At 76.3% G+C, this 48167-nt stretch carries 41 protein-coding genes and 1 pseudogene; 20 read left to right on the top strand and 22 right to left on the bottom strand.

Going from position 1 to position 48167, the window contains the following annotated elements:
* Nucleotides 1-1119: 1119 nt before the first annotated feature.
* Nucleotides 1120-2613: a right-handed parallel beta-helix repeat-containing protein gene (locus ACFVVL_RS32215; protein WP_387681509.1), complete on the bottom strand. Its 1494-nt coding sequence runs from the start codon at nucleotides 2611-2613 to the stop codon at nucleotides 1120-1122.
* 253 nt (nucleotides 2614-2866) lie between these two features.
* Here ACFVVL_RS32215 and ACFVVL_RS32210 point away from each other — a divergent pair, with 253 nt between their 5' ends.
* Entirely contained in the window at nucleotides 2867-3649 is a 783-nt protein-coding gene (locus tag ACFVVL_RS32210) for a serine hydrolase (protein ID WP_380422561.1), read from the top strand.
* 115 nt (nucleotides 3650-3764) lie between these two features.
* On the opposite strand, the gene ACFVVL_RS32205 is transcribed toward ACFVVL_RS32210, so the two are convergent.
* The 5 genes from ACFVVL_RS32205 to ACFVVL_RS32185 form a co-directional block, all read right to left on the bottom strand.
* Nucleotides 3765-4898, bottom strand: coding sequence for an FAD-dependent monooxygenase (locus ACFVVL_RS32205; RefSeq protein ID WP_380291314.1), 1134 nt, complete (start codon nucleotides 4896-4898; stop codon nucleotides 3765-3767).
* Nucleotides 4899-4960: 62 nt separating this feature from the next.
* Nucleotides 4961-5569, bottom strand: a complete 609-nt coding sequence (locus ACFVVL_RS32200; RefSeq protein ID WP_380291312.1) for an ATP/GTP-binding protein — start codon at nucleotides 5567-5569, stop codon at nucleotides 4961-4963.
* A gap of 3 nt (nucleotides 5570-5572) precedes the next feature.
* Entirely contained in the window at nucleotides 5573-6004 is a 432-nt protein-coding gene (locus ACFVVL_RS32195; protein WP_380291310.1) for a DUF742 domain-containing protein, read from the bottom strand.
* Between the two features lie 7 nt (nucleotides 6005-6011).
* Nucleotides 6012-6443, bottom strand: a complete 432-nt coding sequence (locus tag ACFVVL_RS32190) for a roadblock/LC7 domain-containing protein (protein WP_380291308.1) — start codon at nucleotides 6441-6443, stop codon at nucleotides 6012-6014.
* Nucleotides 6440-9478: a nitrate- and nitrite sensing domain-containing protein gene (locus ACFVVL_RS32185; protein WP_387681504.1), complete on the bottom strand. Its 3039-nt coding sequence runs from the start codon at nucleotides 9476-9478 to the stop codon at nucleotides 6440-6442. The genes ACFVVL_RS32190 and ACFVVL_RS32185 overlap by 4 nt, the downstream gene beginning before the upstream one ends.
* Before the next feature lie 713 nt (nucleotides 9479-10191).
* Between ACFVVL_RS32185 and ACFVVL_RS32180 the strand changes: the two are divergent.
* Nucleotides 10192-11862 (top strand): annotated as a pseudogene (locus tag ACFVVL_RS32180) (2-isopropylmalate synthase); the annotation flags it as partial.
* A gap of 54 nt (nucleotides 11863-11916) precedes the next feature.
* Complete coding sequence (locus ACFVVL_RS32175; protein ID WP_387681542.1) at nucleotides 11917-12411, top strand: YbaK/EbsC family protein; 495 nt, start codon at nucleotides 11917-11919, stop codon at nucleotides 12409-12411.
* Between the two features lie 138 nt (nucleotides 12412-12549).
* Here ACFVVL_RS32175 and ACFVVL_RS32170 read toward each other — a convergent pair whose 3' ends face one another.
* Complete coding sequence (locus ACFVVL_RS32170; RefSeq protein ID WP_387681502.1) at nucleotides 12550-13983, bottom strand: MFS transporter; 1434 nt, start codon at nucleotides 13981-13983, stop codon at nucleotides 12550-12552.
* Between the two features lie 124 nt (nucleotides 13984-14107).
* Between ACFVVL_RS32170 and ACFVVL_RS32165 the strand changes: the two genes are divergently transcribed.
* Nucleotides 14108-14755, top strand: a complete 648-nt coding sequence (locus ACFVVL_RS32165) for a helix-turn-helix domain-containing protein (protein WP_387681499.1) — start codon at nucleotides 14108-14110, stop codon at nucleotides 14753-14755.
* 196 nt (nucleotides 14756-14951) lie between these two features.
* Here ACFVVL_RS32165 and ACFVVL_RS32160 read toward each other — a convergent pair whose 3' ends face one another.
* Nucleotides 14952-15614, bottom strand: coding sequence for a response regulator (locus ACFVVL_RS32160; RefSeq protein ID WP_387681496.1), 663 nt, complete (start codon nucleotides 15612-15614; stop codon nucleotides 14952-14954).
* A complete protein-coding gene (locus ACFVVL_RS32155; protein ID WP_380292938.1) occupies nucleotides 15589-16761 on the bottom strand; it encodes a sensor histidine kinase in 1173 nt (390 codons plus the stop codon). Before ACFVVL_RS32155 ends, ACFVVL_RS32160 begins: the two co-directional genes overlap by 26 nt.
* A 175-nt stretch (nucleotides 16762-16936) precedes the next feature.
* On the opposite strand from ACFVVL_RS32155, the gene ACFVVL_RS32150 reads away from it, so the two are divergent.
* A complete protein-coding gene (locus ACFVVL_RS32150; RefSeq protein WP_387681494.1) occupies nucleotides 16937-19207 on the top strand; it encodes an MMPL family transporter in 2271 nt (756 codons plus the stop codon).
* Between the two features lie 13 nt (nucleotides 19208-19220).
* Here the strand turns inward: ACFVVL_RS32150 and ACFVVL_RS32145 are convergent, their stop codons facing one another.
* Entirely contained in the window at nucleotides 19221-20408 is a 1188-nt protein-coding gene (locus ACFVVL_RS32145; RefSeq protein ID WP_387681491.1) for an NAD(P)-binding protein, read from the bottom strand.
* A 204-nt stretch (nucleotides 20409-20612) separates the two neighbouring features.
* On the opposite strand from ACFVVL_RS32145, the gene ACFVVL_RS32140 reads away from it, so the two are divergent.
* Nucleotides 20613-21209, top strand: a complete 597-nt coding sequence (locus ACFVVL_RS32140) for a helix-turn-helix domain-containing protein (protein WP_387681488.1) — start codon at nucleotides 20613-20615, stop codon at nucleotides 21207-21209.
* 504 nt (nucleotides 21210-21713) lie between these two features.
* Here the strand turns inward: ACFVVL_RS32140 and ACFVVL_RS32135 are convergent.
* Nucleotides 21714-23138 carry a LuxR C-terminal-related transcriptional regulator gene (locus ACFVVL_RS32135; protein WP_387681485.1) on the bottom strand — a complete coding sequence of 475 codons (1425 nt, stop codon included), beginning with the start codon at nucleotides 23136-23138 and terminating at the stop codon, nucleotides 21714-21716.
* A 159-nt stretch (nucleotides 23139-23297) separates the two neighbouring features.
* Here ACFVVL_RS32135 and ACFVVL_RS32130 point away from each other — a divergent pair, with 159 nt between their 5' ends.
* From ACFVVL_RS32130 to ACFVVL_RS32120, 3 genes are all read left to right on the top strand, one after another.
* Nucleotides 23298-24254: an NADP-dependent oxidoreductase gene (locus ACFVVL_RS32130; RefSeq protein ID WP_387681482.1), complete on the top strand. Its 957-nt coding sequence runs from the start codon at nucleotides 23298-23300 to the stop codon at nucleotides 24252-24254.
* A gap of 173 nt (nucleotides 24255-24427) precedes the next feature.
* Nucleotides 24428-25156, top strand: a complete 729-nt coding sequence (locus ACFVVL_RS32125) for an MIP family channel protein (protein WP_380292950.1) — start codon at nucleotides 24428-24430, stop codon at nucleotides 25154-25156.
* Between the two features lie 52 nt (nucleotides 25157-25208).
* Complete coding sequence (locus ACFVVL_RS32120; RefSeq protein WP_387681479.1) at nucleotides 25209-26006, top strand: SDR family NAD(P)-dependent oxidoreductase; 798 nt, start codon at nucleotides 25209-25211, stop codon at nucleotides 26004-26006.
* Nucleotides 26007-26053: 47 nt separating this feature from the next.
* Here the strand turns inward: ACFVVL_RS32120 and ACFVVL_RS32115 are convergent, their stop codons facing one another.
* The 4 genes from ACFVVL_RS32115 to ACFVVL_RS32100 all read right to left on the bottom strand — a co-directional run bounded on the left by ACFVVL_RS32115 (nucleotide 26054) and on the right by ACFVVL_RS32100 (nucleotide 30335).
* Nucleotides 26054-26746, bottom strand: coding sequence for an ABC transporter ATP-binding protein (locus tag ACFVVL_RS32115; RefSeq protein WP_387681476.1), 693 nt, complete (start codon nucleotides 26744-26746; stop codon nucleotides 26054-26056).
* 63 nt (nucleotides 26747-26809) lie between these two features.
* The gene (locus tag ACFVVL_RS32110) at nucleotides 26810-27532 is read right to left on the bottom strand and encodes an ABC transporter ATP-binding protein (RefSeq protein WP_387681473.1); all 723 of its coding nucleotides are present in this window, start codon (nucleotides 27530-27532) and stop codon (nucleotides 26810-26812) included.
* A gap of 184 nt (nucleotides 27533-27716) precedes the next feature.
* On the bottom strand, nucleotides 27717-29723 hold the full coding sequence (locus ACFVVL_RS32105) for an ABC transporter permease (RefSeq protein WP_387681470.1): 2007 nt from the start codon (nucleotides 29721-29723) through the stop codon (nucleotides 27717-27719).
* 12 nt (nucleotides 29724-29735) lie between these two features.
* A complete protein-coding gene (locus tag ACFVVL_RS32100) occupies nucleotides 29736-30335 on the bottom strand; it encodes a hypothetical protein (protein ID WP_380292960.1) in 600 nt (199 codons plus the stop codon).
* Between the two features lie 99 nt (nucleotides 30336-30434).
* On the opposite strand from ACFVVL_RS32100, the gene ACFVVL_RS32095 reads away from it, so the two are divergent.
* Both ACFVVL_RS32095 and ACFVVL_RS32090 read left to right on the top strand, forming a co-directional pair.
* On the top strand, nucleotides 30435-31070 hold the full coding sequence (locus ACFVVL_RS32095; protein ID WP_387681467.1) for a hypothetical protein: 636 nt from the start codon (nucleotides 30435-30437) through the stop codon (nucleotides 31068-31070).
* Nucleotides 31061-32479 (top strand): ABC transporter substrate-binding protein, encoded by a 1419-nt coding sequence (locus tag ACFVVL_RS32090; protein ID WP_387681465.1) that lies wholly within the window; start codon nucleotides 31061-31063, stop codon nucleotides 32477-32479. Before ACFVVL_RS32095 ends, ACFVVL_RS32090 begins: the two co-directional genes overlap by 10 nt.
* A gap of 24 nt (nucleotides 32480-32503) precedes the next feature.
* Here ACFVVL_RS32090 and ACFVVL_RS32085 read toward each other — a convergent pair whose 3' ends face one another.
* The 4 genes from ACFVVL_RS32085 to ACFVVL_RS32070 all read right to left on the bottom strand — a co-directional run bounded on the left by ACFVVL_RS32085 (nucleotide 32504) and on the right by ACFVVL_RS32070 (nucleotide 36465).
* Complete coding sequence (locus ACFVVL_RS32085; RefSeq protein WP_387681539.1) at nucleotides 32504-33700, bottom strand: PP2C family protein-serine/threonine phosphatase; 1197 nt, start codon at nucleotides 33698-33700, stop codon at nucleotides 32504-32506.
* A 205-nt stretch (nucleotides 33701-33905) separates the two neighbouring features.
* Nucleotides 33906-34328, bottom strand: coding sequence for a MarR family winged helix-turn-helix transcriptional regulator (locus ACFVVL_RS32080; protein ID WP_380292969.1), 423 nt, complete (start codon nucleotides 34326-34328; stop codon nucleotides 33906-33908).
* Between the two features lie 38 nt (nucleotides 34329-34366).
* Nucleotides 34367-35566 carry a M48 family metalloprotease gene (locus ACFVVL_RS32075; protein WP_387681461.1) on the bottom strand — a complete coding sequence of 400 codons (1200 nt, stop codon included), beginning with the start codon at nucleotides 35564-35566 and terminating at the stop codon, nucleotides 34367-34369.
* A gap of 107 nt (nucleotides 35567-35673) precedes the next feature.
* A complete protein-coding gene (locus ACFVVL_RS32070; protein ID WP_380292973.1) occupies nucleotides 35674-36465 on the bottom strand; it encodes a universal stress protein in 792 nt (263 codons plus the stop codon).
* A 313-nt stretch (nucleotides 36466-36778) separates the two neighbouring features.
* Here ACFVVL_RS32070 and ACFVVL_RS32065 point away from each other — a divergent pair, with 313 nt between their 5' ends.
* From ACFVVL_RS32065 to cyaB, 3 genes are all read left to right on the top strand, one after another.
* Nucleotides 36779-38068 carry a CapA family protein gene (locus tag ACFVVL_RS32065; protein WP_387681457.1) on the top strand — a complete coding sequence of 430 codons (1290 nt, stop codon included), beginning with the start codon at nucleotides 36779-36781 and terminating at the stop codon, nucleotides 38066-38068.
* A gap of 87 nt (nucleotides 38069-38155) precedes the next feature.
* Nucleotides 38156-38716, top strand: coding sequence for an NUDIX domain-containing protein (locus ACFVVL_RS32060; RefSeq protein WP_380292977.1), 561 nt, complete (start codon nucleotides 38156-38158; stop codon nucleotides 38714-38716).
* The gene (cyaB, locus tag ACFVVL_RS32055) at nucleotides 38713-39291 is read left to right on the top strand and encodes a class IV adenylate cyclase (protein WP_387681453.1); all 579 of its coding nucleotides are present in this window, start codon (nucleotides 38713-38715) and stop codon (nucleotides 39289-39291) included. The genes ACFVVL_RS32060 and cyaB overlap by 4 nt, the downstream gene beginning before the upstream one ends.
* 7 nt (nucleotides 39292-39298) lie before the next feature.
* Here cyaB and ACFVVL_RS32050 read toward each other — a convergent pair whose 3' ends face one another.
* From ACFVVL_RS32050 to ACFVVL_RS32040, 3 genes are all read right to left on the bottom strand, one after another.
* Nucleotides 39299-40000, bottom strand: coding sequence for a siderophore-interacting protein (locus tag ACFVVL_RS32050; RefSeq protein WP_380292981.1), 702 nt, complete (start codon nucleotides 39998-40000; stop codon nucleotides 39299-39301).
* A gap of 111 nt (nucleotides 40001-40111) precedes the next feature.
* Nucleotides 40112-40882 carry a TetR/AcrR family transcriptional regulator gene (locus tag ACFVVL_RS32045; RefSeq protein WP_387681451.1) on the bottom strand — a complete coding sequence of 257 codons (771 nt, stop codon included), beginning with the start codon at nucleotides 40880-40882 and terminating at the stop codon, nucleotides 40112-40114.
* Between the two features lie 4 nt (nucleotides 40883-40886).
* Nucleotides 40887-42125 carry an MFS transporter gene (locus ACFVVL_RS32040; RefSeq protein ID WP_387681448.1) on the bottom strand — a complete coding sequence of 413 codons (1239 nt, stop codon included), beginning with the start codon at nucleotides 42123-42125 and terminating at the stop codon, nucleotides 40887-40889.
* Between the two features lie 299 nt (nucleotides 42126-42424).
* Between ACFVVL_RS32040 and ACFVVL_RS32035 the strand changes: the two genes are divergently transcribed.
* The 6 genes from ACFVVL_RS32035 (at nucleotide 42425) to ACFVVL_RS32010 (ending at nucleotide 48120) form a co-directional block, all read left to right on the top strand.
* Entirely contained in the window at nucleotides 42425-43252 is an 828-nt protein-coding gene (locus ACFVVL_RS32035; RefSeq protein WP_387681445.1) for a 2,3-dihydro-2,3-dihydroxybenzoate dehydrogenase, read from the top strand.
* A 204-nt stretch (nucleotides 43253-43456) separates the two neighbouring features.
* Nucleotides 43457-44659 (top strand): isochorismate synthase DhbC, encoded by a 1203-nt coding sequence (gene dhbC / locus ACFVVL_RS32030; RefSeq protein WP_387681536.1) that lies wholly within the window; start codon nucleotides 43457-43459, stop codon nucleotides 44657-44659.
* 53 nt (nucleotides 44660-44712) lie between these two features.
* Nucleotides 44713-46401 (top strand): (2,3-dihydroxybenzoyl)adenylate synthase, encoded by a 1689-nt coding sequence (locus ACFVVL_RS32025; RefSeq protein WP_387681533.1) that lies wholly within the window; start codon nucleotides 44713-44715, stop codon nucleotides 46399-46401.
* Nucleotides 46402-46472: 71 nt separating this feature from the next.
* Nucleotides 46473-47105 carry an isochorismatase family protein gene (locus ACFVVL_RS32020; protein ID WP_380298019.1) on the top strand — a complete coding sequence of 211 codons (633 nt, stop codon included), beginning with the start codon at nucleotides 46473-46475 and terminating at the stop codon, nucleotides 47103-47105.
* A gap of 5 nt (nucleotides 47106-47110) precedes the next feature.
* On the top strand, nucleotides 47111-47335 hold the full coding sequence (locus ACFVVL_RS32015) for a phosphopantetheine-binding protein (protein WP_030391815.1): 225 nt from the start codon (nucleotides 47111-47113) through the stop codon (nucleotides 47333-47335).
* A complete protein-coding gene (locus ACFVVL_RS32010; RefSeq protein WP_387681440.1) occupies nucleotides 47335-48120 on the top strand; it encodes an AMP-binding protein in 786 nt (261 codons plus the stop codon). The genes ACFVVL_RS32015 and ACFVVL_RS32010 overlap by 1 nt, the downstream gene beginning before the upstream one ends.
* The last annotated feature ends 47 nt before the right edge of the window (nucleotides 48121-48167 follow it).

Here is a 48167-nt window from a genome sequence, read left to right as displayed (position 1 = left end):
CCGCCGGGCCCGGCGACCGGTTGCCCCGGCTTGCCCGTGAGCCGTACCCGCGCGGCTGCCGTCGTGCGCACCGGCGCCCCAATCGCAACGCCCGCCAGGCTTGACGGCCGGCCACCTGCGCGGCCTCGCGGGCCGTACCTGCGGGGGCCGCTGAGACTGGCGATCGATCACTTGAACGCCCGCGCGAGCCGTGTCCGTGTGGGCGTTCGTGGCGGTGCCCGCCGGGCCCGGCGACCGGTTGCCCCGGCTTGCCCGTGAGCCGTACCCGCGCGGCTGCCGTCGTGCGCACCGGCGCCCCAATCGCAACGCCCGCCGGGCCTGACGGCCGGCCACCTGAGCGGCCCTCGTGGGTGTCGGGCATCCGTACCGCAACGGCTGCCGAGACTGGCGATCGATCACCTGAACGCCCGCGCGAGCCGTGTCCGTGTGGGCGTTCAGGTGCGCGCGCCGGGTATTCGCGGCGCGGCGCCCGCCGGGCCCAGCGACCGGGCGCCCCGGCTTGGCCCGCGAGTCGTACCCGCGCGGCTGCCATCGTGCGCACCGGCGCCCCTACCGCAACGCCCGCCAGGCTTGACGGCCGGCCACCTGCGTGGCCTCGTGGGTGTCGGGCATCCGTACCCGCGATGGCTGCCGACCGGGCGTTCGCGGCGCGGCGCCCGCCGGGCCTGACGGCCGGCCACCTGCGCGGCCTCGTGGGCGTCGGGGATCCGTACCGCGACGGCTGCCGAGACTGGCGATCGATCACCTGGACGCCCGCGCGAGCCGTGCGCGCCGGGTATTCGCGGCGCGGCACCCGCCCGGGCCCGGCGACCGGTCGCCCCGGCTTGCCCCCGAGTGGCCCCGCGAGCCGTACCCGCGCGGGGCCCCGGGCGTCCCTGTGCGCGCCCGGCATCCCGGTCGCAACGCCTGCACGGACAGGCGGCCCCGGCACCGGCGGTCCGTCGGGCGGGCGATGGCCCGGGCGATGGTCGTGCGGGCCCGGCCGCCGGTGGCGGGGTGGTTGTGGTCGACCGCGCGGCATCCGGGCCGTCGTCGCCGGCGGGCGTGACGGATTCGTCAGTGGTGGTCGCGTCCGGGTGCCGTACCCCGGGCGGGCCGGCGGCCGGGTGTGGTGGTGCGTCAGTGGTGGCCTGGGCGGCCGACGGTGAGTTGGGTGGTGGTCGTGCGGGTCGGGCCCGCCGGGGTGGTGGCGGTGAGGGTCGCGGTGTAGGTGCCCGCGGTGGGGTAGTCGTGGTCGACGGTGCCGTACCCGGGGTCCACCGGGTGCGGCGCGCTGCCGTCGCCGAAGTCCAGGGTCGCGGTGCCCGGTGTCCAGCCGGCCGTGTACCCCAGCGTCAGCCGGGCGTTGAGCGGGTGGCCCGGCCGGGGGAGGGGGCGGGCGGTCAGGCGCACGCGCAGGGGGTCCTGGAGTTCGATGGCGCCGCGGTCCCGGTAGCCCCAGGCGGTGGGGCTGGGGAAGCGCGGGTGGTCGGCCGGCTCGGCGCCGAGGAGGTCGGTGGCCAGGGTGCCGAAGGCGTAGGGATCGGCGGCGTCCGTCACGCCCGTCACGGCGGCCGGGGTGTAGTCCTCGCGGTCCGCGGGGAACCCCGGGTCGACGGCGTTGTCGCTCGCGCCCTGCCCGACGGCCCGGAAGGCCTCGGGGGTGGCGAACGGGGTGTCCCCCCAGGAGTAGGCGTACGGGCCCGACGGCACGACGGTGTTGTAGTCGACCCGGGTGCTCCGGATCGATCCGGCCGACACCACCAGCGGGATCGCGGTGGGCGCGGTGCCGCCGCAGCGCGGCGCCGGGCGCTTCGCCAGGATGTTGTTCTCGACCACCGACCCGGTGGAGTTCCCGGCGAACTCCACGTCGCTCCCGCAGTTGCGCCCGAAGGTGTTGGCCACCACGATCGTGCCGGGCGCGTCCGTGACCAGCACGCCCCGGCCGGCGCTCCCGGCGATCAGGTTGGTGGTGACGACCACGCCGGAGGTCCCCGCGTCGACCGCGACCCCGCTCACGGGCGCGGCGGAGATCCGGTTGCGGCTCACCGTGACGTACGAGCCCGTCCCGGTGATCCGCACGCTCGGCGTCGCCGCCGGGAAGGCCCGTACGCCGCCGCGGACCGGGTCGCCCGCCTCCACGTCGTTGTGGTCCACGGCGATCCGGGTGGAGTCCTTGACGAGCACGCCCTCCTGCGGGGCGTCCAGGCGCAGGCCGGTCACCGTGACGTCGTGCACGCCCTCCAGCACGAAGGCGTGCGGGGCGGGCGTCGACCCCCGGGACCAGTACCGCGTCCCCACCGAGGCGTTGGGCCCGTGCACGGTCGGCTCGGCGCCCTGGAAGACGATCGGGCGGCCGGGCTCGCCGGAGCGCCGGACGGTGACCTGGCCGGTGAAGCGGCGGCCCGGCGCGAGCTGGACGGTCTGCCCGGGCTCGGCCACGTCGGCGGCGGCCTGGACGGTGCAGAACGGCCGCTCCGGCGTGCCGGTCCCGGAGTCCGAGCAGTTCGAGCGGGGGCCGTTGTCGACGTGGAGCACGGTGCTCCCGGCGTGCGCGGTGGACGGGAAGGCGGCCCCGGTGACCGCGGAGCCCGCGACCGCGAGGGCGAGGGCGACGTGACGGGATGCTGGCATGGGCAGGACCCTTCTGGAGTCATCGAACCGACGTGTCGAGCTGACGTACCGAGCTGACGTCATGAGCTGACGTGCCGAACTGACGTGGCGACAGGAACCTTGCGTGCACGGGTTGATGCGGGAGGTCTGGACCAGTATTCCCGAGCCCCGCGCGCCGCCTCAACCGGTGAAGGGCCCGGCCCCGCACCGCCGGTCGGCGCCGTTCCGGAGCCCGCCGGTTTGGGCCGCGATGCGCGGGGGGACTGAAGCGGACATGCTGTCAGTTGTGGTGGCCCCCTGGGGCGATGAGCCGGTGTTCGAGCGGAACGGGGACGAGCCGCACGCCGCGGCGAGCACGATGAAGGTGGCCGTGCTGGCCGCGCTGAGCCGGGCCGGCGCGGATCCGCGGGAGCCGGTGCCGGTGGTGAACGGCTTCGCCTCCCGGGCCGGAGGGGAGTTCACCAACGATCCGGACTGGGACAGCGACCCGGTGCCGTGGACGCTGCTCGGCGCCACCGTGCCGCTGGGGCTGCTCACCGAGCGGATGATCACCCACTCCTCCAACCTCGCCACCAACCTCTGCCTGGCCCGGGCCGGGCACGGGGCGGTGGAGGAGGTGTGGCGGCGGGCCGGGGCCACCCGCAGCGCCAGCCCGCGCGGGATCGAGGACCACCCCGCGCGCGAGGCGGGCGTGCACAACCTGGTGACCGCGCGCGACCTGGTCCGGCTGCTGCAGTCCCTGGACGGCGAGCCGGAGTTGCTGGAGCTGCTGGAGCGCAACTCCTTCCGGGTCGACCTGGCGGCCGGGCTGCCGCCGGGGACCAGGGTCGCGTTCAAGAACGGCTGGCTCCCCGGTGTGCGGCACTGCGTCGCGCTGGTCCACCCGGACGACTGCCCGCCGTACCTGCTGGCCGTCTGCTACACCGGCCCGCTCGCCTCGGGTGCCGACGAGGCCGCCGCCGACCCGGCCGCCCGCCTGCTGGCCAGGGTCTCGGCGGCGGTGTGGGAGCGGCGGCACGCGGTCGGCGGCGTCGCCGCCCGCTCGGGCGCGCGCTGACCGCTCCGGGCGGACGGCGGGGCCCCGTGTGGCGGGGCCCGGTACGGCGGGGCCCCGTACGGCGGGGCCCGGTGCGGACACGCGTCCGCACCGGGCCCCGGTGGGCCGGGTGGCGTCAGTACGGCCGGACGAGCGCGTGCGCGGCGCCCGGGATGCCGATCTTCAGCAGCTCGTCCTCCTCCGGGGTGGTCGGCGTGCCGGTCTCCTGCTTGAGGATCGCCCGGGACAGCGCCTGCACCCACATGGCGCGCGGCCGGCGGCGCTCCTCCCAGGCGGCCAGCGCCTCGGGCACCGCCTCGGCGGCGTCCAGGCTCTGGGCCAGCACCAGGGCGTCCTCGACGGCCATCGCGGCGCCCTGCGCCAGGTGCGGGGTGGAGGCGTGCGCGGCGTCACCGGCCAGCACCACCCGGCCGACGTGCCACGGCTCCTCGACGGTGACCTGCGAGATCCGCGAGTACACCACCGCGGCCGGGTCGGTGACCCCGGCCAGCGCCTCGGCGATCGGACCGCCGAAGCCGGCCAGCCGCTCGCGCAGCTGCTCGTGGGCCCGCTGCGGGTCCGGGCGGAAGTCCTCGGCCTCGGCGAACACCGAGCCCAGGTACATCAGTTCGTCGCTGATCGGGGTGAGCAGCGCCTTGGCCTTCAGGTTGCCGGTGGACATCACCACGCCCTGCACCTCGGGCGAACGCGGCAGGGTGACACGCCAGTTGGCGAAGCCGGTGTACTCCGGCGCGTACTTCTCGCCGTACAGCCGCTTGCGCAGCGGCGAGCCGATGCCGTCGAAGCCGACCACCAGGTCGTAGCGGGCGCTGCTGCCGTCGGACAGGGTGACCGCCACCTCCTCGCCCTCGTCGACGAGTTCGGTGACGGTGGTGCCGAAGCGCAGGGTCGCGCCGGCGGCGGTGGCGGCGTCGCCCAGCACCCGGGCCAGGGCGGGGCGGGGGATGCCGTTGGTGGACGGCGCGTCGTCCATCCGGGGCTGCGGGATCTTCGCGAGGACGCCGCCGGCCGGGTCGCAGATGGTGAGCACCTCCCACTCGAAGCCGACCGCCAGGCACTGCTCCAGCACGCCGATCTCGCGCATCACGTGCAGCGCGTTGGAGGGCTGGATGATGCCGACGCCGAGCGCCTCCAGGGCGTCGCGCAGCTCGACGACGTCGACCCGGTGGCCGCGGCCGGCGAGGGCGGTGGCGGCGGTCAGGCCGCCGATGCCGGCGCCGTGGACGAGGACGCGCAGGGGTGGGGTCATGGTGGTGCTACTCCAAGGGGAAGGGGGGCGGGGAGAGGGGCGGGGAAAGGTGGCGAAACGTTTCAGCCGGCCGGGGCGCCGGCCAGCTCCATCAGGTGGTCGACCAGCGCGAGCAGCAGGTCCCGCCCGAACATCCGCACCCGCACGTCGCCGACCAGCATCGGGACCTGCGGATCGAGGTCCAGGGCGGCCCGGACCTCCGCCACCGTGCGGGTGTTCTCGCCGTGGAAGCAGTTGATCGCCACCACGAACGGGATGCCCCGGCTCTCGAAGAAGTCGATCGAGGCGAAACTGGTCTCCAGCCGGCGGGTGTCGGCGATCACGATGCCGCCGAGCGCGCCGTTCACCAGGTCGTTCCACATGAACCAGAAGCGCTCCTGGCCCGGCGTGCCGAACAGGTAGACCACCAGCTCCGGGCTGACCGTGATCCGCCCGAAGTCCAGGGCGACCGTGGTGGTCTCCTTGCTGTCCACCCCCGACAGGTCGTCCACGCCCTCGCTGGCGCGGGTCAGGTACTCCTCGGTGCGCAGCGGCGCGACCTCGCTCACCGAACCGACCAGGGTGGTCTTGCCCACCCCGAAGCCGCCGGCGATGAGGATCTTCAGGGCCGCGGGGGCGGCGGCCGTGAGGGGGGACGGGGGGGAGGAGGGGAGAGGTACGGATGGTGCCATGGTTCAGAGCCTCCGGAGTCCTTCGCGTACGGCCGTCAGCAGCCCGAGGTCCAGGCCGCCGTCCCCCGAGGCCCGGGCCACCGAGATCGGTGCCCGGGCCCGCAGCAAGCCCTGGGCGATGAGGTCGCCCAGGAGGATCTTGGTCACCGAGACCGGCAGGTCGAGCCCGGCCGCCACCTCGGCGACGGCGGCCGGCCGGCGGCACCGCTCCAGGATCAGGCGGTGTTCCGGCTGCAGCCCGCGGACGCCCGACGACCGGGAGGCCAGCACCGGGTCGGCGAGCTCCTCCACCGTGGTCAGCAGGGTGATCAGGGTGAGGTGGTCGTGCTCCGGCGCCGTCCGGCCGCGGGTGATGGTGTACGGGCGCACCATCGTGCCCGCGCCGTAGTCGTCGTCCTCGTCCTCGTCGGGCAGCTCGCTCCAGTGCGGCCTCACCGGAGCGTCACCCCCGGTTCCTGGCGGCGAAGGCGTCGAAGTCGCTGCGGACCGGCGTGCTGAGCTTCTGGCCGACCTGCTGGACGAGCTGGTGCATGGCCACCGACATCACCTCGGCGTCCACCTCCTGGTCGGCGACCACCGCCAGGTGGGTGCCCTGGGCGGCGGCGATGACGAACAGCCAGAGCTCGGCCAGCTCGATGATCACCTGGTGGACCGGGCCGCCGTCGAAGAGCTGGCCGATGCCCCGGGCGAGGCTCTGCTGGCCGGTGGCGACGGCCGCCAGGCGCTCGGCGTCGGCGCGGTCGATGGAGCGCGAGTGGCTGACCACCAGGCCGTCGTCGGAGAGCAGAACGGCGCTTCTCGTGCCGGGCACCGTGTCGACGAGTCCGTCCAGCAGCCAGTCGAGGTCCTGGTGGGTGGCGATGGTGCGGTTCATGACTGCTCTTCCGTCCTCGTGGTTCGGGGGTCCGCGGCCGGGAGGGCCCAGGGGGAGGGACCCGGCGCGGGAGTCGGGGGGCCGGCGACGGCCGCGGGGCCCGCCGGGCCGGGGGGCAGGCCGCGCTGCGCCGCGTGGTCCGCGGCGGTGCGGTCGGCGCCGGCGGGGGAGCCGGTGGCGGTGTCGTCGGTGGTGCCGGGCAGGGTGCCGTCGAGGCCGCGGGCGGCGCGGGACTGGCGCTGGAAGGCGCCGACCGTGGCGCCCGAGCGGCGTGCCGGGCGCTGGAACGGGCCCGCCGCGGGCCGGTCGGCGGTGCCGGTGCTCCCGGCGCCAGCGTTCCCGGTGGCGGTGCCGCCCGTGCCGCCGGCCGCTCCGGCGCCGGGGTGGCCGGTCCAGGAGTCCCGGGGCGGCGGGGGGACGCGCAGCTCGGCGGCCAGGCTGGCCTGCCGGACCCGCTGCGGCAGCGGGGGCTGGGAGCCCGCCTGCGGCGCGGCCGGGGCGGGGGCGGCGGGGGCCGGCTGCGGCGCCGGGCCGGTGCCGTCCTCGCGCCGCCGCTCGGCCAGCCGGTAGTGGTCGGCGGGCCGGTACTGCTCGTCGGCGTACGGCGCCTCGGCGGGCGTCACCGTCGCGTAGGCGATGTCCGGGTAGGCCGGGTCGTCGTACCGGGGCTGCGCGGGCCGGTCGGGCGTGCCGTGCGCCTGGGCGCCGTACGGCGTGCCGTGCTCGACCGGCCGGCCCGCCTCGGCGAGCGGGTACAGGTAGCCGTCGGCGTCGCCGTGCCCGAAGCCGCCGCCGAAGCCCTCGAAGCCCTCGGCGAAGCCGTTCTCGAAACCGTTCTCGAAACCGTCCTCGAAGCCGCTCCCGAAGCCTTCGCGGGCCGGGGCGGCGCCGAACACCTCGTCGTCGGACGGCGGCACGTACTCGACGTGGGCGAAGGCCTGGGCCGGGGCCGGGTGGGCGCCGGGGGTGAACCAGTCGCCGCCCGTCTGGTCCGGGTCCGCCCCGGGCGCCGCGAGGGCCGCGCGCTCCTCCGCCTCGTCCACCGCGACCACCGGCGAGGACGCCGGGGCGGTCGCGGCCGAGGGCATCTCGGTCACCGAGGCGAGCGGCGCGGGTTCCTTGTGCTGCTCGGGCCGCTGGCGCCGGGCGAGCGGGATCGGGGTGACCTCGGCGCCGCCCGGCAGGCCGGCGTCGCCGTCCAGCACGTACTCGCCGGGGACGAGCACGACCACCCTGGTCCCGCCGAAGGCCGACGGGCGGAACTCGATCTGCAGGCCGATCGCGGCCGCCAGCCGGCCCACCACGTGGAAGCCGAGGCGGATGTCGTCGCCGCGCGCCAGCATGTCGGTGCGTGGCGGGTCGTCGGCGAGCGCGGCGGCCATCAGCGCGTTGGCCGCGTCGTACTGCTCCAGGTCCATGCCGAGGCCGCGGTCCTCGATCTCGATGGCGAGCCCGCGCCCGACGACGGCTGCCCGCACGTCGACCGGCGTCGGCGGCTTCGAGAAGCTGGCCGCGTTCTCCATCAGCTCCGCGACCACGTGGGCGACCGGGCCGACCGCCCGCTCGGAGAGCCACGGGTGGCCCTCGACGTCCAGCACGATGCGGCGGTACTCCTGCACCTCGCCCTGCGCCGAGCGCAGCACGTCCAGCAGCGGCACCGGCTTGCGCCACTTCCGCTGCGGCTGGCCCCCGGCCATGATGACCAGGTTCTCCTCGTAGCGGCGCAGGCGGGCCGTCAGGTGGTCGAGGTCGAACAGGCCCTCCAGGACGTCCGGGTCCTCGTGCCGGCGCTCCAGGGTGTCCAGCTTGCGCAGCTGCTGGCCGATCAGCAGCTGGGTGCGGCGGGCGATGCGCTGGAGCAGCCGCTCGAAGCCGCGGTGCTGCTCGGCCTGGCGGACGGCGGTCTCCAGCGCGGAGGTGCGGGCCAGGTTCAGCGCCTGGCCCAGTTCGGCCAGCTCGTCGGCGCCGCGGGCCCGGGCCCCGGCGGTGATCGCCCGGCTCTCGGCCTCGACGTCGACCTGCTCGCCGCGCGCGAGCCGCTCGACCACCTCGGGCAGGGTGCGCTCCAGCTCCTGCGCCTGGAGGTGGAGGTCCTTGATCCGGCGGCGCAGCGAGCGGGTCAGCCGCCAGCTGGTGACGACCACCGCGATCACCGCGAGCAGGCCGATCACGGCGGTCAGCGCGACCCGGGTGAGCAGCGAGAGGAAGGTGCCCTTGCCGACCACGACCACGCCGTCGGTGCGGGTCTCCAGGGCCTTCACCAGCTGCGGGTTGATCTGGTCGAGGGCCTGGCGCCACTGGTCCTGCAGCGGCGGCAGGCGGACGGTGCCGGTGGCGTCGGCGACGGCCGGGCGGGTGAGCGCCTGCTCCACGGAGGTCTTGGCCTGCCACGCGGTGCCGCTCATCAGCTCCGACCAGGCGCCCCGCTCGTCCTCCGGGAGGTAGGGGACGACCTGGACGGAGAAGAGGTGCTCCTGGGCGCCGATCGCCTGCTGGACGAGCTGGTAGTCGGCGGCGGCGAGCTTGCCGGAGGGCCAGCCGCGGGCGAGGACCGCGTCCTCGCGGGCCAGCATCTCCTTCGCCCAGAAGGCGTTGACCAGGGTCTTGGAGATCCAGGTGACCTCGCCGTTGTCGCCGTGGCTGAGCGTGGTGAACAGCCGGAGGTCCACGGCGATCAGGTCGGTGTAGTAGGCGTAGACGCTCTGCTGGTCGGCGGTGCCCTTGTCGACGGCGGCCCGCTGGTCGCCCAGCTTGTCCATCGCGCGCCGGGCCTCGGCGACGGCCGTGAGCACCTCGGCGGGTGCGCTGTCGGCGGTCTCCTTGGAGAGGACCTGGAACTTCTGCACGGCCTCGTCGGTGAGCTGGCGCTGGCGCTTCAGCTGGTCGGTCACGGCGGCGGTGCCGGGCCGGGCGAGCGCCTCGGCGGTGAGGCGGCGCTCCTCCTGGAGGTTGTAGTAGACGATGTTGGACGGCTGTCCCGCCTTCTGGGCCAGCAGTCCCTGGTCCGCCTGACGCTGGAAGTCGAAGAAGGTCACACCGCTGGTGACCGCCCACAGGACGGCCAGGGCGATGCTGGGGACGAGGGCGAGGACGAGCAGTGCCGTCCGCAGTGACAGGCGCGGACGACGCCTGCGGGGGGCCTTCGGCGTCGGGGGCCGCCGATTCGCACGCGCGCGCAGAGCTGACTCCTTGGGGCTGGCGGCCGGCCCGGGAGGGGCCGCACCGACCGGGGCACGGGCTTTATGACGAGGCGATACTAGTCATACGGTGTGTTAGGAGTGAAAGCCCGTTCGATCTTCGGACCGCGCACACACAAGTCCTTGACATCGCCGGAGCGCGGGATCCACGGCCCCGCCGGGGCGGTTCCGCGGCCGCCGCGCGCCCCGCCCCGGAGGGCCGCGGGGCAGGTCCGGCCGGTCGCGCGGCAGCGCCCGCCGGCCCGTGCGGCAAGTCCCCCCGAGTGGAACGGGGTTGTCCCGCCGGACGGTTCACGGCTACGGTACTCGCCATCATGCAGACGTGGAGCCTTCTTCTCGGTGGCCGCAGCGGGGTCTGACAGACCGGCACCCCGCTGCGGGTCGCCGTGCTGCCGGTCGTCGTCCCCTCGACACCGAACCAGGGAAGGACGCCGCACCCCGTGCGCTCCACCGAACCCGCACAGAACGTCAAACCGTTCGCCACCCTGCGGACACCCGCCGGTCCCGTCCCGGCCGACGCCCCCGCCTGGAACCCCCAACGCGCCGGTTCCATGCCCTCCCACCGCTACCGCCCCGCCCACGAGCGCGTCCCGCTGCCGCCCGTCGACGCCCTGCCGGGCGGGCGCCGGTGGCCCGCCCGGCGGATCGAACGGGCCCCGCTGTGGGTCCCGGTCGACCTGCGGGACGGCAACCAGGCGCTCGCCGAACCGATGGACCCGGGCCGCAAGCGCCGGATGTTCGACCTCTTCCTCGCCATGGGCTTCAAGGAGATCGAGGTCGGTTACCCCTCCGCCAGCCGGACCGACTTCGACTTCGTGCGCCACCTCGCCACCACCCCCGGCGCGGTGCCCGAGGACGTCACCGTCGTGGTCTTCACCGCCGCCCGCGCCGACCTGATCGACCGCACCTTCGAGGCCGTCGAGGGACTGCCCCGGGTCGTCGTCCACCTCTACACGGCCACCGCCCCCGTCTGGCGCGAGCTCGTCCTCGGCCGCGACCGGGCCCAGGTGCGGGAGCTGGTCACCGCCGCCGCCGAGCGGATGGCCCGCCGCGGCGGCGACCGCCCCGGCCTGCGCTTCCAGTTCTCGCCCGAGGTCTTCAACCTGACCGAACCGGACTACGTGCTGGAACTGTGCGACGGCCTCACCGAACTGTGGGACGCGAGCCCGGACCGCCCGGTGATCCACAACCTGCCCGCCACCGTCGAGATCGCCACCCCCAACGTCTACGCCGACCAGATCGAGTACCTGCACCGGCACCTGGCCCGGCGCGACGCGGTGATCCTCTCCGTCCACCCGCACAACGACCGCGGCACCGGCATCGCCTGCGCCGAACTCGCCCTGCTGGCCGGCGCCCAGCGGATCGAGGGCTGCCTGTTCGGCAACGGCGAGCGGACCGGCAACGTCGACCTGGCGACCCTCGCGCTGAACCTGCACACCCAGGGCGTCGACCCGATGCTCGACTTCTCCGACATCGACGGGATCCGCCGCACCGTCGAGCACTGCAACCGGCTGCCCGTCCCCGAACGCCACCCCTACGCCGGCGACCTCGTCCACACCGCCTTCTCCGGCACCCACCAGGACGCCATCAAGAAGGGCCTCGCCCACCACGCCGCCACCGCCGCCCGCCTCGGCGTGCCCGAGCGGCAGGCCCCCTGGGACGTCCCGTACCTGCCGATCGACCCGGCCGACCTCGGGCGCGACTACGAGGCGGTGATCCGGGTCAACAGCCAGTCCGGCAAGGGCGGCATCGCCTACCTGCTGCAGACCGGGCACGGGCTGGACCTGCCGCGCCGGCTGCAGATCGAGTTCTCCCGGGTGGTCCAGGAGTCGACGGACGACAGCGGGCGCGAGATCACCGCCGACGAGCTGTACGGCCTGTTCCGCGCCGCCTACCTGGACGCGGCACCGGCCGCGGCGCACTGGCACACCGGGGAGGCCGACGGGCGGCACTTCGCGTCGCTGTCGCTCACGCCGGGAGGCGACCGGTACCGCGGGGAGGGCAACGGGCCGCTGGCCGCCGTGACGGCGGCGCTCGGCGCGGCCGGGCACGCGGTGGACATCCTGCAGTTCACCGAGCACGCCGTGCGCACCGGTCCCGACAGCGACGCCGTCGCCTACGTCGAGGCCCGGGTCGACGGGCAGGTGGTCTGGGGCGCCGGGCGCGACTCCTCGGTGCTGGCGGCCGGCGTCCGGGCGGTGCTCAGCGCCGTCGGGCGGGCGGGCGCCGGGGCCTCGGCCCCCGCGGGCGCCGGGGCGGTGCGGCAGGATGGGGCGATGACCGACGACACATCCCTGCCCAGCCGCAGCCGGGCGGTCGCCGACGCCCTCGCCGAGGCCGGCCTGCCCGGGGAGATCCGCGTCCTGCCCGATTCCGCCCGCACCGCCGCCGAGGCGGCCACCGCCCTCGGCTGCGAGGTCGGCGCCATCGCCAACAGCCTGGTCTTCGTCTGCGACGGCGCGCCCCTGCTCGTCATGACCAGCGGCGCCCACCGCGTCGACACCGCCTTCCTCGCCCGCGTCCTGGGCACCGGGCCGATCACCCGGGCGAGCGCCGCCCAGGTACGGGAGGCCACCGGCCAGGCCATCGGCGGCGTCGCCCCGGTCGGCCACCCGGCGCCGCTGCGCACCGTCGTCGACACCGACCTCGCCGGGTACGCGCTGCTGTGGGCGGCCGCCGGCCACCCGCACACCGTGGTGCCGATGACGTACGAGGAACTGCTGAAGCTGACCGGCGGCACGGCGTCGGCGGTGGTCCCGCCGCAGCAGTAGCGGCAGCGGCAGGCCCACCGGGGCCGGCCCGGGACCGCTCGGACGGGGCGGTCCCGGGCCCGAGTCACCTACCGCCGGGCACGCCCCGGCGGCCTTCTCGGGCCGGCCCGCAGCACGGGGTGCGCACGGGATTCCCGGTCAGCGCTGCCGCGAGGCGCGGGCGACCAGGAGCAGGAACAGGCCGCAGGCCGTGACCAGCAGCCAGCCCGGGCGGGAGGCGGCGGCGAGGCCCGCCGGGGTCGCGCCCGCCACCAGGCCGCCGGCCACCGCGACGCCCACGGCCGAGCCGACCTGCCGGGCCGTCGAGGTGATCGCCCCGGCCACCCCGGCGCGGTCCGCCGGCAGGCCGCCGACGGCCGTGTTGGTGATCGGCGCGTTGGCGAAGCCGAAGCCGGTGCCGAGCAGCAGCAGGGCGAGCAGCAGGACCGGAACGTCGGCCGCGCCCCCCTCGGACAGGCCGGTGCGCACCAGCAGCAGCGCCCCGCCGGCCGCGGTGAACCAGGCCGCGAGCAGCAGCGGCCGGCGCGGCCCGCCCCTGCTCACCAGCACGCCGGACAGCGGCGCGCACACCGTCGCCCCCAGCGCCATCGGCAGCGCGGCCAGCCCGGCGGCCGGCGGCGTCCACCCCCGGCCGTGCTGCAGCTGGAAGGTGGTGAGCAGCAGGCTCACCGTCAGCGCCACGAACACCGCCACCGCGCCCAGCACCGCCGTGCCGAACACCGGCCGCCGGAACAGCGCGAGGTCCATCAGCGGTTCGGCCCGGCGGCGTTCGGCCCGCACGAACCCGGCGGTGGCCGCCGCCGTCACCGCGTACCCCGCGAGCGTCCACGGCGAGGCCCAGCCCAGCCGCGGCCCCTCGATCAGCACGGCCACCGCCGCCGCCACGGCCGCGGTGAGCAGGGCCTGCCCGGGCAGGTCGAGCCGGCGGGCGCGCGGTGCCCGCGACTCCGGCACGACCAGCGCCGTCAGCACCACGGCCGCCACCACCACCGGCACGTTCACCCAGAACACCGACCGCCAGCCGAAGGCCGCGACCAGCGCCCCGCCGGTCACCGGCCCCGCCGCCATGCTCAGCCCGAACACCGATGCCCACACCCCGATCGCCCGGGCCCGCTCCCGGGGGTCGGGCATCGCGTTCACCACGATGGCCAGTGCCACGGGGCTCAGCATCGAGGCGCCCACGCCCTGGAGGGCGCGCGCCGCGACCAGCGCGCCCGTCGACGGCGCGAGCGCGCAACCGAGCGAGGCGAGGCCGAAGAGCAGCAGGCCGCACTGGAAGACCCGGCGGCGCCCGAAGCGGTCGGCGAGCGCGCCGGCCGTGATCAGCAGACTGGCGAGGACGACGGTGTAGGCGTCCACGATCCATTCCAGGTCGCGGGTGCCCACCTGCAGACCGCGCCCGATCGCGGGCAGGCCGACGTTGACGATCGTGGTGTCCAGGCCGACCAGGAACAGGCTCAGCGCGCAGACGGTGAGCACGGTCCAGCGCCGACGGGCGGTGAGGAGGGGCGGGGGCGGTGGTGCTGTCGCGGGGGTGGTCGTGGGGGTGGTGGTCGCGGGGGTGGTGGTCATGGGGCGGACACGCCTTCCGGTCGGATCGTCATCACGGCGCGCCCATGCTGGGGCCGGGGGAGGGGCGTGGGGCAGCGTTCTTGCGGAAACCGCAAAGGGGTGGTCCCGGGGCAGAATCACGTCCATGGACGCCGACCCCGCCACCACCGACGCCGCCGCCGACGCCGCTGCGGCTGCCGTTGCCGCCGACGGCGCCGACGACGACGTCGCGGAGACCATCGCCGCCATCGGGCCCCGGCTTCGTGCGCTGCGCCTCGGCCGGGGCCTCACCCTGGACGCCCTCGGCACCGCCACCGGCATCTCCGTGAGCACCCTGTCCCGCCTGGAGTCCGGCCACCGCCGCCCCACCCTCGACCTGCTCATCCCGCTCGCCCGCGCCCACCGCGTCGCCCTGGACCACCTGATCGCCGCCCCCGCCACCGGCGACCCCCGCGTGCACCTGCGACCCCGCCGGCGCGACACCGGCAGCGTGCTCGTCCCGCTCACCCAGTACCCCGGCCGGGTGCAGGTCTTCAAACAGGTCCTCGCCCCGCGCGAACCCCGGCTGGTCAGCCACGCCGGCTACGAATGGCTCTACGTGCTCGCCGGCGACCTGCGGCTCCTCGTCGGCGACCGCGCGTTCACCCTCCACCCCGGCGAGGCCGCCGAGTTCGACACCGCCGAGCCGCACTGGTTCGGCCCGGCGGGCGCCGACGCCGTGGAGATCCTCCACCTCTACGGCCCCCACGGCGACCAGGCCGTGCTGCGCACCGGCGCCGCGTCCGGGGGGTAGCCGGAGTCCTCGGGCGTTCGACGTCGGGCCCTTGTCGGGCGGCCTCCGTGATCGTGTGTTCGTCCTCCGGCCGGGCGAGGCCGCCGAGTTCGGCCTGCGGCCTGCGGGTGTCACGGTCCCCACGGGCAGTACCGGCGCCGGCCGGCCCGCGGGGGCGTTTCGAGTCGTGATCCGGGACGAGGCCCGGCACCCCGGCTCAGGTTCCGGGGAGGATACGGCGCGTTTCGTAGGCCCACATCGCGATCTCGACCCGGTTGCGGGCGCCGAGTTTGGCCATCAGGCTCGCCAGATGCGTCTTCACCGTGCTGAGGCTGATGTGCAGCGCGTCGGCGATCTCGGTGTTGGTCAGCCCGCGGGCGACGGCGAGGAGCACCTCCTCCTCGCGGGCGGTGACGGGTGAGACCGGCTGGGCCGCGGGCCGGCCGGCGGGCAGGTCCGCGAAGGCCCGGAGCAGACGGACGGTGACGCTGGGCGCGATGAGCGCCTCCCCGTCGGACGCCGACCGGACGGCCTGGGCCAGAAGGTCCGGTCCCGTGTCCTTGAGGAGGAATCCGCGGGCACCGGCACGCAGCGAGCCGTAGACGTACTCGTCGAGGTCGAACGTGGTGATGACGACCACGGCCAGCGGGTCGGCGACGCCCGGGCCGGCGAGCAGCCGGGTGGCCGCGAGCCCGTCGAGTCCGGGCATGCGGATGTCGAACAGGCAGACATCGGGGCGCAGTTCGCGCGCCAGCCGGACCGCTTCCCGTCCGTCGGCGGCTTCGCCGACCACCTCGATGCCGGGCTGGGCGTCCAGCATGATCCGCAGCCCGGTGCGGATGATCGTCTGGTCGTCAGCGACCAGGACGCGAATGGACACCGCTCTCGCTCCTCGCTCTCGGCAGCTCGGCTTCGACGTGCCAGCCCCGGTCGGCGCCCGGGCCGGCTCGTAGTGTGCCGCCGATCAGGGTCGCGCGCTCGCGCAGCCCGGTGAGTCCGTACCCGTCGCGACCCCGGCCGGTGCGCCGGCCGTCGTCGCGCACGCTCACCCGTACCGTGTGCCGTTCCGTGGCGACCCGGACGACGACCTCGGTCGCGTCGACCGCGTGGCGTCGCGCGTTGGTCACCGACTCCTGCACGATCCGGTAGACGGCGGCGTCCACGGCCGGGGGCAGCGCGTCCAGTTCGCCGTCGAGCCCCAGGTCGACCCTGAGGCGACCACCCGGGGTGCGCACCAGGCGCTCCAGATCCGCGACGCCGGCAGGGGGCGCCAGCTCGGCGCCGACCCCGCGGTCGCGCAGTGCGGCGACCATGGCGCGCATCTCCTCCAGCGTGCGCGCCCCTTCCTCCTCGACCCCCTCCAGCGCCCGGACCGCGGCGGACGGGTCGGTGCCCGCGAGCACCCGGCCCGCCTGGGCGATGATCACCATGGCCGACACGTGGTGGGCCACCGTGTCGTGCAGTTCCCGGGCGAGCTGTTCGCGCTCGCGGGAGCGCACCTGCTCCAACTGCCGCTCGCGAGCGGTCACCCGGAACCGCACCGCAGCCCCGAGCACGCCGGGCAGCAGCCCGAAGACGAAGCCCACGACCCTCTCGACGGCCGGACCCTCGGCCGTGACGGCACACAGCGCGCACGCCGCGACGATCACCGCGCCGCCCAGCACGATCTCCCGTCCCGATCCCCACCGGGGCAGCGCGTACACCAGCACGAGCACGACCGCGGCCGTGTCCAGGCCGACGGGCCCGCGCGGTGCGGCCACGAGCGCGGCCGCCTGAAGGAGGATCACCGAGCCGAACGCCAGCGTGACCGTCGCCAGCGGGCGGGTCCGCCGCCACAGGGGCAGCAGGCACAGCCAGACGGTGAACACCACCGCCACCGGACGCCACACGACGTCCTCGCGCAGGGCGGCCTCCAGCGCCACACCGGCAAGGCCCGCGGCGGGCAGCGCCCAGTCCCGCCGCACCCGGGCGGGCGCGGCGGGCGGCCGGGGTTCGGTCCACAGGGTTCGCAGGTCGTCTCGTAGCACGGTTCTCAGCCTAGGGACCGCGGCGTGCCGCGCATCGGCCGAAAGGACGGGTCGTCACTCCGCCCCGGGGCCGACGGATCCGCGGCCCGCGGGCCGATGCCGCGGAGCGCCGTGGCGAGGAGCCTCGGCACCGGCGGCCGCACAAGGACGGCCGACGAGGTGGTTGGAGGACCCGATGCTCTCGAAAGCCCTGTTGCGCCTGGGGGCAGGCGCCGCCCGCCGTCCCCGGCGGGTGATCGCGGCATGGCTGGTCGCCGCCACGCTCGCCGTCCTCGCCGCCGTCGCCTTCGGCGGGCGGAACGCGGATGCGATGACCGCTCCGGGACTGGACTCCCAGCGGGCCGCGGAACTGATCGCGCGGGCCGGCACCGGCCAGGAGGGGATGACCGCCCAGGTGGTCGTCACCCCCCTCGACGGCGCCGCGACGTTCTTCGACCACGACGGCGCGCGCGCCGCTCTCACGCGGCTGCGGACCGAGGTGGAGCGGCTGCCGCACGTGCTCGGCACCAGCGACCCGGCGGGGGCGCTCGACGCGGGCGGGGACACCGCCGTGCGCGGCGGCCTCGTCTCGGCCGACGGGCGGATCGCGGTCGTCCGGGTGCAGTACCCCGACCAGAGCCGACTGTCGGCCGAGGACCTCGACGCCCTCGTCGGTCTCGGCGACCGGCTGCGCGCCGAACTGCCGCTGCGCGTCGAGATGGGCGGGGACCTCTTCTACGCCTTCGCCGACCCCGACGGCGGCGTGAGCGAGTTGATCGGCCTCCTCGCCGCGGCCACGATCCTGTTCCTGGCGTTCGGTTCGCTCGTCGCCGCCGCGCTGCCGATCGGCATGGCGGTCTTCGGACTGACCGTCGGGGTCGCCACGATGACGGTCCTGGCGGGGGTGACGGACGTCCCCACCTTCGCACCGGTCCTGGGCAGCATGGTCGGGCTCGGAGTGGGCATCGACTACGCGCTGTTCGTGCTCGCCAGGCACCGGGAGTACCTCGCGCGCGGGCTCGACCCCCGCGAGGCGGCGGGCCGGGCGGTGGCCACGGCGGGCCGGCCCGTGGTCTTCGCGGGTGGCACCGTCGTCGTGTCGATCCTCGGCCTGGCGGTCGCGAACGTCCCGTTCATGACGGTGGGCGGGCTCGCCGTCTCGATCGTCGTCCTGACCATGGTGCTCGCGTCGGTGACGCTGCTGCCGGCCTTCCTCGGCGCCGCCGGCCCACGCCTGGCCCGGCCCGGCCGGATCGGCCGGGCCCTGCAGCACAGGCGGCCGGGCCGACTCGCGCGCCGCCGGGACCCGGCGGCAGGCGCCGCCCACGCCGCCGGGTGGCGTCGCTGGATCGGGCACGTCGGCCGGCACCCGGTGCCGTACGCGGTCGGCGCGGCGGGGCTGCTGCTGACCGCGGCGCTGCCCGTGCTCGGCCTGCGCGTCGGCCTGCCCGACGACGGCTCACTGCCCCACAGCCGTACCGAGCGCCGGGCCTACGACCTCGTCGCCGAGGGGTTCGGCCCCGGCACCAACGGTCCCCTCGTCATCGCCGCGGACCCCACCGGTGATCCGGGAGCGCTGGACCGGCTCGTCGCAGCGGTCGCGGCGGATCCGGGCATCGCATCCGTCGCACCGACGCACCTCGACCGGGCCACCGGCATCGCGACCCTCGTGGTGTTCCCGACCACCAGCCCCCAGGACGGGGCCACGGCCGCGACCATCGCCCGGCTGCGCACCGACGTGCTGCCCGCGGCGATCGGGCACGGCCCGGCCAGGGCCCACGTCGGCGGCGCCGCCGCGAGCCTGTCCGACGTGGGCCGACGCACCAGCCAACGCCTGCCGGTGTTCGTCGCCGCCGTGCTGGCGATGTCGTTCCTGCTGCTGGTGCTGGTCTTCCGCTCGGTCCTCGTACCGCTCAAGGCGGTCCTGCTGAACCTGCTGAGCATCGGCGCGGCCTACGGCATCATGGTCGCGGTCTTCCAGTGGGGCTGGGGAGGCCCACTCATCGGGCTGGAAGCGACGGTTCCGATCGTGTCGTTCATCCCGATGTTCCTCTTCGCCATCCTGTTCGGCCTGTCGATGGACTACGAGGTGTTCCTCCTCTCCCGCGTACGCGAGGAGTACCTGCGCACCGGTGACAACGGCACGGCGATCGTCGAGGGCATCTCGGGCACCGCCCGGGTCATCACCTCGGCCGCCCTCATCATGGTGGCGGTCTTCCTGTCCTTCGCCGTCGCCGACGACCCCTCCAGCAAGATGTTCGGGCTCGGCCTGGCCACCGCGATCTTCGTCGACGCCACGGTCGTCCGCATGGTGCTGGTGCCGGCGACCATGACACTCCTCGGCCGGGCCAACTGGTGGCTGCCGAAGTGGCTGGACCGGGTGCTTCCCCGCGGGCCGGTCGGCATCGACGGCATCGACGCCGAACCCGCGGGTGGCGCCCCGCGTCCACGGCCGGCCGACCGCTGACCCCGAGTCGTCGTCACCGGGTGGTCCCGGTGGGGGCGGTCCGCCGGGTGGGGCAGTGGGCGGGCCGGCCGGTGAGGGCCAGGGCGACGGCTTCGAGCGCGCTGGTGAAGGAGACCTCGCTCAGGACGCCCGGGGCGGCGACCTGGTCGCCGACGAGGAGGACGCCGTCGCCGCGGTCGATCGCGGGGCGGTCGCGCCAGGTGGTGCCCGGGCGGTCCACCGCACCGGTGCGGCCGGCCGCGACGGCGGTGCGGCGCCAACACAGGCGCTCCGCCCAGCCCGGGAAGCCCAGCTCCAGCAGGTGTTCGGCCCGGGCCACCCCGGACTCCCGCGACTCGCCGGGAGCCAGCGGAAGTTGGGCCTGGACCAGCTGCTCGCCGGCCGGGGCCAGACTGCCGTCCTGGGTGGTGAAGCGCTCCACCCAGCCGGTGCGGTCGAGGTCCGAGACGAAGAAGGCGTCGCCGCGCCGGGAGCGCAGCGCCACGTCGAGCAGCAGCGTCCGGCCGCTCTCCCCGGACAGGCCCGGGTCGCCCAGCAGCCGGCGCGCCGACTCCAGCGAGGTCGCGACGATCACCGGGTGGTCGGCGGGCGGCAGCGCCTCCAGCCGGGAGCCGGTCTCCACCCGCACGCCCAGCTCCCGGGCGCGGGCCGTCATCCGGTCGATCACCGACTGCCAGCCGCCCACCGGGTACACCGCCTCCGGCGGCAGGCTCGCGGCGCGGCGCAACCGCTCCTGGGTGAACGCCGCCGACAGCAGCCCCGGATCGTGGTGGAAGGTCGCCACGGCGGCGAAGTTGGCCGCCGCCCGGGCCGTCCGCTCGCCCGCCACCTCGCTCGCCCAGCCCAGGAAGGTCCGGCCGACCGGCGCGTCCCGACGGGCCGCCAGCCGGGAGAGCGCCAGCGGCGGCAGCGCGTGCAGCCGGCCGTCGAGGAGGTAGCGGGTGCGCAGCAGCGCGCCGAGCGGGACGCGGGCCGTCGGGCCGGCCAGCCCGCGCTGCCGCAGCCACGCCCAGTGCGGGCCGCGCCGGTAGAAGGCGTGCGGTCCCTCGTTGGTCCGGTACGGCGCCTGTGCGGTGCGGGCCCGTCCGCCGAGCCGCCGGTGTGCCTCGTGGAGCGTCACCCCGGCGCCCGCCTCGGCCGCCGAGATGGCCGCCGTCAGCCCGCCGAAGCCCCCGCCGATGATGGTGATCCGCCGCGTCATGGGCCCGTCCTCCGCTGTTCGTCCGTGTCCGGCCGGTCCGGGGCGCCCCCGGCCGCGGCCGCTGTCGGGAGGCAGACGGCGCGGCGGGCCCGGATGTGACAGCGCGCCGCCCGGCGCGTGCGTCCGGGGTGGGCGCCCGTCTCCGGCGGGGCGGCGGGCCGGGCAGCGTTGCCGCGACCGGGACGTCCTGGTTCGATCGTCCGTATGGACCAGGACGCCAACCCCGAGATCGCCGCCACGCTGCGCCAGATCGGCCCCCGGCTGCGTCGGCTGCGCGAGCGCAAGGGCATGTCCCTGGCCGAGCTCGGCCAGGCCACCGGCATCTCCAAGAGCACGCTCTCCCGGCTGGAGTCCGAGCAGCGCAAACCCAGCCTGGAACTCCTGCTGCCGATCGCCGCCGCCCTTGCCGTCCCGCTGGACGAGATCGTCGCCGCCCCGCGCGTCCAGGACCCGCGCGTCCACCAGCACCCGGGACGCGCCGACGGGCGGACCTTCGTCCCGCTCTCCCGCCACCGCACCGAGCCCCGGGCTTTCAAGATCACCATCCCGGCGGCCCAGCAGACCCCCTCCCTCGCCACCCACACCGGGCACGAATGGCTCTACGTGCTCTCCGGCCGTCTGCGGCTGCTGCTCGGCGAGCACGACGTCGTCCTCGCCGCCGGCGAGGCGGCCGAGTTCGACTGCCAGAACCCGCACTGGTTCGGCTCCACCGGGGCCGGTGACGTCGAAGTCCTCAGCCTCTTCGGCAAACAGGGCGAACGCCTCCACCTCCGCGCCCGCACCCGCCCGAAGGGGCCCTGAGGGGTCCCACCACGGCCCTCCTCGGTCACGTGCCGCCCGCCCTTGCTCTGCGCCGCCATCTCCGACCTGTCCGCTCGGCCCGCCGACCTGGCCGCCGAGGACCGGCGCACCCGGGCCGGAGAGCCGACGGCCGCGCCCGCGCCAAGGGGCTCTGAGGGGTCCCACCATGGCCCTCCTCGGTCACGTGCCGCCCGCCCTTGCTCTGCGCCGCCACGTTCGACCTGTCCGCTCGGCCCGAACTCGCCGCCCCGGCCGCCGAAGCCCGGCGCACCCGGAGAGGCGACCGGCCGCGCGCGCGAGCGGACCAGGAGTAGGAAGTCGGCGGGGCCGACTTTCTGTGCGGGGGTGAGCGGCGGGTCGTGCGGGTTCTTCGGTGGGTGCGTCGGGAGTGGGACGTCGGTGGGGCCGTCTTTCTGTGGGGGGGTGTGCGCGGGGTTCGGGCGGTGCCTTTGGTGGTGGGGTAGTGGTATTTCGGCGGGGCCGACTTCCCACTCCTCGGGTGGGTCAGGAGGCGGCGTGGAGGGGGGTCGGGGGTGGGGTGGGGAGGCCGGCGTGGCGGGCGAGGGCGGCGGCCTCGCCGCGGGAGGTGACGTCGAGCTTGGCCAGGATGTTGGCGACGTGGAACTTCACCGTGGACTCGCTGATGTGCAGGGCGGCCGCGATCTCGCGGTTGCGGCGGCCCCGGGCGAGCTGGTCCAGCACCTCCAGCTCCCTCGGGTGCAGGCCCTCCAGGGAGTGGGTCGCGGCGCCCGGGCAGGCCTGCGGGGCGTGCAGGGGAAGGTCGACGGTGACCGTGGTGCCCCAGCCCGGGACGGCGTCGAGCGTCAGGCGCCCGGCCAGGGCGGAGATCCGGTCGGCGGTGCGGTGGACGGCCAGCGCGTCGGCGGTCAGCAGCCCCGGGCCGTCGTCCCGGACGACCGCGCGCAGGCCGTTGTCGACGAACTGCCACCGCACGTGCAGACGGCTCAGGCCCTCCTGTTCCAGCATGGCGAGCACCGTGGCGCGGACGGCCTCGCGGGCGGTGTGCGCGGTGTCGGTGGGCACCGTGCGGTCCCCCTCGGCCGGGGGCAGCAGATCCAGCCGGATCGGGCTGTGACGGAGCAACGGCCGTACCGCGTCGGCGAGTCGGGAGAACGCGGTGGCGGCCGGCTCCTCGCTCAGCTCGCGGTCGAGGGCGGCGGCGCCGCGCAGGTCGAGCAGGGCGGTGACGGCCAGCTCGGTGGCGTTGCGCCGGGCGGTCGCGTCGTCCAGGGCGGCGGAGCGCAGCGGCGCGAGGATCGTGGAGAGCGTGGAGGCGTGGGCGCCGCCGAGTTCGGCGATGGTGCGCGCGCGGGCGCTCGCCGAGGCGCGTGAGGCGGCGGCGTGGGTGGGCGCGGCGTCGACGGCCCGGTGGTGGGAGTGGGTGGTCAGCAGTTCCCACAGCTGCTGCAGCACGCGCAGCGCCCGTTCGGGCACCGGCGCCGCCCCGGCGCGGCCGCCGTGCGGCCCGCCCGCCGCGCGGACCAGGACCAGCAGCGCACCGTTGCTGCCGGTCGGCGCCGCCGCCACGGCGACGGCCGGGTGAGGGCGCCCGCCGAGCACCGCCTCGCCCTGCCAGGGCCGGCCGGGCGTCACCTCCTCCCGGAGCCTGGCGAGCTCCGCGCCGGTGATCCGCGCGGACAGCTCCTCGGGGCCGGTGACGCTCGCGGGGGAGTGCGTGCAGATCCCGCTCAGCTGGGCCAGCGCGAGGTGCGGGACGATCCCGGCGATCACCTCGGACATCTTCGCCATGAGCCTCGGCCGGGGTGTGCGCAGCACCTCGGCGGTGAGGGCCAGTGCCCCCGCGGGGTCGTCCCAGGACCACCCGCCGGCCCCCGGCCCGTCCTCGCCCCCCGGCCCGTGCCCGCGCCCGTCCTCGTGTCCGTCGTCGCCCCGCAGCTGCTCCACCATGCCGACCAGCGTAGTTCGCGCCCGCCCCCGCCGGCCCGGCCGAACGGACAGGTGGAACCGCCCGAACGGCCGGGCGGACGGCGCCGTCCTCCGTACCAGGCTGGAGTCGTCACCGGGACGAGCCAAGTCCCCTGGAACGAACGAACGGTGGGCATTCCCATGAGCAACACCTCCGGCCCCGGAACCCTTCCGACCAAGGCCATCGGCTTCACCGAGTACGGCGGCGTGGACGTCCTGCGGCCGATCGGGATCGAGCTGCCCGCGCCCGGCCCGGGCCAGGTGCGGATCGCCGTGCGCGCCGTCGGCGTCAACCCGCTCGACCACAAGGTGCGCTCCGGCGCGCTGACCGGGCTGTTCCCGGTCACCTTCCCCGCCGTCCTCGGCTACGAGGTCGCGGGTGTGGTGGAGTCCGTCGGCGCGGACGTCACCGAGTGGCGGAGCGGCGACGAGGTGCTGGGCGGGGTGCACGGCGGCGGGTACGCGGAGCACGTGCTGGCGGAGGCGGGCCGACTGGTCCGCAAGCCGGCCGCGCTGGACTGGGCGCGGGCCGCGGCGGTGCCGGTGGCCGCGGAGACCGCCTGGCGCTCCCTCGACCTGCTGGACGTGCGGTCCGGCCACACGCTGCTGGTGCACGGCGCGGCGGGCGGCGTCGGCACGCTGCTGCTGCAGTTCGCCCGGGCCCGGGGGATCCGGGTGATCGGTACCGCGAGCGAGGCCAACCACGGGTACCTGCGCGAGCTGGGCGCCGTGCCGGTGGCGTACGGCGAGGGCCTGGCCGGGCGGGTCCGGGTCGTCGCCCCCGACGGTGTGGACCGGGTGCTGGACGCGGCCGGGGCGGGCGTGCTGCCGCTGTCGGCCGAGCTGGCGGGTGGCGTGGAGCACGTGCTGACCATCGCCGACTGGCAGGGCGCCGAGCAGCACGGGGTCCGTTTCACCGGCGGCGAGGCGACCGAGACCTACGACCGCCCGGCGCTGAACGGCGCGCTCGACCTGTTCGGGGCGGGCGAACTGACGCTCCCGCTGCACCGGGTGCTGCCGCTGGCGGACGCGGCCGAGGCGCAGGCCGAGAGCGCGCGCGGGCACCTGCGGGGGAAGATCGTCCTGATCGTTCCCTAAGTCCGGATTGGTCTGATTTTCACTCGTTTGGAATAATCCGACGCTCGGAATCCCCGTGATCACGGGGATCGCCCGGTCGGCCGACATGCGCTCCCCCATTCGAGTGCAGAGGGTTGACCGGGAGTGACGGGCGGCGTCGGGCCGCCCGCGCGCACGAGGTCAGGAGGACCCGGATGGACAGGCGAGCGGTGGTCGGAGAGTTCCTCGGAACGCTGTTGTTGGTGCTGCTGGCGGTGGGCGCGGCGGTGCTGGCGGGGGAGGCCATCGGCTCGGTGGGCATCGCGCTCGCGTTCGGCTTCGTGCTGCTCGCGCTCGCGTACGCGATCGGCCCGGTCTCCGGCTGCCACGTGAACCCGGCGGTGACGCTCGGTTTCCTGCTGGCCCGCCGGATCGACGGCCGCACGGCGGTGTCGTACTGGGTCGCGCAGGTGCTCGGCGCCATCGCCGGTGCGGCGCTGGTGCTGGTGCTCGCCAAGCAGGTCCCCGGCCTGGAGACCCACGGCAAGCTCGGCACCAACGGCTGGGGTGACCGCTCGCAGGTCCACATGAACGCCGGTGGCGCCTTCCTGACCGAGATCGTGCTGACCTTCCTGCTGGTCTACGTCGTCCTCGCGGTCACCCACCGGCTCGCCGTCACCGGCTTCGACGGGCTGCCGATCGGCATGGCCCTGGTGGTCGTGCACCTGGTCGGCATCCCGCTCACCGGCACCTCGGTGAACCCGGCCCGCAGCCTCGGCCCGGCCCTGTTCGCGGGCGGCCCGGCGCTCTCCCAGCTGTGGCTGTTCCTCCTCGCCCCGCTGCTCGGCGGCGCCCTCGCGGCCGGCGTGCACCTGCTGACCCACCCGCAGCCCAACCTCCCCGCGGCCGAGGCCCTCGCCACGGACGCCCGGGCCGCGGCGTAACACGGCCCGGGGGGTGTCACCGGCCGGAGCCGGGCGGTTACAGTTCGGCGTCATGGATGACGAGAGGACCGTGGCCGCCCGGGGGGCCGGCGGGCGGCTGGCGGGGAAGTGCTGCGTGGTCACCGGCGCGGCGAACGGGATCGGCCGCGCCGTCGCCGAACTCTTCGCCCGGGAGGGCGCGTCGGTGGTGGCCACCGACCTCGACGGCGACGGACTGCGGCGGCTGGCCGAACGGCTGCCGCGGTCCGTCACCACCGTGGAGGGGGACGTCTCGCGGGACGAGGACGCCCGCCGGATGATCGCCGCCGCCGTCGAGCGGCACGGCCGGCTGGACGTCCTGGTCGCCAACGCGGGGGTCATCCCGCTGCTGGAGATCACCGAGGCGGACGCCGCGGACTGGGACCGCGTGATGGCCGTCGACGGCCGGGGGATGTTCCTCACCTGCAAGTACGCCATCGAGGCGATGGCGCAGGCGCAGGCGCAGGCCGGGGGAGCGATCGTCTGCGTCTCGTCCATCTCCGGCGTCGCCGGGCAGCGCGGCCAGGCCGTCTACGGCCCCGCCAAGTTCGTCGCCTCCGGCCTCACCAAGCACCTCGCCGTGGAGTGGGCCGACCGGGGGATCCGGGTCAACGCCGTCGCCCCCGGCACGATCACCACCGAGCGGGTCGCCCAGCTGCGGGACGAGCCCGGCGGGCCCGAGTACCTCGCCGCCATCGAGCAGCGCCACCCGATGCGCCGCCTGGGCACTCCTGCGGAAGTGGCCGCCGCCGTCCTCTTCCTGGCGTCCGACGAGGCGTCGTTCATCACCGGTGCCGTCCTCCCGGTGGACGGCGGCTACCTGGCCCAGTGACCCGGCCCGGCCGTCACTGCGCCGCGTCCGTCACTGCGCCGCGTCCGTCACTGCGCCGCGTCCGGCGCCGCTCCCGGCTCGCCGGGCTCCCCGGAGAAGCCGACCTCGCCCCGGTGCAGGACGTGCACGACGGACGCCCCGGACGCCCCGGCCGGCGTCGGCGGGAGGGTCTGCGCGGTCAGGACGACCGTCCGCCCGGTGGTGGCGGCCGAGGACAGCAGGTGCGCGTGCAGCCGGGCGGCGACGGCCGGGGCCAGGCCCCGGTCCGGTTCGTCGAGCAGCAGCAGACTCGGTGAAGCGGTCAACGCCCTGGCCACCGCGACGAGTTGCTGCTGACCGCCGGAGAGCGTCCCGGCCCGCCGGGGGAGCAGCGCGGAGAGCTCCGGGAACAGTTCCAGCGCCTCGCCCGCGGGGCCGCGCCGGGGGCGGGCGCCGAGGGCGAGGTGCTCGGCGACGGTGAGCGAGGGGAACACCGCCCGCTCCGCCGGCACCAGCGCGAGGCCGAGCCGCACCCGCTGGTGCACGCCGAGCGCGGTGACGTCCCGCCCGCGCCACACCACTCGCCCGGCGGCCGGCCGGACCAGCCCGGCCATCGCGTGCAGCACGCTCGTCCGACCGGACCCGTTCCGGCCGAGCAGCACCGTCACCCGCCCGGAGGGCACGGCCAGGTCCACGCCGTGCAGGGCCTCCAGCGGGCCGTACCGCACGCGCACGGCCAGCAGGGCGATTTCGACGGGCACGGGGGGCTCCCAGGGGTCGGCGGGTGAGGGTGAGGGGCGGGGGGCGGGGCGGGGCGGAGGTGGTCACCGGCCCCAGGCGCGGACCACCCGGGGGTCGGCCAGCACCGCCGCCGTCGGGCCGGCCGCGACCACCCGGCCGTCGGCCATCGCGTAGACGGTGTCGGCGAGTTCGGCCACCAGGCCGGGGTCGTGCTCGACCACCAGCAGGGCCATGCCGTCGTCGGCCAGACCGCGCAGGACGGTGAGCAGGCGGGCGGTCTGCGCGGTGTCCAGGCCCGCCGCCGGCTCGTCCAGCAGCAGGACGCGCGGCTCGCCGGCCAGCGCCCGCGCCAGTTCGACCAGCCGCAGCACACCCGTCGACAGCCCGCCGGCCGGCTCCGCCGCCACCGGGCCCAGCCCGAACACGGCGAGCGCGCGCGCCGTCCGGCCGTCCGCCGCGCCCGGGCGCTGCTCGGCGCCGACCCGGACGTTGTCCGCCACCGACAGGGTCGGGAAGACGGCGATCTGCTGGAACGTGCGGGCCAGTCCGAGCCGCACCCGCGCGTGCACCGGGAGCCGGGTGACGTCCCGGCCGCCGAGCAGTACCCGGCCCGCATCCGGGCGCGCGGTGCCGGCCAGGCAGTCGAACAGCGTGCTCTTCCCGGCGCCGTTCGGCCCGATCAGCGCCGTCACCCGCCCGGGCGCCGCGACCAGGTCGACCCCCGCCACCGCCTCGATCCCCCCGTACCGCCGCACCACCCCGCGCGCCGTCAGCCGGGCCCCGGGGGCGCGGTGCAGGACGGTCACGGCCCGGCCCCGCCGTCCCCCGCCCGGCGGTCGCCGGCCAGGACGCGCCTCGGTGGGGTCGGTGGGCCTGGCGGGGCGGAGCGCGGGCCTCCCCGGATGGCCCGCCGTCGGCTGCCCGGCGGGTGGTCGGGCGGTGCGGCATCCGCCGTCGGCTGGCCGGTGGGCGTGGTGGGGCGACGTGCGGTCATGATCCGGCCTCCTCGGATGGTCCGCCGTCGGCCGGTCGGCGGGCGGTGATCAGTGCCCGGACCCGTCGGCCCGCCGGGGTCAGGCGGCCGGTGGGCGCCGCCGGTACCGGCCTCGCCGCCGTGCGGGTGGCGGCGAGGCCGGCCAGGCCGCCCGGGAGGCGGCCGATGGCGGCGGCCAGCGCGCCGACCGCGACGGCCGACACCCCCGCCACCGTGCCCGCGTCCAGGCCGATGAGCAGGGCCGCCGCCAGGACGGCGGCCGACGCGCTGTCGGCGCCCGCGACGACGACGGCCGCGAACCAGAGCAGGCCCCGCACGGGGTCGAACGCCGCCGCGTCGAACGCGCGCCCGGCCATGCCCATCAGGCCGCCGCCGAGCGCCGCCAGGGCGGCGCCCGCCACGAACGCGAACAGCTTGAGCCCCGGCACGTTCACCCCCGCCGCGGCGGCCCCGGGCTCGTGGTCGCGCATCGCGCTCAGCGCCCGGCCGGTGCGCCCGCCGTGCAGGGCCCGGACCACGGCCGCGCCCAGTCCGAGCAGCAGCAGTTCGGCGACGTAGAAGGCGCGGTCGCCGGCCAGGAACGCGGGCCGGTCCAGGACCAGCCCGGTGGTGGCGTACGGCTGCTGGAAGACGAAGCGGCTCAGCGTCGTGCCCACCGCGAAGGTCACCAGCGCCAGGGCCAGGCCGCGCCGCCGGATCGCCGGCCAGCCGGTGAGCAGGCCGAGCGGCGCGGTGACGAGCACGGCGAACAGCAGCGCGGGCGCGGCCGGCAGGGCGGGCAGGCCGGGGATCCGCCCGGACATCAGCAGCGCCGTCCCGAGCGCGCCCAGCCCCGCGTACCCGGCCTGGCCGAGCGAGATCTGCCCGCCGTAGCCGGTCACCACCACGATCGACAGCAGCACCAACGCCAGCGCCGGTACCAGCAGCGCGCTGCGCAGGTCGTTGCCGCGGAAGCCCAGCGGCAGCAGGAGCAGCACCAGGCAGACCGCCCGCGCCGCCCGGGCGCCCCCGCCGCCCCGGGCCCGCGTCCACGGCGGGACGGGCCGGACGTCCGGCCGGCCCGGGCCGTCGGCGAGCCGGGGACCGGCCAGCAGCGCGGCGGCCAGCAGCGCCACCACGAACAGGTTCGCCTGCACCGCCTGCACCAGCGGCAGCAGCTGACCGTCCGGCCGGAACCGGGTCAGCTCCGCCTGCAGCACACCGAGCCCGAGCCCGGTCACCACCGCGACCGGGATGCTCCGCAGCCGGGCGGCCACCGCGACCGCCATCGTCTCCATGACCAGCAGCGGCAGCCCGTACGGGTCGAGCAGCAGGAACGGCGCGAGCGCGATCCCGACCAGCCCGGCGGTGAACGAGCCGAACGCCCACCCGGCCGCCGACACCCGGTCGGCGTCCACCCCGGCCAGCTCGGCGAGCCGCCGGTCGTCCACCACCGCCCGCACCCGCAGCCCGAACGGCGTGAACCGGGTCGTCGCCCCGACCGCGAGGGCGAGCACCAGGATCGCGGCCAGCTGCGCCACCGTGTCCGGGCGCAGCGTGTGCCCGCCGGGCAGCGCGAGGGCGGCCCCGCCGAACGGGGACGGCGCGCCGCTCACCGGACCGGCGCCCCACACCAGCACCACCACCCCGATGAGCAGCACGAACACGCCGAGCCCGGCCACCATCGTCTCGGCCGGTCCGGCGCCGCGCCGTTGCAGCGGCCGGTACACCAGGGCGTCCAGCAGCACCCCGAGGGCGGGTGCCACCAGCAGCAGGCAGCACGCCACGGCCGGCCAGACCGGCCAGTCCCGTTCGACGACCAGGTCGCGCAGCAGGTAGGCGACGAGCATCGCCTGCGCGCCCTGGGCGAGGTTGAGCACGCCGGTGGCGCGGTGGCAGACGACCAGGCCGATGCCGCTGAGCGCGGCGGCGGCGCCGACGGTCAGGCCGGCGAGCGCGAGGTCGAGGGTGAGGCCCGCCGCGTCGGGGCCGGCCGCGCCGAGGAGCGGGTCGAGGAGGTTCACCGGGCCGCCGCCTCAGCCGGTCGGCGGGCGCGGATCGCCCGGACGGGTGGCGCTGCCGCCGGGGCCGGCCGGCCCGGGGTCGCAGAGCCGGCAGGGCGTGAGCCCGCGCTCCCGGACGGCAGCGGCGTCGACGGGGGCGGCGGCGGGCTTGCCGGCCACCAGCGGGCAGTCGGGGCGGTGGTAGAGCGTGCCGCCGGGCACCGCCGTCGGCGGCCCGCCGGTCCCGCCCTCCGGAGGACCGGCGGGCTCCCCGGGCTCCCCGGGCTCGACCAGCAGGGCGTACAGGTGCGCGATCCGGCGGTCGGTGGCCGTGGCCCCGGACGGCGGGCGGGTGCGCCCGGGCGGACGCAGCGCGACCAGCAGCACGCCCGCCACGATCAGCGCCGCGCCCGGGACGGTCGCCGAGGCCAGGTAGGGGATCTGCTGCTCGACGAAGCGCTCGCCGGACACCCCGTACCAGCCCAGCACGCAGAGCACCGCGCCCACGGCGACCAGCGCCCATCCGGCCCACCCGCCGCCCGCCCGTACCGAACGCGCCGACCGCACCGCCCGCGTCGCCGCGTCCTTCGGCCGGTTGGCGGTGCGCTGCCGCCCGGATTGCGATTCGTCCATGGATCCGCCTTGATGGTGTCACTTGCGACGTTTCCAGGATCGGCCTGGAACAGCATCCGGAGCGGCGCGGACCGGCCCCCGGCCGTCGAGAGGAACACCATGCACGTGAGGCAGAGCGGCACCCGTCGGCCCGGCGGCCGCGCCCTCCTGCGGTCGGCGGGCCTGCTGCTCGCCCTGCTGCCGGCGGTCGCGGTGACGGCGTGCGGCAGTGACGGCGGGTCGACGTCCTCGACGACGAGCCCGTCGCCGCCGGCCACGGCCACGGCGACCGTCACCGCGACCGAGACCACGACGGAGACCGCCACGGCCACCGGGACGGCCACGGCCACCGGGACGGCGAGCCCGAGCCCCGGGGCGACCGCGCCCGCCGACCCGGCCGCGGCCACCACCCAGATCACGAACAACTGGCAGAAGTTCTTCGACCCGACCACCCCGATCCCCGAGAAGGCCGCGCTGCTCCAGAACGGTGACGTGCTGCTGCCGGTCCTCCAGGGCTTCGCCCAGGATCCGCGGGTCGGCCAGGTGAAGGCCACGGTCACGGACGTGGCGTTCACCTCCCCGACCGAGGCCACCGTCACCTACGAGCTGTCCCTCCAGGGCAGCGTGGTCGAACCGGCCGCGACCGGTCAGGCGGTGCTGGACAACGGCACCTGGAAGGTCTCCCGCTCGACCCTCTGCGGTCTGCTGGTCCAGGCCGCCGGTGCCACCGGCACCCCGATCCCCGGATGCAGCTGAGCCCCGCCATCGGAGCGCCCGCCACCCGTGCGCCCGCGCCCGTCCTCGCGCTGGTCCTCGTGCTGGCCTCGGCCCTGGTGCTCGCCGGCACGGCCGGCTGCGGGACCCGCCTGCCGGAGAGCGCCTTCGGCGCCAGCTCCGCCACGGCGGGCGCCACCGGAACCACCGGGACGACCGCGGCGGGCGGCGGCAACCCGGCCTCCGACACCGGCGTCACCCCGGCCGAGATCCGGCTCGGCGTCGTCACCTCGCTGACCAGCCCGGTCGGCAGCGAGGTGTTCGGCGGACCGCGCTACGGCGCCCAGGCCTTCTTCCAGGCGCTCAACGACCGCGGCGGCCTGCACGGCCGCACCGTCAAGCTCGTCACCTGCGACGACGGCGGCAGCGGCATCGGCAACCAGGACTGCGTGCACCGGCTCGTCGACCAGTCGCACGTCTTCGCCTTCGTCTCCGGCAGCGTCCTCGACTACGCGGGCGCCCCCTACGTGAGCGGCAAGGCGGTGCCGGACGTCGGCGGCCAGCCGATCGGCACCGCGTACGATCGCTGGCCTCACCTGTACGGCATCTACGGCAGCAGCGCGCCGCGCGACGGGCACGCCGTCGGCTGGAACGGCACGCTCTACCAGTCCACCGAGGTCTTCCGCTTCTTCAGGGAACGCCTCGGCGCGAGCAGCGCCGCCGTGGTCGCCTACAACCAGGCCGACTCCGCCCGCTACGCCGCCCAGCTGCGCGCCGGACTGGAGGCCGAGGGCTACCGGGTGCTCATGCAGACGGTGGACTTCGCGCTGCCGAACTTCCAGGCGGTGGCCGCGGCCGTCCGGGCGGACGGCTCGCAGCTGCTCTTCGACGCCATGGACACCCGGGGCAACGCGGCGCTCTGCCGCTCGCTGGACGAGGCCGGTGTGCACGTCACCGCCAAGGTGACCAACGTGCAGAACTGGTCGGAGGCCGTCCGCACCGACTACCGGGCCTCACCCGCCTGCCGCGACGCGCTCTGGGCCACCTCCTCCTCGCTCGGCTACGAGGACGTCGGCCACCCGGCGGTGGCCGCCTTCCGTGCGGCGATGGCCCGCTACTACCCGGAGCGCGAGCCGCTGCTGTCGGCCTGGGAGCTGGAGGGCTGGGCGGGCGCGCAGTGGCTCACCGACGCGATGGACTCCTGCGGTGCGCAGCTCACCCGGGCCTGCGTCGAACGGTTCATGAACCGCCCCGAGCCCTACGACGCGCACGGGCTGCTCCTGCCCGCCTCCTTCGTGCCGCAGCCCCCGCCGAGCGGGCCGACCCGGGCCTGTCTGAACGCGGCCCGCTGGCAGGACTCCGCCCAGGGCGGGCGCGGCGGCTGGGTGACTCAGGTGGAGTCCATGACCACCACCTGCTTCGACGTGCCGCAGCTGCCCTACACACCGTGAACCCCGCGCCCCGCCCCGGCCGGCTCACCCGGGGCCGGGGCCGGGGCCGGGGCCGAGGCGTTCGACGACGACCATGGCGGCGTCGTCGTCCAGCCGCCCGCCGACGTGCGCCAGCAGATCGCCGCGCAGGTGGTGCAGCAGGGCCACCGGGCACTCGTCGGCGTGCGCGGCGGCCCGTTCGGCGACCCGTGCGGGCAGCGGGTAGAACCGCCGCCCGGCGTCGCGGGCCTCGATCACGCCGTCGGTGTAGATCAGCAGCCGGTCGCCGGGCAGGAACGGGAACTCCTCCACCGCGTACGGCCCCGGGGCCAGTTCGCCGAGGCCGAGCGGGGGAGCGGTGCGGGCGGGCTCCAGGGCGGTGACCCGCTCCCCGTGCAGCAGCAGCGGCGGCGGATGACCGCAGTCGACCAGCCGGACCACCGCCTCGTCGTCCGGGATGTCCAGGACGAGGGCGGTGATGAACGACTCGCCGCTGTCGTCGGCGGCGGGAGCGGCCGGCGCCCCGCCGAGCGGTGGGGGGCGCGGGACCTGCCGGAGCAGCGCCGGGAGCTGGAGCTGCGGCTGCTCCTGGAGGTACAGCCGCTCGGCGCGCTGCTGCTCGGCGAACTGGGCGAGGTCCCAGGCGATGCTGCCGTCGAGGTAGCCGACCAGCCCGGGAAGGTCGGCGTGCAGGTGCGCGGCGGCCCGGAACGCACCCAGCAGCAGCGCGGCGTCGCCGAGCGAGGACAGGCCCTTGCCGCGGACGTCGCCGACCAGCAGCCGGGTGCCGGCGGTGGTGCGGGCCGCCGCGTAGAGGTCGCCGCCGACCTGGGCCTCGGCCTCGGCGGCCAGGTAGACGGAGGCGAGGTGCAGCGGGCCGATCCGGTCGGGCAGCGGGCGCAGCAGGACGCGCTGCGCCGCCTCGGAGACGGAGCGGACCTGTGCGAGCTCCCGCTCGTGGCGGTCGCGCAGCGCGCGCAGGGCCACGATCAGGGCCGAGACGGCGAGCAGGGCGCCGAGCTGGGTCTCGTGGTTGGCGGTGGTGAGGCCGTCGCGCAGGATGCCGATGACGGTCAGGGCGGCGATCGCCAGCGTGGCGACGGCGGCGGTGGCGCGGGTGCCGGCGACGGAGGCGGTGAGGGCGGGGGCGACGATCAGCAGCGGGCCCAGGTGGATGTCCGGCGGGGCGAGCACGTCGACCACCGTGATCAGCACGATCAGGGCGAGCGGGACGGCCGTCAGCGCCCCGCGGCCGGGCCGCCGGGAACGACGGCGGTCGGGGGAACGCCGCTCGTCGGGGTGCCCCGGGCGGGAGTGCCGCTCGCGGGGAGGCTGCCGAGGTGGCACCTCTCCTCTGTACACCGTCCGGGCGGTCCACCGCACCCCGGGCGGGCGGGCGGTGCGGGCGGGCGTCGTGGTCTGCGGACCCTGCGGGCGGGCCGGGTGCTCAGCCCTCGGCGCCGTAGCGGGCCAGGTAGTCGGCGAACCGGGCGACGTCCTCGTCCGCCCAGTCGGTGAACCGGGCGGTGAAGGAGAGCCGCCGCTGCTCGTTGGCCACCCGCAGCAGGGTCAGCCCGGCGTCGGTGGCGAGCAGGATCTGCCCGCGCTGGTCCTCGGGGTCGGTCTCGCGGCGCAGCAGCCCGAGCTTCTCCAGGGCGGTGACCTGGCGGCTCACCGTGGACTTGTCGAGCATGAAGTGCGCGGCGACGTCGGCCGCCCGGCAGCCGCCGCGCTCGGTGATGAGGTCCAGGATGCTGTAGGTGACCAGCGAGAGATCGGGGTGCAGCTGGGACGCCTTGTGGCGGGCGCGGCGGGCGAAGGCGGTCAGCTCGCGCTGGATGGTGGCGATCGACGTCTCGCGGTCGGGCACGCTGACCCACCTCCTCGGGGTCCCGGACTTTTGTTGCACTATACAACGATCTTGGATGCGGAGGGGCGCCTGGCCTGCCAGGCGCGCGCGGCCGCGATCCGACGGGTGGCGCTCGGGTGAGTGGCGAACAGTAGCTCAAGCCACCGGGGCGGGTCGACGTCGGACACGTTGGTCAGTGCCAGCCTGCGCTGCATCGCGACGAACTGCTCGGCGTCCCCGGTCAGTTCGAGGGCGTGCCGGTCCGCGCGCGTCTCCACCAGGCGGCTCACCGCGCACTGCACCGGACCGGACAGCGCGCCCAGCAGCGCGGCGCCCGCCGCGAGCAGGGCCATCGACCGGGGGTCGGCGGCGTCCGTCGCCCCCGCCGCCGACAGCAGCGCGTCCCGGCCCGCGAGCAGGCCCAGCAGCGCCACCACGACGGCCGCGCCCACCGCGCCGAGCACCGTGCCGGTCAGCACGTCCCGGTGCTTGACGTGCCCCAGCTCGTGCGCCACCACCAGCTCCACCTCGCGCGGATCGGCCGTCGACAGCAGCGTGTCGTACGCGACGATCCGCCGCGTCGCGCCCAGACCCGACACGTACGCGTTCAGCGCCGTCGTGCGGCGCGAGGCGTCCGCCACCAGGACGTCGCGCACCCGCACGCCGTCCCGGTCGGCCAGGCCCAGCAGTGCCTCGCGCAGCGGGCCCGGCTCCATCGGCGTGAAGCGGTTGAACACCGGCTCGACCAGCAGCGGGTAGAGGAAGGACAGGGCGGCGGTCAGCAGCGCGGCCGCGCCCGCCGCCGGCAGCCACCAGTACTGCGGCGAGCGGTCGGTGAGCGCGTACAGGCCGAAGGCCACCGGCAGGGCGAGGCCCAGCGTCAGCGCCAGCCCGCGCAGGGCGTCGAGCGCCCAGCCCGCCCAGCCCTGGGTGACCAGACCGAACCGGGCCCGCACCGACCGGGCGCCCGCCCCGAACGGCAGCTGCGCCAGCTGCCCGAGCAGCACCAGCGCGCCGGCCCCGGCGAGCACCTCCGCCGTCCGCGAGCCGCCGAACCAGCGGCCCGCGGCCGACACCAGCCCGGCGCCGGCGGGCGTCAGGCCGAGTGCCAGGGTCAGCGCCAGGCCGGTGAGCCGGCCGCCGAGCGCCCACGGGAGCTGGGCGCGGCGCAGCGCCCGGCCGCGGGCGCGCTGGGCGGGGGTGAAGTCGGGGGCCGGGGCGGGGCGGGCGCCCGGAGCCGGGCTGACAGCGTCTGTCATCTGGTGTCCGTCGTCTGGAGTCCGTCAGCCGGCGGCTGTCACCTGTCGGCTGTCAGCCGCCGGGCATCGACCGTCGATCGTCATCTTGTCCTTCGGTGGCCAGCATGTCACTCCTCGGCGGGCCCCGTGGCGCCGTGGGTGCCCGCGCGGAGCAACTGGTGGCCGAGGTCGACCAGGGCCCGGCCGACCGCGAAGTCGTCGCCCACCGCGGCGGCCGGGGCGTCGTGCGGATTGCGGCGGGCGAGCGCGTCGCTGTGCAGCACGGTGCCGTCGGCGTCGAGCACCGCGTGCACCCGGGTGGTGTCGGCGTCCTCGACCACGTGCAGGCTCAGCTGCCAGTCCTTGGTGCGGACGGCCGGCTCCCCGGCCCCGCCCGCCGCCGCCCCGGCGCCGCCCGCCGCGGCGCGCGGTGCGGGCGTGACGGCGGTGCCGTCCGCGCGGACGATCACCACCGGGCACGACCCGTGCACGGCGCAGCGCGCGCTCACCGAGCCCAGCAGGGTCCGGGCGAAGGTCCCGCGGCCCCGGCTGCCGAGCACCAGCAGGTCGGCGCCCTCGGCCACCTCCAGCAGCACCTCGGCCGCGTGCCCCGGCAGCAGGCTCTCCTCGACCGGCACCGGCCGCTGCGGGCCGACCACCTCGTCCACCTCGACGGTCAGCGTCCGGCGCGCGGACTGCTCGAAGCCGTCGTCCACCATCGGCGCGAACCAGCCGTACAGCGACGGGTACTCCCACGCGGCCACCGCGTGCACCGTCGCCCCGGTCAGCACCGCCTGCCCGACCGCCCAGCGCAGCGCCGCCTTCGAGGGTGCCGAGCCGTCGATCCCGACCACGATCCGCCGTCCGGCGGCCGTGCTCCTCGTGCTGCTCCCGGTGTTCGTGGTCCCGTTGCCGGCCATGACCCACACCACCCGCCTGCCGTCACGGCCCCGGCGCCCTCGCGGGGCCTCCACGCTTCCACGCTGCGCGCGATCCGGGCGCCCGCGCCAGGGACGGGACGGCCAGGAAGGGGCGGCGGGTTGGGACGGACGGGCCCGGTGGGACCGGTGCGACCGGTGGGGTCCGGGCCCGGCGCGGGGCGGGTGGACGGCGGTCCGGCGGTGCGGTCGAACACCCGGCGACGGGCCGGTGCCGGTTGTGGAGGGAGGGCGGAGAAGGGGCGGGGGAGTGACGTAGGCTGACCGCTCCTGGACCGACCTTGGGGGAACACACATGCGCCGTGGCGCGGCCGCCGTCGCACTGCTGCTCGGCCTGATATCCGTCGCCGCCTGCGGACCGGACGACCCCGATCCGTCCGCCGTCAAGGCGGCCGAGTCCGCGAAGGCCGCGGCCGACGCGGCCGCCAAGGCCTCGCCGGGCCCCTCCGACGGCTCCGGCGCCCCCGGTGACCAGGCCTCCGGCGAGGGCGCGGCGCCCCGCCCCGACGGCAGCATCACGGTGGCGTTCGCCGGGGACGTCCACTTCGAGGGCCGCACCGAGGCCAGGCTCGCCGTGCAGCCGCCCGAGACGGCGCTCGGCCCGATCGCCAAGACCCTCTCCGCCGCCGACCTGGCGGTGCTCAACCTGGAGACCGCGATCACCGGACGCGGCGCCCCCGAGCCCAAGACCTACACCTTCCGCACCTCGCCCAAGGCGCTCACCGCGCTGAAGGACTCCGGCGTCGACGTCGTCTCGCTCGCCAACAACCACGCCGTCGACTTCGGCGCCGACGGCCTCGCCGACACCCTGGCCGCGAAGGAGTCCTCGCCCGTCCCGGTCGTCGGCCTCGGCCGCAACTCCCAGGAGGCGTACGCCCCGTACGTCAGCACCGTGCGCGGGGTGAAGGTCGCGGTGGTCGCCGCCAGCCAGGTCGAGGACCTCACCAACCAGAAGTGGCGGGCCGGCGCGAACAAGCCCGGCATCGCCTCGGCGCTGGACACCGCGGCGCTGCTCAAGGCGGTCGGGGACGCCAAGCGGCAGGCACCGGTGGTGCTGGTCTACCTGCACTGGGGCGACGAGGGCAAGGCGTGCCCCACCGCCGCGCAGACCGCCATCGCCAAGAAGCTCGCCGCCGCGGGCGCGACCGCCGTGGTCGGCACCCATGCGCACACCATGGTCGGCTCCGGCATGATCGGGGACACCTACATCGGCTACGGCTTCGGCAACTTCCTCTGGTACGGCACCTCCAACTACGCCAACTCCAACGAGACCGGGGTCACCACGCTGACCGTCAGCCCGGCCGGCAAGGTGCTCGGGGAGGCGTTCGCCCCGGCGACCATCGACGACCGGGGCGTGCCGGTGCCGCAGTCCGGTGCCGCCGCCACCGCCGCCGTCAAGCGCCGCGACGGCCTGCGCGGCTGCACCGGCCTCGCCGCCGTTCCGGGCGCCGCCCCCGCCGGTGCGTCCGGTGCCGTGTCCGGTGCCGCCTCCGCCGGCGCCTCCCCGGCCGGTACGCCGTCCCGCTCCGGCGCCGCGTCCGCCCCGGGCGCGGCCCGCACCCCCGCCCCCACCGCCTCGCACTGAGACCGCGGCGGTGGGCGTGAAGGCGGGCACGGCGGCGGGCGTGAGAGGGTCGGATCGCGGACGACCGGCACACGGAGGGCGGCGACAGTGACGCAGTGGGCGGTGCACGGGCGGCGGCAGGTGTACGGGTCGCCGTGGGTGGAGCTCTGGCTGGACGACGTGGACATCCCCGGCACCGGCCGGGTCGACCACCATGTGCTGCGGATGCCGAAGGAGTGCGCCAACACCGTGGTGACGGACCAGGACGGCCGCTTCCTGCTGCTGTACCGCCACCGGTTCATCACCGGCCGCTGGGGGTGGGAGCTGCCCGCCGGGTGGGTGGAGCCGGGGGAGGAGCCCGTGGCGGCCGCCGCCCGCGAGGTCGAGGAGGAGACCGGCTGGCGGCCGGGGCGGCTCACGCCGCTGACGGAGTTCGACGCGATGGCCGGCATCTCGACCATGCACTTCCACTCCTTCCACGCCGCCGGGGCGCGGTGGACCGGCGAGCCGGCGGACCGCGCGGAGGCGAGCCGGGTGGAGTGGCTGGCCGAGGACGAGGTGGTGCGGCTGCTGGCGGCCGGCGAGGTGGCCGAGGGTGCCTCGCTGACGGCGCTGTCGTACTTCCTGGGCCCCCACCGGCTGGCGGCCCGGGCCGGGGGCGCGCGGTGATCGAGGCGGAGCTGAAGGCGGTGGTGCGCGACCCGGATGCGCTGCTGCGCCGGCTGGAGGACGCCCACGGGCCGGGCCGCGCCGAGGTCTACCGGGACACCTACTACGACACGCCCGACGGGCAACTCTCCGCCGCCGACCGTGAGGTGCGGATCCGTGAGGTGACCGGCGCGGACGGCTCCCGGACGGTGCTGCTGACCTTCAAGGACGCCCGGGTGGACGCGGTGTCCGGCTCCAAGCCGGAGCACGAGACACGGGTGGCCGACGGCGAGGCCGCGCACGCGATCGTGCGCGGCCTCGGCCACCGGCCCGTCCTCGCCTTCGAGAAGCGGTGCCGGAACTACGCGTTCGAGCACCGGGGCCGCCGGATGCTCGCCACGCTGGTGCGGGTGACGGAGCTCGACGGGGTGTTCCTGGAGGTGGAGACGGGCGCGGCGGACGAGCGCGAACTGCCCGCCGCGCTCGCCGCCGTCCGCGCCGTGCTGACCGGGCTCGGGATCTCCGAGGAGGACTTGACCGCCGCCCTGTACACGACGGCCGTCGCGGCCGCCCGCAGCCGACGGCAAGGGAACTGACGAGTCGTCACTCCTTGTGGTCGGCCTCGCCGTGCTTCCAGTAGCCCTTGCTGTGGACGCGCTCGCGCGGCAGCGCCCAGTCGGTGAGCAGATGGCGGCGGACGGCGGCCACCGCGTTCGCCTCGCCGGCCAGCCAGGCCGTGGTGTCCGCCGGAACGTCGGTGGCGAGCAGGGCGTCGGCCAGCGTGCGGCCCTTCGGCAGGTCCGGGTCGCGGGTGAGCCACCGGACGGTCAGGCCGGCCCGGTCGGGCAGTGGCAGGGCGGCCCCGGAGGCCTCGCCGACCTCGACGAACAGCGAGGCCGGGACGCCCGGCGGCAGCTCGTCGAGGATGGTGAGCGCGGCGGGCAGGGCGCTCTCGTCGGCGCCGAGCAGCGCGTGCCCGGCGTCCTCGAAGGAGGGCTGCCGGCCGCGCGGCCCGGCCAGCCGGGCCGGATCGCCGGGGCGGGCGATCTCGGCCCAGCGGGAGAGCGGGCCGTTGCCGTGCAGCACGACGTCGATGTCCACCTCGCGGTCGGCGGGGCGGTGGTAGCGGATGGTGTAGGCCCGGGAGTGGCCCTCGGGGAGGCCCAACTTGACCCACTGGGTGGGGTGTTCGATGGCGAGGGCGTCCAGGGTGGGCCCGGCGAAGGTGAGCCGGACGAGGGCGGGGGTGAGCGGGGTGACGGCGACGACCCGTACGTCGAAGGTCGGCCGGGGGCGACGGAACACGGTGACTCCTGGCTGGGGTTGGTGGCGCCGACGGCGCGGCCCGGAGGTGGACACGGGCCGGCGGGCGGCGGCGCGGTGGGGAAGAGGAGGAGAAGGAGGGAGGGAGTGGCGTCAGCGCGGCAGGTGCTGGTCGAGCAGCGCGTCGACGAACGCGGCGTCCAGCGGGCGGCGCAGCACCAGGGCGCGGTGGTAGAGCGGGGCGAGCAGGGCGTCCAGCAGTACGGCGGCCTCGTCGGTGCCGCTCTCGTCCGCCGCGAGCCCCAGGCAGGCGCGGGTGTGCGCGACGTCCCGGGCACGCAGCTCGTCCAGGAAGCCGTTGTGCAGCAACTCGGCGGTCCGGGCGTCCAGTTGGGCGTGGCCGAGGAGCGCCTGGAGGACCCGGCCGGCCGGGTCGGTGCCGAGGAAGGACGCGAACCGGTGGAGGTAGTCGCGCAGGTCGGCCGGGCCGGAGGGGGTCTCGGCGGGCCAGGCCAGGGCGGTGCCGGCGTCCAGGACGAGGTTGTCGAAGAGGATGTCGACCTTGGACTTCCACCACCGGTAGATGGTCTGCTTGGCGACCCCGGCCGCGGCGGCGATGCCCTCGATGGTCAGGCCCTCGAAGCCCACCTCCACCAGGAGGTCGTCGGCGGCGTTCAGCACCGCCAGACGCGCGGCCTCGCTGCGCCGTCCGCTGCCGCCGGTGGTGGCCGCGCCCCTGGCCCTGCCGCCCGCCGGGCCCGGCGCCGGGGCGCCGTCCGCCGGTGCGGCGGCGTTCGCCCGCGCGGCGGTGCTCACACGGCCGCCGACGGCGCGGCCTGCGGTGGCGGGGCGGGACTGGGCGGTGATGGTGTGCTGGTCCTTGTCCGGGTGCGGCGGCGGGCCGGTGGCGATGGTCGCGGCCATCCTCTCACGCCTCCTCGGGGCGCGCGGCCGGCACCCGCCCCGCGGCGCGCGGCCGCCGGACCAGCCCGGCCGCGATCACCAGCGCCAGCAGGGCGATCGCGGCGCTGAAGACCACCCCGCCGGTGCGCAGGTCGGTCGCCCGGACCAGCACGCCGACGCCGATCACCGGCAGCGAGAGCATGGTGAACAGGATCGCGAAGAAGGCGGAGACCGTCTCGCCGCGCTGCTGCGGCGCCACCCCGCCGTTGATGGTGCCCAGTCCGGTGCCGATGGCGGTGCCGGTGGCGAGGCCGTTGACGCAGGCGCCGAGCAGCAGCGGTGCCAGCGTCCCGCCGATCAGCGCCCCGGCGACGAGCCCGGCGGCCAGCACCAGCCCGGCGCAGGCCAGCGGGAGTGCGCGGGCCGGCGGCAGCACGCGCACCAGGAGCTGCCCGACGGCGATGGAGAGGAACGCCAGGGCGACCACGAGTCCGGTCAGCGCGTGGTGGTGCAGATCGAGCACGGTGGCCAGGAACAGCCCGCTGACCGCCGTCAGCACACCGGTGACGGCGAATCCGGCGCCCCCGGCGAGCGCGGCGCGCAGGAAGGCGGGCCGGATCGCGGGCGGGACGTGCAGTGGCTGGAGGCGCAGCCGGAACCGGGAGGCGGCCCGCACCTCGGCGGGCACCGTCTCGGGGACGGCGAGCAGGCCGAGCGCGGCGGCGCCGGTGAGGACGAGGGTCACCGTCCAGGGCAGCCGCAGCGGCGAGCCGGCCCACTCGGCGAGGATCCCGGCGAACAGGGTGCCGCCCGCGAGGCCGCCCATGTTGGCGGCGAGCGCCAGGGTCTGGGCGCGCAGCCGGCGCTCCGGCGGGGCGAGGTCGAGCAGGGCGGCGGTGGCGGCGCCGGTGACCAGGGCGGCGCCGAAGCCGGACAGCACCCGGGCGGCGAGCAGCCAGGGCAGCGAGTCGGCGGCCTCGAAGAGCCCGGCGGCGGCCGCGGCGAGCAGCAGGGCGGTCAGCAGCACGGGCCGGCGGCCGATCTGGTCGGAGAGCCTGCCGAGGGCGAGCAGTCCGGCGACGACGCCGAGCGCGTAGAGGGCGAAGATCACCGTGACGGTGAACGTCGAGAAGCCGAAGGCGTGCTGGTAGAGCGGGTAGAGCGGGGTCGGGACGGTGGTGCCGGCCATGGTGACCCAGAAGGCGAGGGCGACGGCGGCCGGGGCGAAGGGGCCGCCGGGGCGTCGGGGCGGGGCGGAGGGCATGGGTGCTCCTCGGGCGGAGGGGGGTGTCGGGCGGAAGGTGGACGCAACGTTGCGTCTCGATTCGACGCGGCGACCGTAACACTGGACGCAACGTTGCGTCCAGCTTCATCGACGGCACCCGCCCGCCCCGCCCGCCCGGTCGCCGACCCCGGCCCGTCGTCGCCCGCCTGCTGCGCCCGCCCGCCCCGCCCGCCGCTCCGGCCGGGCGGCCGGGAGCAGTTGACGACCCCGCAGAGGCCGTCCGACCTCGCACGACCCCTCGGCGGCCCCGAACAATTGTGTTAGGTTAGCCTTGCCTAATGTCGCTGGTCGGAGGGGAATTTCCTGTGCAGCAGTCCGAACTCGCCGGCGCCGTCGCGATCGTCACCGGCGCCGGACAGGGCATCGGTGCGGCCGTCACGCGCGCCCTCGTCGCCGCCGGCGCCGTCGTCGCCGCGGCCGACCGCAACCCCGGTCCGCTCGCCGCGCTCGCGGAGGAGCTGGCAGCCGGCCCGGCCGCGGGCGGTCCCGTCCACCCCTACCCGCTGGACGTCACCGACGCGGCCGCCGTCGAGTCCACCGTCGCCCTGGTCGAGGATCAACTCGGCCCGGTCGGCATCCTGGTGAACGTCGCCGGAATCCTGCGCACCGCACCGGTGGTCGACCTGAGTGACCAGGACTGGGCCGACACCTTCGCCGTCAACACCACCGGGGTCTTCCACACCTCCCGCGCGGTCGGACGGCGGATGGCCGGACGCGGCCGCGGCGCCATCGTCACCGTCGGCTCCAACGCCGCCGGCGTGCCGCGCACCGGGATGGCCGCCTACGCGGCCTCCAAGGCGGCGGCCACCATGTTCACCCGCTGTCTCGGCCTGGAACTCGGCCGCTCCGGGGTGCGCTGCAACATCGTCTCGCCCGGCTCCACCGACACCGCGATGCAGCGCGCGCTCTGGCAGGACGACGCCGGGGCCGCCGAACGGCGCGTCATCGACGGCGACCTCGCCGGCTACCGGGTCGGCATCCCGCTCGGCCGGATCGCCCAACCCGCGGACATCGCCGAGGCGGTGGCCTTCCTGGTCTCCGACCGGGCCCGCCACATCACCATGCACGACCTCTACGTGGACGGCGGCGCCACCCTGCGCGCCTGACACCCCGGCAGTCCGGGCACCCCGGACCACCGCGCGGGCCGCACGGCCGGGACGAGCAGCGCCCGGACCCGCCGCCCCACCCGGACCAGCCGGGACCGCAGCCCCACCCGGGACCGCACCCCCACCGGGGAGCGCGCCCCGGACCACACCACCCGCCGGCCGCCGCGACGAGCGAAGCCCGGCGACCACTCGCAGACTGGGAGAATCCAGGTGACCACGGTGCACCACGCCCCCGCCGGGACGGACCACACCGTCATCGGCGCGGCCAGCGGGCTGCTGGGCCAGTATCGGGCCGCGCCCGACGAGGCGTTCTTCGCCTCCCCGACCCGCACGCTGCTCGCCGAGGGCGTGCACGCCCGGGTCCCCCAGGACGGGCGCCCGCTGGCCGAGCGGGTCGCCGGCACCCTCGACCGGGCCCGCCGCGACGGCGTCGAACACCCGCTGGTGGTGGGCGCGGTGGCGTTCGACCACGACAGCCGCGCCGAACTCGCCGTCCCCGCCCGGCTGCGCAGCTGCGGCGCGCTGCGCGACGACCCGCTGATCGCGCTGCCCGCCCCGGCCGCCGACCGGATCGACTGGACCGTGCGCCCGGTGCCCGCCCCCGAGGCGTACGGCGCCGGCGTCGCCGAGGCCGTGCACCGGCTCCAGGAGGGCGAGTTGAGCAAGGTGGTGCTCGCCCGCACCCTGGAACTGCACGCCGACCGCCCGCTCGACCTGCCCGCGATCCTCCAGCGCCTCGCCCGCCGCGACCCCGGCGGCTACACCTTCGGCGTCCCGGCCGGCGGCGGCCGCACCCTGATCGGCGCCAGCCCCGAACTGCTGCTCTCGCGCCGGGGCACCGCCGTCACCGCCAACCCGCTGGCCGGCTCGGTGCCGCGCAGCGCCGACCTCGGCGAGGACGTCCGGCGCGCCGCCGCGCTCCTGGAGTCCCCCAAGGACCTGCACGAGCACGCCTTCGTGGTGGACGCCATCCGCGCCGCGCTCGCCCCCTACTGCCGCACCCTGGACGTGCCGGAGCGGCCCACCCTGGTGCGCACCGCCGCGATGTGGCACCTGGCCACCACCATCACCGCCGAACTGGCCGACCCGGCGGTCTCCGCCCTGGAGCTGGCCGTCGCGCTGCACCCCACCCCGGCGGTCTGCGGCAGCCCGACGCCGCTCGCCCGCGAGGCGATACGCGAGATCGAGCCCTTCGACCGGGGCCTGTACGCGGGCATGGTCGGCTGGGGCGACGCGGACGGCGACGGCGAGTGGGTGGTCACCCTGCGCTGCGCCGAGGCCGACGAGCGGAGCCTGCGGGTCTTCGCCGGCGCCGGCGTGGTGGCCGAGTCCCGGCCGGAGGCCGAACTCGCCGAGACCAGCGCCAAGTTCCGTACCTTCCTGGACGCCGCGGGAGTGCCGCGGTGAACGACCTGAACACCCCGGGGGCCCACGTGACCGCACCGCTCGACCTCGACCCGATGGAGCAGGTGCTCGCCGGATTCACGCCGTACCCGGCGGAGTTCGCCGAGCGCTACCGGGCCGCCGGCCACTGGCGCGGCGAGACCTTCGGCTCGATGCTGCGCGAGCGCGCCGCCGCCCACCCGGAGCGGATCGCGATCACCGACCCGTCCGGCGGCGACGGCGAGGACCCCACCCGGCACTGGACGTACGCCGAACTCGACCACCGGGCCGACCGGATGGCCGCCGGGCTGCGCGCCCTCGGCATCGGCCGCGGCGACCGCGTGGTGGTCCAGCTGCCCAACACCGCCGAGTTCTTCGAGGTGGTCTTCGGGCTGTTCCGGATCGGCGCGCTGCCGGTCTTCGCGCTGCCCGCGCACCGCTACACCGAGATCTCCTACTTCTGCTCCTTCACCGGCGCCGTCGGCTACGTCGTCCCGGCCGTCGAGGGCGGCTTCGACCACCGCGAACTCGCCGGCCGGGTGAAGGCGGAGACGCCGTCGCTGCGGCACGTCCTGGTGGCGGGCGGCGACCCGGGCGAGCACACCCCGCTGGCCGCCGTCCCGGTGGACCCGGCCGGCGCCGAGTGGCCCGAGCCGCAGCCGGGGGACGTCGCGTTCCTCCAGCTGTCCGGCGGCAGCACCGGGGTGCCCAAGCTGATCCCGCGCACCCACGACGACTACATCCACTCGCTGCGCGGCTCGGTCGAGATCTGCGGCCAGGACGAGCGCAGCGTCTACCTCGTGGTGCTGCCCGCCGCGCACAACTTCCCGCTCAGCTCGCCGGGTTCGCTCGGCACCCTGTACGCGGGCGGCCGGGTGGTGCTCTGCCCGCAGCCCAGCCCGGAGACGGCGTTCCCGCTGATCGAGCGCGAGGGCGTGACCATCACCGGGCTGGTGCCGCCGCTGGCGCTGCTCTGGCTGGAGGCCGCCGAGCGGCGCCGGGAGGCCAGCGGGCCCACCGGGCTGGAGAGCCTGGAGGTGCTGCTGGTCGGCGGCGCCAAGTTCAGCGAGGAGGCCGCCCGGCGGGTGCGCCCGGTGCTGGGCTGCACCCTCCAGCAGGTGTTCGGGATGGCCGAGGGCCTGGTCAACTACACCCGGCTGGACGACCCGGAGGAGGTCGTCGTGACCACCCAGGGCCGGCCGATCTCCCCGGACGACGAGGTGCGGGTGGTCGACGACCAGGACGACGACCTGCCCGACGGCGCCACCGGCCACCTGCTCACCCGCGGCCCGTACACCATCCGCGGCTACTGGAACGCACCCGGCCACAACGCCGCCTCCTTCACCGCGGACGGCTTCTACCGCACCGGCGACCTGGTCCGCCGCACCGCGACCGGCCACCTGGTGGTCGAGGGCCGGGCCAAGGACCAGATCAACCGGGGCGGCGAGAAGGTCGCCGCCGAGGAGATCGAGAACCACCTGCTGGCCCACCCGGCCGTGCACGACGCGGCCGTGGTCTCGATGCCCGACCCCTACCTCGGCGAGCGCACCTGTGCCTACGTGGTGCTGCGCGAGGAGCACCGCGCGCGGCCACCGAAGTCCGTCGAGCTCAAGCGCTTCGTGCGCGGGCGCGGGCTGGCCGACTTCAAGGTGCCGGACCGGGTCGAGTTCCTCGACGCCTTCCCGGCCACCGGCATCGGCAAGGTGAGCAAGAAGGACCTCCGCGCGGCCATCGCCGCCACCCTCGACGCCCCCGACGCCCCCTGACCCTCCCCGCCCCCTCCTGCCCCACCCCGACACACCCCGACACACCCAGACACAGCTAAGGAAGCACCGCCGTGGGCCTGCCCCGCATCCCCTCCTACCTGATGCCCGCCGCCGCCGACCTGCCGGCCAACCGGGTCGACTGGACGGTCGACCCGTCCCGGGCCGTGCTGCTGGTGCACGACCTGCAGAACCACTTCCTGAACGCCTTCGACACGACGGCCCCGCCGGTCACCGAGCTGTTCGCCAACATCAACCGGCTGCGCGCCTGGGCCGCCGAGCACGGCGTGCCCGTCGTCTACTCGGCGCAGCCCGGCGGCCAGACCCCCGAACAGCGGGGCCTGCAGCAGGACTTCTGGGGCCCGGGCATCCCGGACGACCCGCGGGCGGCGGCCGTCGCCGACGCCGTCGCCCCGGCCGAGGGTGACCGGCTGCTCACCAAGTGGAAGTACAGCGCCTTCGTCCGCACCGACCTGGAGGAGCTGCTGCGCGAGCAGGGCCGCGACGAGCTGGTGATCACCGGCGTGTACGCCCACATCGGCGTGCAGGCCACCGCCTGCGACGCCTGGATGCGCGACGTGCGGGCCTTCGTGGTGGCCGACGCGGTCGCCGACTTCGGCGCGGACGAGCACCGCGCCGCGCTCACCTGGGTGGCCGGGCGCTGCGGCGTGGTCACCGCCACCGATGCCGTACTGGAAGGGAAGTGACGGGCATGGCCTTCACCGTGGAGCGGATCCGGGCCGAGGTCGCCGACCTGCTCGGCGAGGACCCGGCGGATATCCCGCTGGACGAGAACCTGGCGGACTGGGGCCTGGACTCGGTGCGGCTGATGGCGCTGGCCGAGCGCTGGCGGGCCGAGGGCGCCGAGGTGGCCTTCCTGCAGCTGGCCGAGCGCCCGGCCGTCGAGGCCTGGGCCGAGCTGCTCGGCGCGTCCTGATGGAGCCCGGCGCGGGGGCGGGCCGGCCCGCCGGCGCCCGCCGGTGGCCCGCCACCACGGCGATCGGTCCCTTCGAGGCGCAGGCGGCCCGCACGCCGCACGCCCCGGCGCTGCTGCCGGTCGGCGCGGCGGCGGTGAGCTACGGCGAGCTGAACGCCGCCGCGAACCGGACGGCGCGCTGCCTGGCGGACCGCGGCGCCCGCCCCGGTACGGTCGTCGGCCTGGCGCTCACCCGCCCGGCCGACCTCGTGCCGGCGCTGCTGGCGGTGGCCAAGGCGGGGGCGGCGTACCTGCCGCTGGACCCGGACGACGCGCCGGGGCGGCTGGCCTGGCTGCTGGCGGACGCGGCGCCGGTCTGCGTGCTGGGGGAGGGGGTGCCGGCCGCGGAACGCCCGGCCGCCGAGGAGCTGGCCGGCCGGGCGGTCACCGACCCGCCGCGGGCGCTCACCCCGCAGCACCCGCTCTGCCGGGCGTACGGCCCGGGCGGGCGGCCGGCGGGGGTGTGGACGACGCACGCCGAGGTGGACCGCCGGGTGCGCGAGCTGCAGGCCGCGTACGGGCTGGGCGCGGGTGACCGGGTGCTGCAACTGGGGCTGCCGCTGTGGGAGTTCCTGTGGCCGCTGCGGACCGGGGCGGCGCTGGTGCTGGCCGACCCGGACCGGCCGGGCGAGGTGGGGGAGCTGGTCCGCGAGGCCGGGGTGACGGCCCTGCGCGCCGCGCCCTCGGTGCTCGGCGAGCTGGTGCCCGAGCCGGGCCCGGTGCACCTCGCCCCGCAGCGCGGCTGACGGCCGACCGGGCTCCGGGCGGCGGGTGACCGGTCCCGGGACCGGTC

This window comes from Kitasatospora sp. NPDC058115, from assembly GCF_042884635.1.
In the GTDB taxonomy this organism is placed as follows: domain Bacteria; phylum Actinomycetota; class Actinomycetes; order Streptomycetales; family Streptomycetaceae; genus Kitasatospora.
The sequence above is the reverse complement of the archived record's forward strand: the minus strand, read 5'-3'. Positions and strand labels throughout refer to the sequence as shown.

Excerpts from the sequence above, each read along its gene's own strand:
- ACFVVL_RS32215 (WP_387681509.1), bottom strand. The coding sequence starts at position 2,613 with ATGCCAGCATCCCGTCACGTCGCCCTCGCCCTCGCGGTCGCGGGCTCC.
- ACFVVL_RS32210 (WP_380422561.1), top strand. The coding sequence starts at position 2,867 with ATGCTGTCAGTTGTGGTGGCCCCCTGGGGCGATGAGCCGGTGTTCGAG.
- ACFVVL_RS32205 (WP_380291314.1), bottom strand. The coding sequence starts at position 4,898 with ATGACCCCACCCCTGCGCGTCCTCGTCCACGGCGCCGGCATCGGCGGC.
- ACFVVL_RS32200 (WP_380291312.1), bottom strand. The coding sequence starts at position 5,569 with ATGGCACCATCCGTACCTCTCCCCTCCTCCCCCCCGTCCCCCCTCACG.
- ACFVVL_RS32190 (WP_380291308.1), bottom strand. The coding sequence starts at position 6,443 with ATGAACCGCACCATCGCCACCCACCAGGACCTCGACTGGCTGCTGGAC.
- ACFVVL_RS32175 (WP_387681542.1), top strand. The coding sequence starts at position 11,917 with ATGACCGACGACACATCCCTGCCCAGCCGCAGCCGGGCGGTCGCCGAC.
- ACFVVL_RS32170 (WP_387681502.1), bottom strand. The coding sequence starts at position 13,983 with ATGACCACCACCCCCGCGACCACCACCCCCACGACCACCCCCGCGACA.
- ACFVVL_RS32165 (WP_387681499.1), top strand. The coding sequence starts at position 14,108 with ATGGACGCCGACCCCGCCACCACCGACGCCGCCGCCGACGCCGCTGCG.
- ACFVVL_RS32150 (WP_387681494.1), top strand. The coding sequence starts at position 16,937 with ATGCTCTCGAAAGCCCTGTTGCGCCTGGGGGCAGGCGCCGCCCGCCGT.
- ACFVVL_RS32145 (WP_387681491.1), bottom strand. The coding sequence starts at position 20,408 with ATGACGCGGCGGATCACCATCATCGGCGGGGGCTTCGGCGGGCTGACG.
- ACFVVL_RS32140 (WP_387681488.1), top strand. The coding sequence starts at position 20,613 with ATGGACCAGGACGCCAACCCCGAGATCGCCGCCACGCTGCGCCAGATC.
- ACFVVL_RS32135 (WP_387681485.1), bottom strand. The coding sequence starts at position 23,138 with ATGGTGGAGCAGCTGCGGGGCGACGACGGACACGAGGACGGGCGCGGG.
- ACFVVL_RS32130 (WP_387681482.1), top strand. The coding sequence starts at position 23,298 with ATGAGCAACACCTCCGGCCCCGGAACCCTTCCGACCAAGGCCATCGGC.
- ACFVVL_RS32125 (WP_380292950.1), top strand. The coding sequence starts at position 24,428 with ATGGACAGGCGAGCGGTGGTCGGAGAGTTCCTCGGAACGCTGTTGTTG.
- ACFVVL_RS32120 (WP_387681479.1), top strand. The coding sequence starts at position 25,209 with ATGGATGACGAGAGGACCGTGGCCGCCCGGGGGGCCGGCGGGCGGCTG.
- ACFVVL_RS32100 (WP_380292960.1), bottom strand. The coding sequence starts at position 30,335 with ATGGACGAATCGCAATCCGGGCGGCAGCGCACCGCCAACCGGCCGAAG.
- ACFVVL_RS32095 (WP_387681467.1), top strand. The coding sequence starts at position 30,435 with ATGCACGTGAGGCAGAGCGGCACCCGTCGGCCCGGCGGCCGCGCCCTC.
- ACFVVL_RS32090 (WP_387681465.1), top strand. The coding sequence starts at position 31,061 with ATGCAGCTGAGCCCCGCCATCGGAGCGCCCGCCACCCGTGCGCCCGCG.
- ACFVVL_RS32075 (WP_387681461.1), bottom strand. The coding sequence starts at position 35,566 with ATGACAGACGCTGTCAGCCCGGCTCCGGGCGCCCGCCCCGCCCCGGCC.
- ACFVVL_RS32070 (WP_380292973.1), bottom strand. The coding sequence starts at position 36,465 with ATGGCCGGCAACGGGACCACGAACACCGGGAGCAGCACGAGGAGCACG.
- ACFVVL_RS32065 (WP_387681457.1), top strand. The coding sequence starts at position 36,779 with ATGCGCCGTGGCGCGGCCGCCGTCGCACTGCTGCTCGGCCTGATATCC.
- ACFVVL_RS32045 (WP_387681451.1), bottom strand. The coding sequence starts at position 40,882 with ATGGCCGCGACCATCGCCACCGGCCCGCCGCCGCACCCGGACAAGGAC.
- ACFVVL_RS32040 (WP_387681448.1), bottom strand. The coding sequence starts at position 42,125 with ATGCCCTCCGCCCCGCCCCGACGCCCCGGCGGCCCCTTCGCCCCGGCC.
- ACFVVL_RS32035 (WP_387681445.1), top strand. The coding sequence starts at position 42,425 with ATGTCGCTGGTCGGAGGGGAATTTCCTGTGCAGCAGTCCGAACTCGCC.
- ACFVVL_RS32025 (WP_387681533.1), top strand. The coding sequence starts at position 44,713 with ATGGAGCAGGTGCTCGCCGGATTCACGCCGTACCCGGCGGAGTTCGCC.
- ACFVVL_RS32015 (WP_030391815.1), top strand. The coding sequence starts at position 47,111 with ATGGCCTTCACCGTGGAGCGGATCCGGGCCGAGGTCGCCGACCTGCTC.
- ACFVVL_RS32010 (WP_387681440.1), top strand. The coding sequence starts at position 47,335 with ATGGAGCCCGGCGCGGGGGCGGGCCGGCCCGCCGGCGCCCGCCGGTGG.